Source organism: Prevotella intermedia ATCC 25611 = DSM 20706 (assembly GCF_001953955.1).
In the GTDB taxonomy this organism is placed as follows: domain Bacteria; phylum Bacteroidota; class Bacteroidia; order Bacteroidales; family Bacteroidaceae; genus Prevotella; species Prevotella intermedia.
Genome location: NZ_CP019301.1, coordinates 1 through 57671, shown reverse-complemented (window position 1 = coordinate 57671; position 57671 = coordinate 1). Strand labels below are relative to the sequence as shown.

Sequence of the window (57671 nt, the reverse complement as noted above, 5' to 3'; positions counted from 1 at the left end):
CGTCGAAGCCTTCGATACCTATATTAATAGGTGCCCAACCACCAAGGAAGATAGTTGCGGCAAGACCTGAAATCACAAAGAGATTGAGGTATTCTGCCAAGTAATAGAAACCGAAGCCCATACCGCTATACTCTGTGTGATAGCCGGCAGTAAGTTCGCTCTCAGCTTCGGCAAGGTCGAACGGACCACGGTTCGCCTCTGCGTTACCTGCAATACAGAACACGATGAAGCCTAACAGGGCAGGAATGTGCCCTTGGAAGATGAGCCATTGCCATGGACCGGTCTGTGCTTCAACGATGCCAGATATCTGCATGGTACGCGTAAGTACCACGGCTGAGATAAGGCAGATGCCCAATGAGAGTTCGTAAGAAATCATTTGGACTGCTGCACGCATGGCAGAGAGGACAGAGTACTTGTTGTTACTTGCCCAGCCAGCGATGAAAACGCCGAGCACACCGATAGAGCTGATGGCTGTTACAAGGAAGATTCCCACGTTGAAGTCGAGCACTTCCGCACCCTTGTTCCATGGAAGGAACGAGAATGTTCCGATTGAGGCTGCTATTACGAGGAAAGGTGCAAGGTAGTAAAGCAGCTTGTCGGCTTTATCTACGGTGAAAATTTCCTTGATAAGCATTTTCAACACGTCGGCAAGCACTTGCAGCGTACCCCACCAACCTACACGGACAGGACCGATACGGCACTGGAAATAAGCACAAACCTTACGTTCCATAAAAATGAGCACGATGGCAAGCACGGCATAGCCAATGATAATTGCCAAGCCTACTACCACACACTCGATAAGAATGGCACCGAAATCGCCAAGCCCCAAGGTGTGCCTTAGCAGCTCGTCGAACCATCTTGTTACTATACTAAAATCGAACATGTATATGATTTATTTCTTAATTCATTACTTATATATCGTTTCTCTCTTAGCGGTCGATGTCGGGAATGACAAAGTCGAGTGCTGCACCTGTTGTTACAAGGTCGGCAATCTTCTGACCTTTCAGCATCTTGTCCATTGCACCCACCAAGGTCAAGCCCATCGGACGGAACTTCAAGCGGTACGGACTCTTGTCGCCTCGTGAGTCGAGGTATGCGCCAAACTCGCCGCTTGCTCCTTCCACAGAGAAGTACCACTGGCCTTCTGGAACCTTGATGATAGGCTTCTGCTTGATGTAGAAGTCGCCTTCGGGAATGTTGTCGATGAGTTGCTCGATGATGTCGAGGCTCTGATACATCTCCTTGATGTGGCAATAGTAGCGGTCCATAGAGTCGCTGCCTGTCATTACCACCTCTTCAAAGTCCACTTTGTCGTAAACAGCGTATGGGTGATGCTTGCGAACGTCGTTGCGCCAGCCGCTTGCACGACCTGCAGGACCTGTAACGCCGTAGCTGATACAGTCTTTTTCGTCCATCGTACCGATGCCTACGAAACGCTGGTGTGTGATGACGTTGTCGCCAAACACGTCGAGATATTCCTGAATCATCGGGCGCAGATACTTGCAGAGCTTCTTTGTGTTCTCCACGAAGTTCGGGTCGATGTCGTCTTGCAGTCCACCTATTCTGTAATAGTTCTGAATCAGTCGTCCGCCCGTTATCTCCTCCATCACGTTCAGCACGTGTTCGCGGTCGCGCATACCGTAGAGCATACCCGTGAGTGCGCCCAAGTCCTGCGCGCAGCACGATGTGTAGAGCAAGTGGTTGTCGATGCGCTGCAACTCGTCCATAATGGTACGAATGTACTGAATGCGCTCCGAAAGCTCGATGCCCATAGCCTCTTCGATGACGCCTACCAATGCGTGGCGGTGCATCATCGCCGAGAGGTAGTTCATACGGTCGGTCAATGCGAGTGTCTGAGGGTAGGTGTACGATTCGCACATCTTCTCTATACCGCGGTGAATGTAGCCGAGGTGTGGGTAGATGCGCTTCACGTTCTCGCCGTCGAGCACGGTCTGCAGGCGCAATACACCGTGGGTTGATGGGTGCTGAGGGCCGATGTTCACCACAAATTCATCGCTTGTGAACAGCTTGTGTGTGGTAGCCGTCAGTCTGCCGTCGGCGTTGAGGTTCCATTCGGTGGTTGTGTCCAGCTCGATGTCGTCGTCCGTGGTGTACATATTCTTCGCTGGGTCCATGTCGTAGTCCTTGCGAAGTGGGTAGCCCACGAAGTCGTTTCTCAGGAAGAGGCGACGCATGTCGGGGTGTCCGAGGAACTTTATGCCATAAAAGTCGTAAACCTCACGTTCCAGCAAGTCGGCGTCAGCCCATAGGTTGTACACCGATGGTATTACGTGGTCTTGCTCCACCTGCTTTGCTATTTGCTTTACAGAGCAGCGTTCGTGGGTTTGCGTATTTTCAAGTATATAGATACAGCCAAGACCTTCTTCTGCGCCGAAGTCTTCTCCAACGATTGTTACAAGGTAGTCGAAATGCTGTTCCTTTTTCAGTTTCGCCATTTCGTCGGCAAAACGCTCAAAACCAAACTCTTTGTTTTCTAATTTCATTTTTCCGTACCTTATTTATTAGTTAGCTGCTGTATTGTTGTCGGTAGGTTCTTGTTTCGCTTCAGCTTCGTTCAGCTTGTCCAATTCCTTGCCTAACTTTTCTACATCTTCTTTCGTAACAGGCTTGTCTACAACGATGGTGTCCTTCTTTGGCTCTGCTGCAGCAGGCTTTGCAGCGGCAGGGCGTGCAGGTTTGGGTGCGGGCTTGTGTTCCGCTTCCCATTCAGCCTCGCGCTTCTCTTTGATTTCTTCGGCTGAAATGCCCAGCTTGTTCTCGAAGATAAGTGCCTGGTTACTCTTGCCGAGCAAACTCTCCTCTGCTGTTTGCTTGTGGTTTGCACCACCGAAGAATTTCTCAACCTTCACTTTTCTCTGCAACTGCATCATACCGTATATGATGGCTTCGGGGCGTGGAGGGCAGCCGGGAATGTAAACATCGACTGGAATAATCTCGTCGATGCCACGCATTACGTGGTAGCTGTCCTTGAAAGGTCCGCCCGAAATGGCGCAACCACCTACGGCAATCACGTATTTAGGCTCTGCCATCTGGTCGTACAGACGTTTCAATGCAGGTGCCATCTTGTTCGTTATGGTACCTGCACACATAATCAAGTCTGCCTGACGTGGCGAGTTACGGGTTACTTCAAATCCAAAACGAGAGAAGTCGTAGCGCGCACAGCCCACTGCCATGAACTCAATGCCACAGCAAGATGTAGCAAAAGTGAGCGACCACAGCGAGTTGCTACGTCCCCAGTTTATGAGCTGGTCGAGATTGCCCAACACAAGGTTCGTACCTCCATCGTTCAGGTCGTTTGCCATCTTCTCCAAGGTGTCGTTGTCCTTCCACTCCTCGTAGGGCAAAGCCTTAATTTTCGGTTTTCTTATTTCCATTCAAGCGCTCCTTTCCGCCAAGCATAAGCCAAGCCAAAAACCAACACCAACATAAAAAATCCAATCGTTGCCAATGCCAAAACGCCGTAAGTGTTCACCACAACTGCCCAAGGGTAGAGGAAAACAGTTTCAACGTCGAACATCAGGAAAAGGATTGCAAACAAGTAGTAGCCCACGTGCATCGGCAACCAAGACGTGCCGTAGGTAGGAATACCACACTCGTAAGGTTCACCTTTCGTCGGATTGTAAGAACGGGGGCCCAACAGTTTTGCAGTAACATAAGCTGCAACAACCAAAAAGGCTGCCGTAATGAAGACGGTGATTAAAAGTGTAAAATACATAAATTTATATAGCTATAATAATATTACATTTTGTTAATGTATAAGATTTTTTAAAAGCGATTGCAAAGATACGAAATTAATTATTAAAGTTGCAAGGAAAACATAAAAAAAAGCTGCCTTTTGACAACTCAACTTTACAAATCATTGTTTTAAATAGGTTCCGAAATTTTACCTTTGCAGTATTTCTGTTTTTTACCTGAGTAAGTCTTTCCTTCCAACCTCGTCGAAAGATAGTTTTACGCCCTATCTTTCCACTTTTCGCTGCTGTGCCGTGCCCCTATATTATATATAAGGTGTAACGCCTCAACTTTCGCTACGCTTTTGTAAAGAAACTTCCACAGAAAAACGGCAATTTCATTTTGGCATTGCGAAAGCGGCTGTTTTGCAACGCAAAACCTACGCTTTTACCGTGCAAAACAGCCGCTTTGGGATTGCAAAACAATAGGTTTTGCAATGTATTGATAATAAGATAGTTATGAGATAAATATGCTTACGAAAAATGTTTACACGTTTATCGCTTGTTTTCCGCCTTGTCTATTGATATTTCCACAAGGCGGTTTGCTTTTATGTGTCGGCGTTCTAAACTGGAAAGACGAACTATATAGTCTGATGGTCTTTGCACAATTAGAATGCCTTATTTTATCTCTTTTTAGATTATAGCAATTCCGCCATAATTAAAATAGCGGATTTTTAGAGAATAACGTTGGTTATGTCGTTAGTTCATAGTTGGTGCTGCGCCCGCCCTCATCGCTTTTCCGTAGCACCTTTTTGTCTACAAGGTTGTTCAAATCTCTTATGGCTGTGTCTTGCGAACAATGGTTTATTTTGTACCATTTGGAAGAGTTCAGTTTGCCTTCGAAGCCATCGAGGAGCATATTGAGCACTTTTCTTTGTCGCTCGTTCAGCTTCAAGTCTTTGTGTTTATCCCAGAAACGGACTTTCCGAATGGTGTTTTCGGTCTTTTCAAGCGCAACATTCAAGGCACTGCGTAGCGTGTGGAGAAACCACGTTATCCATTCCGTGATGTCTGCTTTGCCGTGCTGTGCCTTTTCCAATTGTGCATAGTAGTCCTTTCGGTGATTGAGTATTTCTGAAGAAAGGCTGTAATATCTTTGGGAAGTGTCGTCGGCTCTCGACAGCAACATTTCTGTTACGGTGCGGCACAGTCGCCCGTTGCCATCGTCGAAAGGGTGAATGGTGAGAAACCATAGGTGGGCAACAGCTGCCTTTACCAATGGGTCTATGGCAGGCGCATCGCCCTCTATCCATTCAAAAAAGCGCTGCATCATCTGCGGAACCTCGCTGCTCGGTGGTGCTTCGTAGTGAACTTTCTGCCGTCCCATAGCCCCCGATACCACCTGCATAGGCTCTTCGCCTTGCCGCCAGTTGCCTACCGTTATTTTGTACATACCGCTATGCCCCGTAGGAAACAGAGCCGAATGCCAGCGAAATAGCCTTTCTTCGTTGATAGGTTCGTCGAAATGCTGGGTTGCATCTACCATAACCTGCACCACGCCTTCTGTGTAATGGTCGGTCTTGGGCAGTCCTTCGTATTCCAAGCCTAACTGTTTGGCAACCGAAGAGCGCACACTGTCGCTGTTGAGCCTTTCGCCTTCTATCGCTGATGAATGAACAGTTTCTTCGGTCAAGGCGTTCAACATAAAGTCAGACTGCTCTTTAAAGCCAAACAGGGAAAGCCTGCCCAGCAGCTTTCCACGAAGCAAATTCACTTCGGAAAGAAGGCTGCTGAAAGCACTGTCTTGCCAAGTTATGTTGCACAAGTCGGTATCTTGCCACATGTATTTACTGTTCATACAACTTAAACCTATTTGTTGGCAAACTTAATATATTTTTGCCACAACTACAAACTTTTGCAGATAAAACTGCGTTTATTCTACGCAAATTTGCGAAGAATAAGGTTTCTATTCTCCGCAAACGAATTGTTGCAGGTGTGTTTTTAGTTTTTTCCAGAGTTCCTATAAATTCTAGTATAGACCGTGGAAACCGCTTTGCTTTTGTAAAGAAACTTCCGAAGAAAAACGCTAATTTCGTTTTGGCATTGCGAAAGCGGCTCTTTTGCAACGCAAAACCTACGCTTTTACCGTGCAAAAGAGCCGCTTTTAGAATGCAAAACAATAGGTTTTGCAATGTGGTGATAGTGAGATATTTATGCGATATTTGCGCTTGCGAAAAATATTTACACTCCTAATGTTTACTTCTCGCCTTTATTCTGTTCGATTTAGAGTGTTAAACCGACACCTATTCCGAATGGGTGGCAAGCAGGTCCGCTGTTCATTAGCTTGGTTAGACTGTAATGGGCGTAGAGCGAAAAGGTTTTGAAACCCAAGTAGGCTTCGAGGTTTACGCCCACAGGATTGGTGTCTAAGTTGCGGCTTACGGTATAGCGTTTGCTGTTAATGCGGTATTTGCTCTTTATGTTTCCTTTTATATCGAACGAGCAACCCAAGCCTAAGAACACAAGTTTGCTCGGATTAAGATTTCTCCATTCAAGCATTATGGGCACCTTCCAATAAGTGTATTTAATGAAGCTTGTCTTTACTTTCTCGGCTGGATTCTTTACGATGATGGGCGTTCCGTCGTTGTCGTCCAACATATAATTAGTTTGGAAGTGGTTGTGTACAAAGCCAAATTGGAAACCAGACACGATGCCTAAGGTGTTGGAACTGTTGAGGCCTACACCTACTTGGAAGAAGGTTGTACCCCATTCGAGCGACTTTACGTCTTGGCTATGCATCTCCTTACCTCCGTTTAGCAGGTTCACACCGATGTAAAAGTCGGGAAGGCTACCGTAGAAAGTGCGTCCACTTTTCTTGCGGACAGGCACGAAGGGCGAGGAAACGAAGAAGCGTTCTACTTCCTGACCGTCTACGAAGCTTGTCTCTTTGGTCTTCACGAGTGTGCTGCCGTCGTTGTTGTAGACAGCCACATTGAGCGATACGCTGTCCGTGCTCAACACTATCTGCTTGTTGGCGTAGTGGATAGTCGTGTCGTTTTCTTCGGCAGCCATTGCTGGCACAGCCGAGATAAGTGCTAAGGTTAATAACAGATGTTTCATAATTGTATGTTTTTTGTTCTTATTCTGTGAGTGTTTGTTGCCTCCTGTCAGCGTTTGTTGTAGCATAGCTTCATGATGTCGTCGGGACCGAGCGTGCCTTCTATGTAGATGATGGCACCGCTGTCGTTCGGCGCATTGCTGAAAAGGATATATCGGTTGTAGCCCGAAGGCAGCGGCGGCAGCATGTAGTAGCCGCTCGTAACCTTTCCGTCGTCTACGATTTCGCGTATTTTTCGGGCTTTCTTTCTGTCGGCATTCAGGTATGGGGCTATGCTTGCGCCAATCTTCTTATACGTCAGCGACTTGTAAACCTTGAGCTTGTAGCCCCGAAGAGTGGCGTCGTTCAGTACCACCATCTTGCAGTTTCGTGCCTTGCCGAAGCGTTCGAAAGCGATGCCCGTCTGCAAGTCGCTCTGTGCAGATGCTGGTATCAGAACGGCAAGCAGGCACAGTGTGAGTATGGTTCTTATCGTTTTATTCTTCATCGGTTGTTCCTCCTATCAGTGAAAGTGCGTTGAAATCCTCGTTGCCGTCGGTCGAAACCATATCGAGTGCCGCCTCTGCCTCGCGCTGCACCACCTCTTTGTTGGTGATTTGTTCGCCGTTTACGAAAGCGTAATCGCCTGTTTGTGTTGTGTTGAGGCGTACCACAAACATCGTTACAACCACTGCTGCGGCTGTCGAAATGGCGGCTATTATCCAGCTCGGCAAGTGTTTCCGTTGCTTCGTGGTGTGGGTTTCTGCTGTCGGTACAAACTTTTCCGTACCTTCCTTGCAGCGTTCCACGCTCTCCCAACGAAACAGGGCGCACAGTGGTTTCAGTTCGTTGGGCACCAGCAGCGGGTCTTGTGCGAAGAAGCTGCGTAGCTGCTGCTCTTCTGCCGTCGTGGTCTCACCGTCCAAGTACTTCTGAACCAAGTTGTTAATATCGTCTATTTGCATATCTTGTTTCCTCCTGTTGTCAGTCTTATAAACTCTTTCTGAATGCGTCGCCGTGCTCTCGACAGGTTCTGACGGAGTGCTTCGGGCGTGCAACCGCATATTTTTGCTATCTCTTCGTTCTCGTATCCGTCTATGTCCTTGAGTCGGAAGATTTGCCGTTGAAGCGGTGGCAGATGGTCTACAATCAGCCGTATCAGTTCCATATCGTCTTTTGTGGCGTTGCTGCCTTGCTCCGTGGCGAGTTCTTTTGGGTGTTCGCCCTCCGCACATTCGAGTTGTCTGTGTCGCCAATGGTCGATGGCTATGCCCTTGACAATCTTCGTTGCCAACGCCTCGACGTTGGGGTGGCTGTCCAACCGCTGGCGCATAGTCCACAGACGGAGGAATGTTTCTTGCACGAAATCTTCGGCTTCAACATCTCCACCCTCCAGCGTTGCTGCCACTCTGAGCAGTCGGCTGCGCAGGTTCATCACCATTTGGTTGAATGTTTCTATTTCCATCGCTTTTCAATAGGTAAACGGACGAGGCGTCGTTTTGTGACATTCGGGTGCAAAAAAATCCGTTTTTCGTCTGTCTATTGTTCTTTCATAGTCTTAAGAACCGTCTTCATAGTCTTAAAAAACAAGTATCTCCCACTCGTTGCAAACCAAGTCAGGAGAGGGAATAAAGGCGTTGCGCTTTAGGTAAGCTTATAAGAATAAAAAGCCATAAAGTAATAAGCACATTGTGGTAAGCCTACTCTAATTGAGCTTTTTAGAACATATCCTTATTTAAAGCTCAACTTGCGCCTTGCTTATGAGTGTATGTATGAATTTGGCAAAGTCGGAGATGTCTCTTTCAACGCTTGCTTTCTCGAGTGCTGACATATAGTCCTTGCGTTTCTCTACAGGAATAATAGTCCATGGCAAACCAGCAGTAACAAGCATTGTGTTCATAATGAAGCGCGCTGTTCGTCCATTGCCGTCCATATAAGGATGGATATAGACGAAGAAGAAATGACCAAGTATAGCTCGGACGAAGGCATCTTCCTCTTTGGCGAGCAGTTCACAGAACGTGGGCATAACAGCTCTGACAGCATCAGGACTTAATGGTGTGTGCTTCGAGTTTCGAATATACACTTGATGATTGCGGTATCCGACAAGGTCCGATGGCTTGATGATGCCTGCTGTGATACACGGTTGAAATAGTTCGAAATGCCATTTGTCAAAATCATTTGCAACAGTCTCACCAGCGTTGTTATTCGTTAAAATCGTCCCTACGCTTTCCTTCACTGCTTCGAAAGCCTGATAGTAGCCTCGAGCTGCAAGTGCATTCTTCTGTTCAGTATCCCTTTCGTTATCTGTTGGATTCCAGTTGCCGTCTCTTACTTTCTCTATGAGTTCTTCTGTTACGCGATAGCCTTCTATAGAAAGAGAATGATAGGAGTCCTTTATATAGTTGGTTTCCATATTGGCAAGAACAATGTCCTTATCAGTAGAGCTAACTTGGAACTTTAAGTCTAAAGACTGAATTTGCTTTTTCATTTCCGTCCACATAAGAGCCGTTCTGACAGAATAGGGCGATTGTATTGTGTCGATGAGAGGCGATTTTTCCTTAAATGGGTCTTCTTCACGAAGTTTATATCCCAGTCGCTGCATAAAAGAACTTATTTCATCTGCCATATCTCCCTTGCCCATATTCCTTAAAGCTCCGCAGATACGCGAAGCTCTGGTTGTGTTGCCTTCGTCTGCTACAATCTTGATGATTTCGGAAGCATCTGTCAATTGAGATAAGCATGTTATCGCATTCAAGGCATCTGAGATGAAATACTGTGGTGTGCAGAAAACCAAAGCTTCCGCCAATGTGTATAGGCGAATACCGTATCTCGGTTCAACATATACATTCTTTGGAAGAGCAGCAGAGATATCCATCAGCGAATCTCCGAACTTCAACTTTATTATATTGTTGTTTGCTTTCGTAGCTTTGATTATCAATTGGGAAGGGCAGGTAGTTTCGCCCGCATGGAAAGAGAGCGATTCCTCTGCCGTCAGGCACCAATCGTTACCAAAGCGACCGTTGGCGTATGCAGCTATAAATTGCCAGTAAGAAGCATACCATACGGTAGTGTCGCCCTCATTCCCTGGGAACGACGGCATATACCACCCCTTGATGATTGGCTGCAGATATCCGTTTTCCAACAGACGTTTGGTATGCGTATCGCCAAGCACAGAATATCCTCTGATAATCATATTGTTATGACTGTCTTGATAATCTTTCAACACCTTCAGAGATTCAGCTAATTTTTCCTGTATACTTGCCATATATTTCCTTTTTATGCACTGTTATTAGTATTAACACTTGCGCTGTTATTAGTATTAACATCTGCATTACTATTAGTATTAACACTTAAACCAGCATTAGTTTTAACCCGACAAAAATACAAAATACTTTTGAATTATCCTCAATTCAAGCATATATATTTTGTAAAGATAATTCCAGCGGAAAACGCTAATTTCGATTTGACGTTGCGAAAGCGGCTCTTTTGCAGCGCAAAACCTACGCTTTTACCGTGCAAAACAGCCGCTTTTGGAATGCAAAACAATAGGTTTTGCAATGCATTGATAATGACGTGGTTATGCGACAGATGCGCTTGTGAAAAATATTTACACTTCTACCGCCTGTTTTCTGTCTATAAAACAAGGAACAGAGGAGAAGTAGGGTGGTGGGGAAACGTAATGAAGTGTCTTCGAGTAATGAGAAGTGAATGCCTCTTTACAGCCGACCTTGAGCAAATAAAGTCATACGTTCTGCCGTTTGTTCTTAATCGGAAGAAATTTGATATTTGGGCGAACGATGGTTTATGTCAGTGGGTAGAGAGAATAAAAATTTTAGTATTTTTTTATTCTTTTCGTCTTTTTTCTTTCTATTTTTAAAATTATTATTATCTTTGCAGGCCGAACTTGAGAATCGGGTAGCCTGAGCTATCAACTTAAATACGCGATAAATATAAATCGATACATTATTTTAAACAACTTAATTTATAAACAACTATGAAACGAATTTTACGCTTTTTCGTGCTCATTTCCGTGCTCGTTCCGCCGTTGCAGGGACTTGCAGACACGGTTACATTCTACTTTAGCACCGACGAGGGGCTCAAAGTATTGGGAATTGCTAAGCCTGCCGAAGATGGGGGGACAAACCTGACGAAACCAACCTATACCATAGGCAGTGTCAGTATGTCGTATACTAGTGCTAGTACACCTACGCGCATATGGAATGGTAAAGGCAATACCGAACTGCGATTCTATAAGAATGGTGGCAGCATCACTTTCAGCGTGCCCGAGGGGCAGCATATTACGTCTGTTGTCTTCACTGGAACGCTACATAGTAAGGCCAATCCAGGAAAACTCAGTGGTATGCAATGGACCGACAATGGCACGACCACCAATTCGGTAACTTTCACAGCAACCAAGACAAACAACATCAAGACCGTTGTCATCACTTATTCGGCTGCCCAGCCAGAGCAGCCTGTATTCACGGTGAATAGCATTCAGGAACTTAAAGCTTTGCAGAGTGGCAGCCGTGCCACGCTCTGTCTGACCGACGGAGATGAGGGCAGTATGGCTCGTGTGCTTTATGTACACGGTACGGGCGATACACAGGAAGCCTATGTGCGCGACCGCACGGGTGCCGTGTGCTTCTATGGCATCAATCCCAATGTACCTTTCGTCTGCAACCAACACATGGCTGGCAAGATAACAGGCGAGTATGTACTGGAGAACGGTGTGCCACGTTTCAAGGCTGTAAGCACTCTGACCAATACCTCGCTGCTCGTTATTGCGGCTCCTGTAACGGAGGGTGAGGTGCAACCGAAAGAGATAAAGGCAGCCGATTATGCTGCTAATGTCGCTGATTGGATTAGTTTGAAGAACCTGCACATCGCTGCCGACGGACTCCCTGCGCAGGAAGAAATCGCCGTGCGCAACCGTTTTGGTATCACCGCCGACAAGGATAAGTATGTTGAACCCTATGCTGGAGCCATCGTAGACATAGCAGGCATTGCCGTACCTGACGGTGATAAGAAGGAAATCAACCCATTGTTTGAAAACAATCAGCGTCCCATAGTCTTCGTGATTGACGAGGGAGAGGCGTTCGTTTCGCCTCAACACGACATGGCCGATGTGGCTGTGCGCCTGAATCGTACACTTACTTCAGGGCATTGGAACACCTTTGCTGTGCCATTCGACATCGAAACGGAAAGCCTGAAAGATGCACAGATAGCCAAGTTTACTGGCAAAATGGAGGGCAGCACGATGATTTTCGAGAACGGACTGACCCGCATCGAGGCTGGTACGCCTTACCTTGTGAAGTGTGAAGTGAAGAATCCAACCTACGAGGGCGTAACTCTCAAGGCTACGAAAGCCCAAACCGTAAGTTCAGCCGATAAACTATACAGCTTCGTGGCAACCTATAGTCCAGCCACACTCGCACTCGACAAGACAGAGCGTTACCTTGGTTCAGACGGCAATCTCTATTATCCCACAGGTACAGAAGGTCAAGCCAACCGCCTTAAGGGCTTGCGTGCATATTATCGAGTACCTGCCACAGCAGGCACAAAGATAGCCTTCTTCGACGAAACCACAGGCATTGCGCTCCCCAAAGAGCAAGGTCAGTCTTGCCAGTTCAAGGTGTATAACCTCAATGGTCAGTACCTCGGCAACAGTCTTAACGGCTTGCCAAAGGGGCTCTATATCGTAAACGGCCGTAAAGTAATTATCAATTAAGACAAAGAAACACTATCATGAAGAAAAAACTCTATATAGCTCCAGACATTATAAACATACTCACCGAAACGGCTGACCTTATCATGAGCAGTACTGATGTGAATAACAACGGAACGCAGGTAGGTACAGGAGGCGACCACGGAGGTGGCAATGCCTGGGAAGGTGGCTGTTCCAAGGACGGCTTCTGGAGCACAGACGATGATAATAACCTAAATTAAGGAGGACGATAAAATGAAGAAAAATATATTTATTTCGCTGGCACTGCTACTTAGCATGGCTGCTACGGCACAAAGCCAGAAACAGAAACTCACCATTACCACGAAGCTCGGAAAGGTGCACACCTACATTATGGGCGAGTCTATGGACAGTCTCCGTATTCTCAAAGATGTGGGCATCAAGGTCTATCCTAAGGGAACAAGGGTGTCGGAAGACTATCTCTTCTCGCAGATAACCACCTATACACTCGTCAATGAACCCACTCCCAACCCCGACCCATCGGGCAAAAACGTGAACCGCAATACCGCTGTCGACTTGAAAAAGAACCCAGAGGGGTGGCGATTAGAGTTCCCACGTTTCTATCAAGGGACTAATAACATTTACGAAGTTACTCACTCTACCACCGAGGGCGGTGAACGAATGATAAACTATTCAGTAGAATGGGACGGTATACTCAAGGCCAACCGTTGGACCTGCTACGAGATGTACAACAAGATTATGCAGAAGAATGTGGAACGGAAGAACGACTTTAAGCAGGACCCCGATATTCCATCGGACGTACAGACCACCCTCAAAGACTACTCTGGCAGTGGGTTTGCCCGTGGACACCTCTGCCCATCAGGCGACAGACTCTACTCCCGAGAGCAGAACAAACAGACTTTCTACCTGAGCAACATGCAGCCCCAGATACAAGGACACAACGGTGGTATATGGCAACAGCTCGAAGATAAGGTACGCTCGTGGGCTGGCAATTGCGACACACTCTATGTAGTCAAGGCTGCCACTATCGACAAAGCTGAGCATATTTGCAACGAGGCAGACCTCAAAGAGATTGCCAATAAAGAGAAGAAACCAAAAAAGCTCCATTTCCCTGGCATTGTGCCCAAATACTTCTATATGGCACTGATGGCTTACGACAAGAAGACCAACACTTATCGTGCCCTCGGCATTTGGTCGCCTCACTATAATGGCAGTGAGCCCGAGTACATTACCATCGAGGAACTTCAACGCCGCACTGGTATCGACTTCTTCTGTAACCTCGACGATGAAATCGAGAAGGCTGTAGAAAGCACCGTAGACTCCAATTACTGGGGAATAATAAAATCTCTTCCTGCTTTCTTTTTCGAGTAAGGAAAGAAGTAAGGAATAAGGAAAGCGAGCCTGTTCCTTTGAAATGATAAGGGCAAAGCAAACTAAAAGTCCGTTAGAAGAAAAACTTCTAACGGACTTTTTCTTTCCTTCTAACAGCTAAAAACCTCGTCCCTATAATTATTTACGCCTCCCTTGCGTCAGAGAATGACAGCCACCTCCTTATTCAATGAACTGCACAGGAGAACAAGTTAGACCACTTACACTATCTGTTTATACCGTTCGTGGTACCTATGAATTGTGGTTTTAAAACAACTTTTCGTTGTCAAACTCAGAAGATAAATGTATTATAAAATCGCCACCGTTTTGTAAAGATAGTTCCGACAAAAAACACTAATTTCGTTTTGGCGTTGCGAAAGCGGCTGTTTTGCAACGCAAAACCTACGCTTTTACCGTGCAAAACAGCCGCTTTTGGAACACAAAACAATAGGTTTTGCAATGTGCTGATAGCGAGGTGGTTATGCAATAGTTATTCTTGTGAAAAATATTTACACCTCTATTGCCTACTTTCCGTCTGTGGAACGAGTTCTTTCCACTTATGAAATGAGGAGTACAGGCGAAGTGGAGTGGTGGGGGAGTTCTTTTCTATGACTTATAGAATTAATGAATTACAATACTGCTGCCACTCGTGCTATCTCTTTTAATTTGTCTGCCAGTGTCTTATCTTTCCTTGCAGTCTGCATATTGTATTTGAGTTGCAGTTTCATCAATGAATCTGCTGAAATGCCTAATGCCGCTTCGAACATCAAGGCTGAGGTAGTACTCAACGAGCGACGCCCATTCAGTATTTCATTCAATACGGAATATCCCATACCGATACTATCTGCAAATTTGCGTTGCGAGATACCTCTTGCTTCGAGTTCGTCCTTCAGCACCTCACCAGGGTGTGTCGGATAATAGCCATAACCTAAACTTGCCATATATATTATTCTTTGTTACGAAGATAATTATTCTTTTGGATATTCGCAATTCTTACGAATGTATTTTTATTTATTGCTGTCCGGTAAAACTTTTTTGGGCTATCTGTGCTTGTAATACCGATAAATAAAGGTTTGTAGAACTTTCAATCAGTTTTTACCGGACAACAATATATTTTTATTTTCTCTTATATTCCTACTATCATACTTCTCTAATTGAACTGATAGATAGGGATAATAATATATAAATAAGAAAGAGATACTTTAGAAGAAGTACCTCTTTCTTTGTATTCTTATAATTTTATCTAGAGATTATGTAATATGTTCTACTTTTTAATAAAAGATTCATACCTCTTCTGAATAAATATAATATGATTTTCTCTCATCTATGAGTTATGTTTGACCATAGCTTATATTAGTAAAAATATGGTGCCTACTTCAAATTATCCTTATCTAATCATGATATCTTTAACATAGAAGTGTGCATATTTTCTCCTATTTTTATATAAGCAGTATATTCGCCCGCAGAAGTCACAGCTATCCCACGTATATTTATGATCATATTTGATGAGACAAATTGTCCCTTAATTTCATTTTGTTTTAATTTCGTTTTAATTGGTTTTATTAGAAATTCTTCTGTTTTATATTTCTTAATCCCAACTTCAACTTCTATCTCATCATCCCCCTTTTTTTCAAAAGAAAAACGACTAACAATTGTAAGATCTACTATATTGCTAGGAATACTATTTAGTTTTAAAATATTAAATGCACCACAGATAACTAACTTTCCATTATAATCTTGTGCGCTATCACATAATGTAAAAATATCAACCATCATCTTATCTTATTATTTATATATTAGGGGAATGTCCTAATAACTTTTTATAAGTATCATAGGCATACTTTATCTTTCCTATAGAGCGTTTATTAGTTGAAAAAAGCTGACCTCCATGGGTAGATGTTAGTCCCTCTTTTACTTCTATTTTTATAGGTCTTATTGTATCAACAAATAATTGAATAGCTTTAGCTTTCAATTTATCCCCTACCTTTAAATGAACATTCAATGAAGTTCTTATTTTTTGTTCAGGGTCAGAAAGTTTCATACTTTTAGTTATTTCAACACTACAGTTGAAATCCAATTCATAAAGAAGCATATTCTGCTTCGTAATAGGATCTTTTCGTAGTCCTTTCATTAACTGCTTTCTTGTATAAACTTTAGTTGAGGCACCTTCTATGAGATCTCCCTCACAAATATATTCATTCATTTCGAATCAAGACATTTATTTAATGATTCGTGACTAAATGAGAATAGGGAAAGTATATCATTAGCATCATTTATGTCTTTGATTTTTTGGGATACAAAACATGCTAGCCCCATATCATTAAGATCAGCTTCTTGATCCTCTATTATAACATAATCATCTTCGTTATTTGTAATTTCTTTATCAAAATCTTCTTCAGAAATAAACCCTTGTAATAGTTCAACACATTTGCGAAAATAGTTGCGCTCTCGAGTTCTATTGTTTACAGCTCTAATGAGAAGTTCTGTTGTTCGATCTATTGTGTAGATTTTATTTAAAGCATTATTATCAGTTGTGATGCCCAAAAAGAAGGTCATCTTACCATTATTTATTGCAGCCACTTTCATATCCTCTTTGTCAATAAAAGTGGTTTTGATTTCAATTTCGCTACTCATACTTCAAACTTGTTAAAACATAAGCCACCTATAAAAATGATAATAATATTTATACTATCTAGAAATGGAACAGATGTTGTACTGAAATAAAAACTTATATTGTTAGTATATTTAAATATTGCGACAAAGGTAACCCTTTATTCTTATAAAAACAAGAAAAAGATAATAGAATATATATTACATAGTGAAAAATATTAAAATAATTGGAAGAATTGGTTTTGAGGGAATAAATGAAAAAGAGGAATTTTATGAAATTCCTCTTTTTCATTTATTCGTGATTCCGTTGGGGTTCGAACCCAAGACCCACAGCTTAGAAGGCTGTTGCTCTAATCCAACTGAGCTACGGAACCGCTGAATTTGCGTGCAAAATTACTGCTTTTATTCGTTCTGACCAAATTATCCGTTAAGTTTTTCTCCGAATTGGTTCAAGTTTGGGTGCATTGTTGGTTATGACTTTCTCTTAATTAGTTCAAGTTTAGGCGTATTGCTGACAATGTCTTTATCTGAATTAACTCAATATGGGGCGTATTGTTGGTTACTTTTTTACTGGAATTGGTTCAGGAAAGTGTCGGCTTGAGGGTTGCCTAAGCTTTTTGCTTTCTCTATGTTGGCAATGCCTTCTTGCTTTTGGTTGTTTCTGCACTGGGCTATTCCGAGTATCAGATAGGCTTCGGCGTAGTCTGCCTTCAGTGCTACGGCTTGCTGGGCGGCTAAGATTGCTTCTTCGAGTTTGTTGAGTCGGAGGAGTAGGCTGCCTGCTTCGGCACAATAGATGGGTTCTGCTGGGTCGAGGCGGGTGGCTATCAAGATGTCTTGTAGGGCTTGTTGCCAGAGCTTTCCTTTTACTTCGCATTGTTCGCGAATGTAGTAGAAGTTGGCTTCCAAGATGCTACCATAAAGATATTCGTAGGCGTAAAAGTCTTTTATTGCTTCGCGATATTTGCCCATTTTGTCTAATTGCTGGGCACGTGCAAGGAAGTATGGGGCTGCGGTTTGTGTGTAGGGTGTGTCGCAAAGTTCGATGCTCTTGTTCAGAAGCGATAGTATTTCTTCATTGTTGCCGTTGAGATTCTCCTGACATTGTGCCATTTCTAAATAGAGCTCGGGGTTCTTTAGTTGTGTTTTTGTGAGTGCCTCGAAGTCTTGATACGCTTTTTGATAGTCGCCCTTTGCGTATGTAATCTGCGCTTGAAGATGCTTGTAGATGGGTGCAGGGTTCAGTTTGTAGGCTTCGTTGGCTTGGCTCATCGCCTTGTCTAACGTCCACCCTTGCGCCTTAGCCTTTTCTGTCAGTGCTGCCGTTACGGCTCCTTGATACATCAGGCGGGCATAGTTGTAGTGGGCTTCGTCCTTTGCCTTCACCTTCGCAATGGCTTGGAGCAGCACCTTTTCTGCCTCGCCGATGTCGCCTTTGCCGAACAAGTTGGTTGCCAAGGCGATGTAGCCGTTGTTCAGTGCAGGAAATTTCTGAAGGAAATCGTTTATGGTGGCTGTTCTTATTTCATCGTTCTTTGCAGCCGACAGCATCAGTGCGAGAATGGCTTCGTCGACAGATTGGGGCAGTCCGATTCTGATTCCACATTGCAGTAGGGTGGGGTCGTTCTGCGAAAGTCCTACCAATGCGAAGTCGTTGGCGTAGCGGGCATCGGTTGCGCTTTGCAATGTGCCCGAATTGTTGTATATGCCTACGAGCTGTCCCTTGTCGTTCAGCAGGGGCGCACCGTTGTTTTTTTCGGGTGCAGAGGTGGTGAGTACGCAGTAGTTGTATTTCTCCATAAACTTTTCCACCTTGCTTACGCTGGCTTTTATTGGGTCGCCCGCCTTGGCAGGTATCACCACCCAGGCGGTTGTGTTTGCATCAATGGAAGATGCGAATGGGGCAGCAGTGGTTTTTGCATTTACCTTGAACTTAGCCAAGTCGTATATCTCGTTGGCACCGAGCATTGCTTCCACATCGTATTTCTGTCCGTTGTTGTCGATGATTACGGCTTTGGCTGCTCCTGCAAATGGCTGCCACGTGCTGATGCCGATACCGTCGGTAGAAACGAAGACACCGTTCGTAGTAGAGAGGATAGAGCCTTTAGCGTCGAATGTGGTAAGCGTAAAGGTGGCGTTGGCAGCCTTCTTCACTGCTGAAGACTGCGCTTTCGCCGTTGTGGCGATGCCGAAACAGAGGGTGAGGAATAGGAAAAATATCTTTGTTCTTTTCATAATTCTATGGTCGTTTACGAGGGTTGGTTGCTGTTTAATAGTTCTCGGGCATTCTGCAAGGCTGCTTCCGAAATGTCTGAACCAGAGAGCATCTGTGCTATTTCAGCCACTCTTTCGTCGGTTGTCAGTTCTCTTAGCTGACTGGTGGTGCCTGTTGGCGTGTCGCGTTTCTCCACTTTATAGTGCGTTGTGCCCAATGCTGCAATCTGCGGAAGGTGTGTTATGGAGATTACCTGCTTGTTGTTGCTGCCCATCTGCTGCATTACGAAAGCCATTTGCTGGGCAATCTTGCCGCTTACGCCTGTGTCTATCTCGTCGAAAATGATGGTTGGCAGCTTTACAGCACCGCTTATCATCGCCTTTAGTGAGAGCATAACGCGGGCTATTTCGCCACCCGAAGCCACTTGTGCAATGGGTTGCAGCGGATTGTTGCGGTTGGCAGAGAAAAGGAATTGCACCTTGTCGGCACCGTCGGCAGCCAGTGGCTTTGGCTCGAACTGAATGTCGAACTGCACGTTGGGTATGCCCATAGGCACGAGTTTTTCTTTCATCTCCTTCTGAATAGCCTTTGCAGCTTTCTCTCTGCCCTTGGTCAGTAGGGCAGCCTGCGTGGTGCAGTCGGCTTGTTTCGCAGCAAGTTCCTGCTCGGCTTCCTTCAGAAGTTCGTCGCTGTTGTCTATTCCGTCTAACTTTTGCTTCAGTTCGGCTTGTATGGCGAGCAGCTCTGCGATGGTTTCTACGTGGAATTTCTTTTCAAGATGATAGATTTTATCCAACTGCTCGTTGATGTAATCTAATCTGTTGGGGTCGAAATCAATGTCGCCTGTCGCCCTGCTCACCTCCTCGGCAATATCCTTCACCTCTATATAAGCGGTGTCGAGGCGGTTGCAAAGTTCTTCGGCTTTAGGAAAAACGTTGGCTATGCCCGCTATGGTTTCGGCGGCAGACTTTAGTTGTTTCACCGCTCCAGTCTCGTCTTCGTTCAGTGCATTGTCGGCATTGTAGAGCGATGCCTTGATGTCTTCTGCGTGCGAGAGAGTCTTGCTTTCGGTCTCGAGTTCCTCTTGCTGCCCTTCTTGCAGGTTCGCACTTGATAGTTCTTCGTGCTGAAAACGCATAAACTCTTCGTTTTCAGCGTTCTCTTTCAGTTGCTTTCTTATCTGTTCCAACCTTTTTTCAGCATCTTTATACGCCTTGAAAGTGGCTTTGTAGGCTGCCATATCCTTGTCGTTGGCAGCCAATATGTCGATAACGTTGAGCTGGAAGTCTTCTTTCTGCAAAAGCAAATTCTGGTGTTGCGAATGTATATCCACCAATTGGTCGCCCACTTCGCGCATCAGGTTCAGTGCAACAGGCGTGTCGTTGATGAATGCACGTGATTTTCCGTTGCTGCCAACTTCGCGTCGGAGAATGGTTTCATCGGCATCGAAGTCGATGTTGTTATCGGTAAAGAACGTGTCGAATGCACCTTTTGGCAGACTGAACGTAGCTTCGATGACGCATTTTTTCTCGCCTTGCTTTATCTGTTTGCTATCGGCTCTGTTGCCTAAGAGCAAGCCGATAGCCCCAAGAATAATGCTCTTTCCTGCACCCGTTTCGCCACTGATAACGGAGAAACCGTTGCGAAAGTCGATGTCTAATTGGTCGATGAGCGTGAAGTTCTTTATATAAAGATGCTTGAGCATAGCTGTTTGTCTTATTGTTTAATCTTGTCCCACGATGCGTTTTGGCTTGCATTGATGCCGAAAAGAATTTCGTAGACAGCCTCTTTTTCCTTTTGCGTGCCCTTTTTGTAGTATATATTGGCAAGCTCGTCCTTCTTATAGTCTGTCCAAATCTGTGGCAACATACTCATAGGCTTGTCTTCGTGTGCCTTTTTCAAGTCGTTTTGCAACGCCGTTGTTATGTTTGTTCTGCCTCGTTCGGGACTGTTTGCCATTTCGTCCAAGCCCGTTCGGTAGTAGTCGTATTGCAATTGGCGGAAGGGTTTCATACCTCCGTCGAGGTAATCGTTGATGATGGCGAAGCGGTTTTTCGAGTTTTCAAATGCTTTCCAACCTGTAAAGCTAAGGTTCTGTGCGTTGTTGGTAAGGTTCATGCAGCGTTGCAGAATGTCTTCGCCGCCCATAGGCGCAAACGAATCGAGGTTTAAGCCGATGATGAGGTAAGCGTAGTAGCCGAAGAGGGCAGTGAGTTGGTTGTCGATGTTCTCTTCGTTGAATTCTATTTGGTCGAACTGTGCAAACTCGAAGTTGAAGTCGCCGTCCTTAATGTTGAACAATGTAGAGGTGTATGCCGAGTTGTAAATAGGTCGGTTCGCCTGTATGAGTGCCGTACAGGTGAAGGCGTTGCTGCTTTGGTCGTATTTTGTAACGGTGATGTTGAAGTTGCAAACAATGCGTTCGTTCTTTTGGAACTTGAGGTTAGTCCACTGTCGTTCGTTCACAAACTGTTCGAGGGTTTGCTGCAAGTTCTCGAACACCGACTTGTCGGTACCCTGTATCTGGTTGTGGTTGATGGTTATCTTTGCTTGCAACTCCTGCGCTGTGGCGTGGTTGTTAAAGAATAGAAACCAGCTCGTCAATAATGTCGCGAGCCACCAAGTGTTTACGCTTCTTTTCATATTCTTTCTTTCCTCCTTTTGAAATAATAGTTATTTGGTTGTCGTCCGTCTGGAAGGTCGTGCCGGCATTGCGTGTGGAGTTCAGCACGATAAAATCGGCATTCTTTTTCACCAACTTTGCCGAAGCATTTGTTTCCTCGTTGTTTGTTTCCAATGCGAAAGCGACGATGCGTTGTTGGCTTGTCTTCTGTTGTCCCAAAGCGGCTGCAATGTCGTGAGTGGGCTGCAGGTCGATGTGCAGGTTGTCCTTTTCTCGCTTAATCTTCGTATCGGAGAAGCTCAGAGGCTTGAAATCAGCCACGGCAGCGCACAATATGGCGACGGTGGCAGCAGGAAAGGCTTGCTGACAGGCTTCGTACATCTGCTCGCAGCTTTCTACATCGATGCGGTTGATGCCTTCCGAGCACGCTATGTGTACAGGTCCAGCCACGAGTGTAACGTTGGCACCACGCTTGAAACACTCTTCGGCAAGGGCAAAGCCCATCTTTCCCGACGAGTAGTTACCTATAAAACGTACAGGGTCTATCTTTTCGTATGTAGGCCCTGCTGTTATCAGCACGTTTTTTCCCTCCAAATCTTGTGTGGCAACGGTGTTGTTGTCGAAGTATTGGTCTAAAAAAGCCACAATGGCTTCGGGTTCTTCCATGCGTCCCTTGCCTTCCAAGCCGCTTGCCAAGAAACCACTACCTGCTTCTATAATGTGGTTTCCTCTGCGTTTCAGCGTGTCGATGTTCTCTTGCGTAGAGGTATGTTTGTACATATCGAGGTCCATTGCGGGGGCGATGAACACAGGAGCCTTCATGGAAAGGTAGGTCGTAACGAGCATATTGTCGGCTATTCCGTGGCACATCTTGCCCAATGTTGCGGCTGTGCAGGGCGCAATGAGCATAGCATCAGCCCATAAGCCGAGGTCTACGTGCGAGTGCCACGTGCCGTCGCGTTGAGAAAAGAAATCGCTGATGACTGGTTTCTGTGTCAGTGCCGACAGTGTGATAGGGGTGATGAACTCTTTTCCACTGGGCGTTATGACCACTTGAACTTCTGCACCCTGCCTTACGAGTTGACGAATGATAAGACAACTTTTATATGCGGCAATAGAACCTGTGATGCCGAGAACGATTTTCTTTCCTTTGAGCATAGCTATCGATTGTTAAATTCGCGAAGGCGAATGCGTGTAAGCACTTGTTTGGTGTTGTAGGTGAAGTCGTTTGCCAATATCCAACTGTAGAAACCAGGGTCTCTGCGCAGCACTTCTGCCACGTCCCAACCACGGTATTTGCCGAAGTTGAACACTTCGTGGCGACGTGGCTGTCCGTGTTCGTCGAGCAAGGTGTTGCCGTCTTTGTCGGTAACATCTTTCCAAACGATACGCCCTGCAAAGTCTACATTGTCGTTCATACGCGAGAACTCTGCCAGTTCGCCCATGTCGTTGTTCAGTATGCGTTCTGGTTCGTCTTGGTTTTCAGCAGAATACATCTTAATCTGTCCTTGCAGTACACGCCACGTTGCTTCGGTGTCTTCGTCGGCTTTGTGGGCTGTGAAGTCGTCTTCCATCTTTCTGCCACAGTAAAATTCGTAGGCAGCGGCAAGGTTGCGGCGTTCCATTTTGTGGTAAATGTTTTGTGCATCGATGAGTCGGCACTTCGAGAAATCGAAGTCTACGCCTGCCCGCAGAAATTCTTCTGCCAACAACGGAATGTCGAAACGGTTGGAATTGAAACCTGCAAAGTCGCAGCCCGTGAACTTGTTTGCCAGTTCGGCTGCCTTTTCTTTGAACGTTGGTGCGGCAGCCACGTCGTCGTTGGTGATGCCTGTAAGTTCTTCTACTTCTTGCGGAATTTCTTTCTCAGGGTTGATGAAAAGGTTTTCTCTTTCTTCTTTCCCATCGGGGAATACCTTTATATACGATAATTGTATGATGCGGTCTTTTACAAGGTCGAGCCCTGTCGTTTCCAAATCGAAAACTATCAAGGGTTTTGTTAAGTTCAGTAACATTCTGCTATTATTTATAATGTGTGTGGGCAGACTTCTGTTGAAAATCTGCCCACACATTTAATTATATCTTATTAATCGTTGAGCAATACAGGCATAACGAGCATAAGCACGTTTTCGCCTTCTGGCTGCTCTGCAGGAACAACGAGCCCTGCACGTGATGGGTCTGCCAGCTGTATATTTACTTCGTCGCTTTGCAGGTTGCCCAGTATTTCCAAGATGCTGCTGCCCTTGAAGCCAATGTTCATTGGGTTGCCTTCGTACGTGCAAGTCATACTTTCCTTTGCGCTTGTTGCGAAGTCGATGTCTTCTGCGCTGAGGTCTAACTGTCCGTTTGCAATGTGGAAGCGAATGAGCTGTGAAGAATCGCTTGCGAATGGCAGCACACGGCGAATAGCACCAATGAGCGACTTGCGGTCGATGGTGATTTGGTAAGGGTTGTTTTCTGGAATCACGCTGTTGTAGTTCGGATACTTTCCATCAATGAGTCGGCAAATCAAAATGCCCTCTCCGAACGAAAATTCAGCCGAACGAGCGTCGAAGCGAACCACCACGTCGCCACCGTCTTTTGCTATGAAGCCCTTCAGCAATGCTGCAGGTTTCTTTGGCAAGATGAAAGCTGCGGGAACATCGCTCTTCACAGAGAACACACGGTTGCGCACCAACTTGTGTCCGTCGGTAGCCACAACAGCCAGACTGTCAGCCGTGAGGTCGAAGTAAACGCCGTTCATCACAGGGTGAAGCTCGTCTTGCGCAGTAGCGAAAAGCGAGCGTGTAATGTTTTCTACCAACACTTCTGCACTCAGCGTAATGTTTGTTGCGTCAGCAGAAATGGGTTGTGGAATAGGAAACTCGTCTGCCTCCAAGATAGGGAAATTGTATGAACCATTCTGATAGCTGATGTAAATGGTGTGTTCGTCCATATTCACATCTACTGTGAGTGGCTGCTCGGGAAGTTCCTTTACGGCATCGAGAATATTGTGGTTGTTTACTGCAAATTTGCCCTCGCCCTCGAGTGCGTCAAGATTCATCGACATACGTACAACGTTCTCGCTATCCGAAGCAGTGATTGCGAGCTGACCATTTTGCGCGTCAAATATGAAACAATTTAGTATTGGCAAAGAATTTTTGCTGTTGATAACACGTGAAAGCGACAGCAATCTACTGCTCAAGGCAGTGCTTGAAATAGTAAATCTCATTAGTTCCTATATATTTTTAGTTATAACTCATTTTATGCAAGATGTTCCGATAAGCCCATAGGCTCAAAACCGAAATATTCTTCTTCATCGTACAAAAATACGAAAAAGTCGTGTGAAAAACAAAATTTACAGGTAAAAGTTTTTGTTTTTAGAACTATTTTAGTAATTTCGCCAAAGTAATGCCAGCGAGTGGTACGAGTGCCTGCGCTCAAACACCCAGCCACAGCTTGCTAATGCAAGGTATTTAAAGAAACAAATTTATTAATAACACCGCAAAATATAACATGGAATTACAAGGAAGAGTCATTGCAGTATTAGAGCCACGCGAAGGAACATCGGCACGTGGTCCGTGGAAATCACAAGAGTATGTAATCGAAACACACGACCAATATCCAAGAAAAATGGTCTTCAACATCTTTGGTGCCGACCGTATCGACCAGTTTGCCATCAAGGCTGGCGAAGAAATCATCGTAAGTTTCGACATCGATGCCCACGAATACAACGGCAGATGGTTCAACAACATACGTGCGTGGAACATTCAGAGAGTTGATGCCGCAGCTGCACAGGCTGCCAGTGTGCCACCCGCTGCTGCGCCACAAGCACCAGCAGGCGGAAGTCAGGAACCATTCCCACCCGCTGCATCAGACAGCGCAGCCGACGACCTACCGTTCTAAAACTCGGTAAAGGCAGCGTCAGTTACGCCTTTCAATAAACAAACAAAAGGGGCTGAAACCACATTTTGCTGGTTTCAGCCCCTTTTTGATGAACGAAAGATGGGCGATTTTTTGGCTGTTTGATACTTTTTTCTTATCTTTGTAAAACAACAACTTACAGACTGAAAGCTAACAAACAGGTAACAAATCAATTTTTGAACTATGAAAAGAGCTATTGTAATAGGTGCCAGCAGCGGCATCGGGCATGAGGTGGCAAGGCTCCTCATCATGCAAGGGTGGACAGTTGGCGTGGCAGCACGCCGCACGGAGAAGTTGGAAGACTTGAAGAACTGTGCGCCAGAACGCGTATTCACAGCGCAGATTGATGTAACCAACGAGAAGGCAGACGGGGCTCTTTACCAGCTCATAGAGCAGATGGGAGGGCTGAACCTCTATTTCCATTCAGCAGGAATCGGGTGGAAAAATCCGACTTTAGAACCCGAAAAAGAAATGAAGACAATGCAAACCAATGGTCTTGGTTTTGTACGTATGGTGGGCGAAGCCTATCGCTATTTTGCCACACACGGTGGCGGACACATTGTCTGCATCACTTCCGTGGCAGGCACAAAAGGCTTGGGAGCCATTCCTGCCTACAGTGCCACGAAAGCTATGCAGAACACTTATCTGCAAGCCTTGGAGCAGTTGGCTAATAATCATCGTTATAACATACGCTTCACGGACATTCGCCCTGGTTTCGTAGATACTCCGTTACTGTCCGAATCCTCTCACTTCCCTATGCTGATGAAGACCGAGGATGTGGCAAAAAGCATTATGAAAGCCATAGAAAAGAAGCGGCACGTCAGTGTAATCGATGGTCGCTGGCGAATCTTCACAGCTGTGTGGCGACGTATTCCGAACTGGATTTGGAGGCGAATGAAGCTGAACAACTAACTGCATACCTCGCATATAGGTTCATAGAAAGCCGATGCAAATATGAGGAACAGAATAAATTCTGCCCTGTAATTTGTTCGCATTGTTGGTATTGTACATAGGAGTGGTTTAACAAAAAACCGCCCTCATTTTGTAAAGATTATTTCGCCGAAAAACGATAATTTCGATTTGGCATTGCGAAAGCGGCTGTTTTGCATCGCAAAACAGCCGCTTTTACCGTGCAAAACCTACGCTTTTGCATTGCAAAACAATAGGTTTTGCAATGCGCTGATAGTTAGGTGGTTATGTGATAGTTTATCTTGTGAAAAATGTTTACACCCTTATTGCCCTTTTTTCGTTCAAAAGACAAGTGGTTGTTTTTGGTTTTCTATTGTTTCAATGCTTTGGTTGTAAAGCAAAAAGCAGTACCAACACGGTGGTTTGGTACTGCTTTCTGTTAAGCTAAAGCGGGCATTATTTTTTTGATTTCTTTGTGGGTGAGACCTCCCAATAATCGCTGTCAAGCGTACTTTCCACTTGGGTCTCAATATCATCTGGAAGGTTACAGAAAAAATCTATGCCGGTACGCTTTTCCAATTCATCGATAGTGATGTATTCGGTAACCGACTTTGTTGCTACGTGTGGCGACCAAATGCCCATAGCTCTATACTTGTTGGTTGCACAGTCGTACGAAAGCAAAGCCATATAGAAATACTTTGGAATTATCAGATGGTTTACATTCGGCACATTTTGTTTTGTATATCCAATGATATCTGCCTTCTTATCTATAGTCGCAGCTTTTACAATGTAAAGCGTATCGCATTTCTTCTCGCTTGTTCCTTTCTTATAGAACCACCCGTCTTTAATGCGTTGCTCCAGTCCTGCCCACACTCCTCCATTATGACCTTGTAGCTGTGGCTGCATATTAGTAAGGTAGAAAGTCTGCTCATTGGCAACAGCAGAACATAGGCGGTCATAGGAAGGGCATAGGTGTCCACGCGAATGGCCCGAACTGGCATAATCTTTCAGCTCAGAGCGGTATTTTGCAGGTATGTCAGTATCTGGCTTAAATGCATCTTTGCGTTTCCCTTTCTTTTCGGCTACGCTTTCATACATCTGATAGCAAGTCCAACGGTTGGCCCTCTTGGTACCGTCCCACTCAATGGAAAAGTTAACTGGGTTTCCTTTCATGTCGGTTATATAATATGACTTTTCAAAGGTTACATTACTTCCTTGGTAGAAGCGTGGAAACTCCAATCTCCATCCTTCTTTGTTCTTAGCAAGGTCTTCCTTGGTATTCTTATTGGCATTGTTTTTAACAGGGAGGGGAGCAATCTTTGATATAGGGTAGTCGACCGACACCGTAGAATTCTTTGGATAGACCTTGACAACAACGCCTTCTATGACACGTATGCTGTCTGCATCTCTATTAATGGTATAGGTGTAGGTTCCTTCTTTTTTCGTTTCGATAGTAAGTACAGTCTGTGCCTGCGCGATAATAGTTATCAGCAATGCAGGGATTGTCAACAAAATTTTCTTCATAATTTATATTTTTTGGTTATTAAAATTGAATCTCCATCGTCTTTTATTGTCTTTTCGTGTATATAGTGGCATTGTTCCGTTGTATTATATCGGAGTAAACTCGTGCTTTCGATGCAGAGCCAGCATACCTTTCCACAGAAAGCGTCCCACGCTTCCTCCGAGTTGGCTGCGAACTATTATGCTGTAAAGTTACAAAAAAAATTGCAAAGGAAGAAATAAAACAAGGAAAAAAGACAATCGCCTATCCGTTTTTCGGTTTTCTACGTGTATTTACAAATAATGTAACTGTTATAACAGCGAATGGTTGAAACATATTAAAGATACGAGCAGGGTGTCCACGAAAAACAAAAGCGACTGTTTTGCAGCGTAAAACAGCACTTTTACCATGCAAAACCTACGCTTTTGGAACGTAAAACAATAGGTTTTGCAATGCATTGATAGCGAGGTGGTTATGTAACTAATCAATGAAAATGAAAAAATGTCGAAGTTGACATAAACTAACTGATAATGAGATGGAAACGAAATGATTTGCATAAGACTGCTCTATTTGTAAAGGGCAGGAATATGCAGATTTAGGCAGAAGTTCAGTTACCAGAGTGTTACCTTGTTTTGATGTTGGTAACGATGGAGAAGAAATAGGTAACCAAATTATTTTCGCTCGTGTGGCTGTTGCTTTGGTCAGCAGTTTTCTGCGTAAGTGAGGAACACTTTAATTCGGGTAATTTTGCCCACAAATATTAAAGCGTATGAAAACAGAAAAGATGAAGGTGTTGCTCTACCTTAAAAAGAGCGGTTTGGACAAGTCGGGCAAGGCTCCGATTATGGGACGTATTACCATTGAGCGTTCCATTGTTCAGTTTAGTTGTAAACTCTCCTGCAATCCCGATTTATGGAATCCACGTGAGAGCAGGATGGATGGTAAGAGCCATGAGGCGGTGGAGATTAATGGGAGATTGGAGAACCTGTTGCTTTCCATTCAATCTGCCTATCAGTCGTCGGTTGCCAAAGGACAGCCATTTGACGCAATCAATGTAAAGGAACTGTTTCAAGGCAGCGTTCAAACTCGCTGTATGCTCATCGAAAGACTGGATATGCTCATCAAGGAGAAAGAAAGCCATATCGGTATAGACATCAAGGAAGAGTCTGTGTCTGCCTATCATTCCACTCGGAAACGGTTGCAAGAGTTCATTCAGAAGAAATACCATGTTTCGGATTTAGCATTCTCGCATCTCACAGAAAGCTTTATCTATGAATTGCAGACATTCTGTCTTGGCGAACTCGGTCATCAGCAAAGCACATTTTTCAGAGTTGCAGCAGATTTGAAGACCATCTGTAGGCTGGCTTATCGTGAGGGGCTGGCTGATACGCTTCTGTTTGACAAAGTCCATATAGAACGCGGAAACAAGAAAGCACTCAAGGCACTTGACAAGGAAGCATTGAACAAACTGAAAGCAATCTGCTTTGGTGAATTGGAAAAAGAAATGGAAACCGCTCGTGATGTATTTCTCTTCGCTTGCTATACCGGTGCAGCCTATTATGATTTGATGGAACTAAGCAAGAAGCATCTTGTTCGTGATGATGCAGGTAGTTTGTGGTTGAAGTTCAACCGACAGAAGACGGGTGTGCTTTGTCGTATCAAGTTGTTGCCGGAAGCAGTTCGCTTAATTGAGAAAATGCACAGCGATGAAAGGGAAACGCTGCTGCCTTTCATCAAATATCCCACTTATCAGTCCTGTCTTAAAGCCTTGCGACTACGGGCAGGTATTTCTTTTCCCTTTACCTCGCACATGGCAAGACATACCTTTGCCACACTTATCACCTTAGAGCAGGGCGTTCCAATCGAAACGGTGAGTAAGATGCTCGGACATACGAACGTAAGTATGACCGAACGTTATGCAAAGGTTACACCACAGAAACTCTTTGAGGAGTTTAACCGTTTCATTTCTTTCACCGAAGATATGCAGTTGGCTATCTAATCTTTATACTTTGTATATTCTTATGCATTCATTCCAGAAATTAAAACAACAAGACAATGAGAAGTACATTCAAGACACTATTCTATATCAACAGACAGAAGACAAAGGCAGACGGCAAGACCACCATTCTCTGCCGTATCACCATAGACGGAAAGAGTACCGCCATTACCACAGGCGAGGAATGCAAATCCTCCGAGTGGAACAGCAGGAAAGGACTGACAACCGACAAGAAAACCAATCAAAGAATCGACGAGTTCAAAGAACTTGTAGAAAAGACCTATCAGGAGATATTGATAAAGGACGGAGTGGTAAGCGTGGAACTGCTCAAGAACCGTTTGCAGGGGATAGCCACCATGCCGACAACACTTCTTGCCATGAGCAAGGCAGAACTGCAATCCGTTAAAGAGTGCGTGGGCAAATCAAGAGCTGAGGGAACCTATCAGAATCTTCTCTATTCAGATAAGTTACTTACGGAGTTTGTAAAGGATAAGGGAATGACGGATATAGTCATAGCCACTATACCGGAAGACTTGTTTGAAGAATACCGTTTCTATCTGAAAAAACGAGGCTTGGCAACAGCAACCATGAATCGCTATCTTTGTTGGCTGAGTAGGCTGATGTATCGTGCGGTCAGTCAAAGGCTCATTCGCTGTAATCCTTTTGAGAATGCCAAGTATGAGAAAGTGAAACAGAAGATACGCTTTCTGCAAAAGAGCGATGTTGCCAAACTCATGGCATTGAGAGTAATTGATAAGGAAGCAGAACAAGCAAGACGGATGTTTATCTTTGCCTGCTTTACGGGCTTGGCTATTGCTGATATGGAACATTTGCAATTTGGACACATTCAAACGGCAGCCGACGGACAGAAATATATCCGTAAAGAAAGGCAGAAGACAAAGGTGGAGTTTATTGTGCCCCTGCACCCGATAGCGGAGGCCATCATCAATCAATGCAAGAAAGAACAACTGAGCATGAAAGAAATGCAGACAGTGAAAGGAAAAGGCGACGACTTTATTTTTCACTGTGCTTGTAGCCGTAGCGTGATGAGTGCAAAGCTGAGCATCGTGGGTAAGGCGTGTGGCATCAGAGAACGGTTGTCCTACCACATGGCGAGGCACACATTCGGCACGATGAGTTTAAGTGCAGGGATACCTATCGAAAGCATTGCCAAGATGATGGGGCACGCCTCTATATCCAGTACTCAAATCTACGCACAGGTTACCGATAATAAGATTTCGGAGGATATGGACAGATTGATTAGGAAACATCAAAAAGAAGAAATAAGGGAGGAAGCCGTATGAATGTCAATCACCATCAAACAAAAAGAGAGCGCAGCTATTTCGAGTGGGGCGACAAGATGCAAATCATTCGTAAAGGCAAAGGTGATATAGCCATGACCGAGAGTGAGCTCGTTGACTTCTTCGGTGTAACATGGAAGAAACTCAACTATCGTCTGCAGCAACTACTAAAAGTATCTTCCCTACGTCCCGATGAAAGGGATACAGGGGAGTTGGAAGTATTCGTAAATAGGCTGTTAAAAGGTTATGCCCCACTTTATCCGCTTTCAATCATCATCGCTTTATCTTATCAATTGGACAGCACGGAAGTACACTTGTTCAGGAAATACATCTGTCGAGAACTGCAACGCCCTGTACCTGTGAGGGAGCAGATATACCTACACTGCAATGGCAGTATCAATTGATACACTTTTCTTTTTCATCGATATCAATCTACGACATAACTACAAAAGATATAAAATTGTGATAGAAAGAAAATTAGAATGTAGTTAGAGAAAGACAAGCATTACTACCCTATGACTACATTCTATTTTTCTTCTTTACGCACTTTCACAAGTTATTTTTATTTTGAGTATAATCATTTCATGTATTAAAATGGAATCAGAAACTATACTTCATCTTCACCCACGCTTCGGAGTTCTTACCATACATGGCAAACTTGCCTTTGTTGGCATGGAAATAGTCGTAGCCGGCGGTGAGTTCTATATCGTCGTTGAGAGAATAGGAGGCGGAAAGGCGGTTGAAGATGCCGCCGCTTGCCACGTCGATGTAGGCAAAGGTGGAGAGTTTCAGCGTGTTGTGCAGCAGTTCCTTCGAGAGTCTTGCTGTGGCAAGTCCGGCATTGCGATAGACGGAGAGCGCTGCGAGATTGCCCGATGTGTATTTATGGCAATACTGCACACTGATGTTCCAGTCGTTACCCGGATACCAGTCTACCCCTGCAAGGGCGTTGAGGGTGTTGCGCCGCATGGCATTCTGCCCCAAGCCGCTTCCTTGTGCCTCGCCTATGTACTCGGCGACTTCGGCGCGGAGGACAAACTGACCGACGGGCAATGAGCAGTCGGCACCCAACATCGTCATACGGCGGTACTGTCCGTTGATGTGGAGCGTCCTTCCATCGCCCGACAGGGCAGGGCAAAGGGCGGGCAACTTGTTCCACGTCCGCAAGGCACTCACGGAGAAGTCTATTCCGCTGAGATTGACGCTTGCCCGTCCGCCAAACTCCATATTCTTGATTTTCTTCTCCGGCTTGCCGCTTTCCAAGTCGGTGGTGTAAGGCTGTGGTGCAGACGGCAGGCGTATCGCCCACGGATTGCGCTCGTCTGTCGGCAACACGAAGAAGTCTGCCACAGGATTGCACACGGCTTCAAGGGTGACCGAACCTCTTGTGTATTTTGCACGCAGCCCGTTGACGGGCATGCGAATGTCGTCGTAGTCTTGTGCGAGAAACTCTGTATAGTCAAACGGCGACACGCAATCGGTAACGCGCAGTGCATCCGCCACGCCCCATACGACAATCTGCCGCCCCACGCGCAGGTCGAAGTTGCCCTTTGCATAAGAGAGATAAGCCTCGCGCAATTCCAGTCCTGTGCGTTCTTTCAATATTCCGTTGTAGGTGGCGTTCAGAGATAGGAAGAGCGAAGCCGCCCCTTTCTCGAGTTTGAGTTCTCCCCGCGCCCGAGTTCGCGAAGCCATCCAGTCGGCACGTCCCTCCGTCCTGACGGCATGGTAGGTGTCAAGAAAACCTTTCACCTGCACCTGCAAGGCATTATCGTCCGATGCTTCGACCGTTTCCTGTGGAGTGCATTCCGAACCGATGGTGTCGCTATCGGCCGGCAATGTATTATCGATTTGGGCCGCTGCCTGCACCGAGAGTATCGGCACAAGCAAGAGCATAAATAGTTTCATATCAGAGTCCTTTCTCCAGTTGGGAAACAGTGAAAAGGTTAGGCGATAGCTTTATGTTGAACTTCTGATTGTCCATACGGATAATGGTTTTGTGTCCCGTCTGTACATTCTCCATCTGCATAAGGTGCATCGTCCAGAAGCCCTGCACTTTATTTATGTTGGAAATCGTGAGCCTACGGTGCAGCTTGTTCAGCTTATCGTAGTATTCCGCCTTTACCGCCATCAGGCAGTCCTGCCGAACCCAGGTGACGCGGCGTGTGTAAATCTCATCCTTGTCGTTGGGTACCGACTCTACCACCCAACATTTTTGACCGCCCAACATTTCTTCGCGCAGAAGCGTATGCTTCTCTTCGTCCACGCTGCGGGCGCTCATATCGTTGTAGGTAAAGTCGCTGCCCATGAAGTAATCGGTTTTCGACGATTTCCCGCTGATGCGCCTCGTCTTTTTCATTGCCGGAAGATAGAGCCACTTATCGTCCGTCTTGGCGGTATTGTCGTAGTCCCAAGTGAGGAATCCCGTACCCTTCACGTCGCCGGGATAGGTGAAGAACATGATTTTCTTCGTATCATTGCCTATGTCCATTGCCCACGATTCGAGTTTCCTCACACGCTTATGCCCGCTCTTCTGAATGAGCGTCATTTCGATGGTGGCATAACGTGTGTCGCCGTCTGCGCGGTTTCTTACTTTCTGCATGATGTCTCTGCCCGACAGCCCTGCTGCCTGCGCGCCGCACACCGCCAGTATGGAGATGAGCAGCAATGTGAAATGTTTTGTTTTCATATCGTTATATTTTATGGTGTTTTGTTATTACTAAGGAAGTTCGTTTGTCGTTCCTTGGGAAGTTCATTTACCGCTTCCGAGGAAGTCCGCTTATCATTCCCGAATACACGGAGATACTTGAAAAGAATTGGCGCGAGAAAGAGGTCTGCCAGCAGTGCCGACATCATACCGGCCACAGCCAGAATGCCCCAATTGCGCATCTGTGTGCCGTCGGAGAAGACGAAGCCCGTAAACGTGGCCGAGATGACGACTGTGGACATGACGATGGCGAGTCCTTCGGTGCGGAAAGTTCGGTTGATGGCTTCTGCATAATTGCCGCACCTATCATATGCCACATGGCTGTGGTTGATGAAATGAATGGTGTCGTCGACGGCAATACCCAAGACCATCGGAATGAGCGAGGCTGTCATCATATCGAGCGGATAGCCCAACCAACCCATCATACCGCCCACGATGATGGCGGGGGCAATATTCGGTATCATCCCAACGAGCCCCACTTTCCAGTTGCCGAAGACAAGCACGAGGATAACGCCTATGACCAATACCGACAACAGCATCGACCACATCTGCCCGCGCTCCACATACTGCTGCATCACGGTGAACTGCGGTATGCTGCCTACCACCGAGACGTGTGCGCCGGGAAAGAGCTTGCGCGCCTCCGCCTGCAAGTCGTTCATTTCCTTTTCCGCCTCGTTGGAGTTGTAGTCTTTCATCTCCAACTGCAACCGCAGCCGCTTGTAGTCGTAATCCATCCAGTATTCCGATTCCGTACCGCCCGCATTCTCATAGAGCAACAGCAACTGCGCCACCATATCGGCATTGTCGGGAATACGGTAGAACTGCTGCTTGTTGCCGTTGAGCGTACAGTTCATATCTTTCACGATGTCGGTGATGGAATTGTGGCGTTTCGTCAGCTTGTAGCCACCCGCAATCTCTGCCAGTCGGTCGAGTTTCTGCAAATTCTCCGGCTTCTTGGCGTCGTTGTCGTGCGGCAAGGTAATCATAAGATCGTAGGAATAAATCGAACCGAGGTCGGTTTCGCAGAGGTCGAGGAATTTCTTTACGTAGGGAATCTTCCGCCCCATCGTCTTTTCGATGTCGAACGCCGGCTCGATGGAGAAGAGTCCGATACCGCAGAAGATAGTCAGCACAACCGACGAAACGACAATGGAACGATGGTTGCGTATCACGAAACTGCCGAACTGTTCGAATCGTTTGCCGATATATCCTTCAAAACTCTTCGACATATCGGCGGCAGGCTCGCGGTCCTTGCCGAACGACAATAGGATGGGTGTGAGCAGCAGGCAGGTGAGCAGCACGGCAAGCAGACAGAGCGAGGTGTTGATGCCGATGGCTCGCATCGGTACTATCTTCATTGACAGGAACGTCATCATGGCAGCCACGGTGGTAAGTCCCGACAGCAACACGCCCCAACCGGTTTCGCCTACGGCTTCCTTGATTGATTCCCTGCGCTTGCCTGTTTCAACAAACTGCGTCTTGAAGAAATTGTACAGGTGAATGTTATAGGCGATGGAGCAGGCAAAAGTCAGTATCACGGCTATCATTGTCGTGGTCATGTCAATGTAAATGCCCGTCCAGCCGATGATGCCGAAACTGATGAGCAGTCCGAACACGGACGTGAGCAGTGGTGCAACAACGCCGCGCAGCGAACGGGTTACGATGAACATCACAACGATGGAGATGATGAAGGCAAAGAGGAACAGCCGCCCCAGTTCGCTTTTGAGATAAACGAATTTCTCGTAGCCCAGATAGGGCATTCCCGCGGCGTTGGGCGACAGTTCGGCGTATTTCGCCTTGCCGATGATGTGTCCCGCTTCTTTGCCCGTAATCATATCGGGCGCAATGTCGCTCGTCTTCTTCCACACGCTGTCTTCGGGGAACGGCCGCAGTTTCACCATAATCCACGTCATCGTGCCGTCGTTTGACACCATCTTCTTTGCCAAATACGGTTTGCTGTACGCTTTCTGCCGGATTACATTCAGCGAAGCGGCATCAGACGGAATCTCGTCGGGGACAATCTGTTCGATGGTCATACCCTCCTCCGTACCTACGGCAAACTCAATATCGGTGAGCGACGTTACCTTGTCGGCATACGACAGGCTGTCTTTCAGTTCGTTGCTCAGTTCGCGAATGAGCGTCAGGCTGCGTTGGGAGAAGATGTCCTTGTTTTTCACCAGCACCGCCACATAGTAGTCGTTGCCGAAGATAGACTTGAACTCGTTGGTCTTGAGCAGCATCGGGTCGTCGCTCACGAAATAGTCGTCGAACGAAGTTTTCATCACGATGCGCTTCGCTCCCACAAACGAGAAGGCGACGATGACTGCGAACAACGCACCGACCACAAGACGGTGGCAGAGTATCCAGTCTGCCAACTGCTTGAATTTACTGTTGATTTTTACGATTTTCATTGTTGTTTTATCTTTGTTGTTATTACTATTTCTGACCGGTTGTTATTACTACCTCAGAACGGTCGCCAGAAACCTTTAATACTTATGTCATTGGATCAATTTGTCCAACTAATTAGACTAATTTGTCCAGCTCATTGGACTTGTCTGTCCAACTTATTGGATAAACGCGTCCAATTTGCACGGTCGCCATACGCGTCGTAAGCCATAGGCTGTTGCTGTTTGCCATAATCCTTTGCGAGCGATTGGTGTAGAGGTATTATTGCCGTTTTTCCTGTTGCAGACGAACCATGTGTGCGAACTCGCCGTTGCGAGCCAACAGCTCGTCGGGCGTGCCCTGTTCGCTCACCGTACCGCCGCTAAGCACCACGATGTGGTCGGCATTGCGGACGGTGCGCATACGGTGGGCGATGATGATGACGGTTTTGTTGCGCACCAGTTCGGAGATGCCCGCTTGTATTTTCGTCTCGTTCTCGGCGTCAAGGCTTGCGGTGGCTTCGTCGAGAAGTATGATTGGGGCATTCTTCAGCAGGGCGCGGGCAATGGAAATGCGCTGCCGCTCGCCACCCGAAAGGGTTTCGCCGTTTTCGCCGATAACGGTATCGTAACCTTGCGGCATTCGACTGATGAAGTCGTCGCACTGCGCCAGTCGGGCAACGTGGCGCACTTCCTCGTCGGTAGCGTTGCGCTTGCCGATTCGGATATTGTCGGCAATAGAGGCATTGAACAGCAATACGTCTTGAAAAACAATGGAATAATGTTTCAGCAGAGTTTCGGGGTCAATCTTCGAGATGTTGTTTCCACCCACAAGAATTTGTCCTTCGGCAATGTCCCAAAAGCGTGCGGCGAGCTTGGCAGTAGTACTTTTGCCCCCACCCGACGGTCCCACGAGGGCGGTAACGGTGCCTTGGCGTGCCGTGAACGAGACATTGTGCAGCACTTGCTTCTCGGTTTCGTAGGCAAAACTTACGTTGCGGAACTCGATGTCGTAGTTTTCGAGTTGTACGGCTGCACTTCCCTCCTGCGTGGGCATACCTTCTATTTCCTTCATACGGTTGATGCGCACATCGAGAAAGGAGAGAAGGGCAAGGTAGTTGCACACTTCGATAATGGGATTGTAGACCATTGCCGATGCCAAGAGGTAAGCCAAGTAGGTGAATACCGACACTTCGCCCTGCTGCAACAGCCACGCTCCCACCAATATAACGGTGGGCATGCCGAGTTTGAGCAGCATTCCGGCGAGGTTGAGGAAGACTCCTGCCACGAGTTCGCCACGCACCAGCTCGTGTTCGTAGCCCTTCAGCCGCTTGTCGAAGCTGCGGCAGTATGCCTGTTCGCCACTGTACGACCTTATTTCCTGCATACATTCCAGCCCTTCCTGTATCTGTTCGGTTACGCCACGCTTCACTTTATAGTGCTGAACGAAGGCTTTGTGGAGCTGACGGCGCGACAGCAACAGTACGGTTACGGCGAGCGGAACAACCCAAAAGAGGGCTAAAGCCAGGTGCCAGTTGTAGGAGAACATGCCCACGCCGATGATGACGACGCTCAGAGCCGACGCAAACAGCTGGGGAACAGCGTGCGAGAAGGTTTGCTCGAGCATCGTGCAGTCTTCCATCACGGTAGAGGTGAGGTCGGAAAGGTTGCGTTCGCCGAAGAAAGCGAGGGGCAGTCGGCGCAGTTTTTCCGCCACTCCGATGCGGCGTTGCGCACTCTCGTTGTAGACGGTGGTGTAGGTGCTGTCGTACTGTCGGAGGGCTATGAAGAACATAAACACTGCCAAGAGCACTGCCACAAGCACATAGAACCACAGCGTGTGCGGCTCGGTGGAGGTCTTGGCGTCGATGTGTTCCATGAGGAAGAAGAACAAATAGGTGGGCGGCAGCATCAATGCGAGGTTCATCAATGTAGAGAAGGCGATGCCTTTCCGCAAGTCTTTCGCTCCTTTTTCGGTGAGGGCGAACCGTTGTTGAAGATATTTTATCATTGTCTTGTGTCCTTTCTGTTTAGGTTTATAGTTTCCATGCCACCGACTTTTGGTATTCGTTCCACATCTTATAATATAATGTGGCTTGCTCCATGAGCTGTTGGTGCGTGCCCTGTTCGGCTATTCTGCCCTTGTCCACCACGACAATGTTGTCGGCATCTTGCACGGTGGTCAGTCGGTGGGCTATCATGAGCACGGTTTTTCCGCAAGTCAGGTGGGCAAATGCCTGCCTGATAAGGTGCTCGTTTTCGGGGTCGGCAAAGGCAGTAGCCTCGTCGAGCACCACGATGGGCGCATCTTTCAGAATGGCACGGGCAAGCACTATGCGCTGTTGTTCGCCGCCAGAGAGGTATGTTCCCTCCGCTCCTATCACGGTGTTCAGTCCCTGTGGCAGCCGCTTGATGATTTCCCGACTCTGCGAGAGGTCTACGGCACGGTTCACCTGCTCGATGGTTGCATCGGGATTGCCGTAGCGTATGTTCTCCAAAATGGAGGTCTTGAACAGTCGGGTATTCTGAAACACGAACGACACGTTGCGCATCAGCATTGCCTTATCCATGTGCCGAACGTCCACACCGCCTATTCTCAAACTGCCTTCGCGCACGTCCCAGAAGCGTGGAATGAGCCTTGCGATGGTTGTCTTGCCGCTTCCAGACGCTCCAACCAACGCAACGGTCTTGCCTTGCGGTATGTCGAGGTCGATGTGGCTTACGGCATCGCGCTCCGCCGCTTCGTATCGGAACGACACATTGCGCAGACTGACGTTGAAGACTGTCGCTTTCTCGGGCTTGGAACTCTCTGGAAGCGGTGGCGTGGCGGTGAGTTTCTCCAATCGGTCTACTGCTTCGTTTGCCAGAAAGAGGTTCTGACTGAGGTGCATGGCTTTCATTACGTTGGCTGCAATGATGGGTGCGATGAGCACATACAGCACCATATCGGAAACGATGATGGCAGTTTCGCCGCCGTGCCCTATCAGTATGATGCCCGTAGGCACAAGCAGAAAGGCGAAAGCATTGATGGCTATGGTGTAGGCAGACATGGGCGTGCGCCACAGAAGGGTGTACCTGATGACGAGGTCGCGGTAGTTGATGATGCTGTCGTGAAAGCGTTTGAACGAGAACACCGTCTGTTGGAAGACCTTCACGACGGGTATTCCGCGCACGTATTCCACGGCTTCGGCACTCATTTTCTCCTGTGCGTCGAGGTACATACGCTGGAAATCGTTGTTCTTAGGGTTCATCATGTAGCCCATGATGCCGAAGGCGCACACTATCGGTACCATTGCGGCAATGCCCAACTGCCAGTCTACGGCAAGCAGAAGCACTATAATGCCTATCGGAGCCACCACGCTGCCTGCCACATCGGGCAGTATGTGTGCCACGAAAGTGTGGGTCTGGCTCGAATCTTCGTCTATTATCTTGCGCATGCGCCCCGTGTTCTGCGTGTCGAAAAAGCCCAACGGAACCCGCATCAGCCGTTCCATGGCAGTGCGCCGCATATTGGTTTCGATGCGGAAAGCGGAAAGATGCGAGAGCATGAGGGCGGCGAAATAGAGCAAAACATTCGCCACCGACACCACGAACGCCGCAATGGCATAGTCCCATACGGGCGTATCGGCAAGGTTTCCGTCGGCAGTGAGCAGCGTGCGCACCACCAACCACAGGAAAATAAAGGGTACGAGCGACAGCAGTCCGTTCACTGCCGACAGCACAACCGAGCAGGGCAGCAACGGCTTGCGCCCTCCCATGTAACGTCCTAAGCGTTTCAGTATTCTTATCATCTTCTTCTATATATGTTAAAAGGTTGTTATTTCTACGGTTTCATCAGCTCTCTCCACCCTGCCATACTGTAAGCGGCATACTGCTCGAGCGCACGGTTCACCTCGCTTTCGTCGTACTCCTCGTGCTCCACAAGCTCGCAGAAGATGTTCACCCACATAGAACTCGCAATGTGCAGGAAGAAGGGCGATATGTCGATGTTGATGTGCGGATAGCGCGCTTTCATCAGTCGCAGGTATTCAGTGCCTGCTTTCAGTTGGTGTTCAGCTATTCTCTCCTTGTACCCCGCAAGCGATGTGCCTTCGGCATTGAACAGCAACAGGCGCAGCTCGGGGCGGTAAAGCCTCACCATTCGCTTCATTGCGCCGATGTATTCGTTCTGGAAATCGAGTGCGTCGAACACCTCGATGCAGAGGTGCCGCTCCTCGTTGTGCGACAGAATGTAGCGGTTCAGCTCGTTGAGCAGTGGCCGCAGCACCTCACAGAACAGCTCGTCCTTGCTGCGGAAGTAGTTGTACACGTTGCCAGCAGCAATGCCTGCACGCCGCGCCACCGTGCGGATAGACGTGCTGCGTGCGCCGTGAGCGATGAATTCCTCGCGCGCCACGGCAACGATACGCTGCCGAATGTCGTCTTTCAGTTTCTGCATACGCCCATGAAAACTTTAAATAATGAACCAAGTTCTGTTTTGTTCATAAAAAAATCGCACCGTTTCGTAATCGAACGGTGCGATTGATTGAACGAGCCTATTTGCGCTCTTACTATATAAATATTGTGTATTCGCATAGCTGCAATGTTTATTTTGCAAAAGTAGCAAAGATATAAAAACGCCGCAATACCCAAAAATAAGTATTTTGCAATAAATACTTATGTGTGTTGAATATCTAAATTTATTTTATAAGTCAAACAACATATTGTGGAATAGAATATGAAGAGTTTCAGTTATACAAAATCAATCCCCTCACTTGTAATTCTCCTCCAACATTCTCTCCAAGTCCGAAGCCTTGTAGAGTATTTTTCCTGCAAACTGCGTGTAGGGAATAATCCTTTTGTCCCGATAGTCCTGCAAGGTACGGGGACTGATATACAGCCGTTCGCACACTTCCTTGCCTGTGAGGAAAAGTTCGCCTGCAAAGAGTGGCTTGTGCGTCTGCGCCACTTCCACAATCCGTTTGCCTACACCTCTCAATGCCAAGATGACCAGCTGCATCTCGTCCGTCTCCATGTTCAAGTCTCTTGCTGTTTCCATTATATCTGTCTGTTTTTAGGTTTGTTAGACTTCGTAAGAAGCAATGCTTCCACATCCTCACGCTTGTAATAGCACTTGTGTCCGATTTGCGTAAACGGCAGCACACCCGTATCACGATAATGCTGCAAGGTGCGCTTGCTGATATTCAGCAGCCGGCAAACATCTCCGTTGTGCAGCCAGTCCGTGTGCTTGCTTTTCTCTCCGAATGCCTTGTGGCAGCATTCTGCAAGGCTCAAGATTTCATCCCGGAGCTTTGTCAAATTGGTTTCTGTAATGATGTAATAGTTCATAATCATATTTTATTATTGTTTGTTGTTTCAGGTCTTTCCTGTTTCTGCTGGCAAAGGTAATGGCGTGCGTGCGTCTCTCAAAGTCGAAGGGAACAGCAGGGATTTATCGGGAAGAATAAGAAAAAGAGCAATCCGTTCCATCGGTTCGCATTTGCGTTTTCCTGTCCCACCTTTTTCTTTCATTGCAAAATTAATATCGGGCATTTCTTATTCCATCCCTTTTCATTCAAGTGGCAGCTTGTGGCGTCGTAATGGAATAGGTTGGCACAGTAATCCGATATAAATATGCTCCAGTCAATAGTTTGTAGATAGTTGGAGCAAAAGACTGCATCTGAAAGCAAACAACGACATCCACATTTCCTGCTTACTCTTCGTTCGTACTATCCGTTTTTTTTTCTTAATGAGACGATAAATGCTCTTCTTGACTACCTATCTCCCTAAGAATTTTAAAGCGGACGAGTGCAACATTATGCAAGAAGGCTCTGAATGCTTGGAAGTTACGTATTCCCACCCTAACTTCACTCTTGGAAACCAATTCAAGGGAATAATGAAAAAGAAAGCAGATGCAGGCAATATAGACAGCAGGAGAAATCTTCATCGAAAGAGGAGTCCCTCCAAGAACGCAGAGATAGAAAACTATCTCTCCACACACTACGATTTTAGATACAATACAATATTGGGTAGAACCGAATATTGCAGTAAGGGTAATAATCGTTTTGTAAAAGTCGGTCGCTATGAAATCAATACGTTTCGCAGGGAACTTGATTGCGATGAAAGCATAGCGACTTCTGCCGAGAACCTTTATTCCATCATCGAGAGCAGCTTCTCTCCCCGTATCAATCCCGTGCAGGAGTATTTCAAAGAGTTGCCACTGATAGATATAGGCGATGGTAGTAGTTACAGTGGTAGTAGTGTTCCTATTTCCTTTTCACCAAAAGCAATTCCCAATTTGGCAAGTTGCGTGGTCGTCCGTAATTCTAACAAGTGGTTGCCGTATCTTACCAAGTGGCTTGTGGCGGTGGTCGCCAACGCAATTGACGACCGCGAGTGCCGTAACCATACCTGTCTTGTACTGACAGGTGAGCAGGGTAAGTTCAAGACAACGTTTCTCGATTTACTTTGTCCACCCAAACTGCACGGTTACAGCTATACGGGCAAGATATATCCACAAGAGAAGGACACACTCACTTATATCGGTCAGAACCTTATCGTAAACGTGAGTTCGATATAAGAAAGTTGTTTTAAAAGTTGTAGGAGTGGAATATTTTTTGTACCTTTATACTTGTAAACCAAAGAGTTACAAACAAATACCCACTCCTATGACTGATACAAATTTAATAGAAATATTCTGTATATTCGACGATTTTTGCAAGTATTTTACTCCAGAGTTGAAAAAACATACGCTTCAGGTACCCGGCAAGCGGCACCGTAACCGTGTTTCCCGTATGTCAGACAGTGAAATCATGACCATTCTGGTCCTGTTCCACACTCACCGCTTCCGAGACCTCAAGTCCTTCTACTTAGGCTATATCTGCCAGCATATGCGTGGAGACTTCCCACATCGGATTTCCTACAACCGCTTCGTCGAGCGACAAGCACAGGTCGCACTGCACCTGTTGCTGTTTCTCCAGACATGTGCACTGGGCAAGTGTTCAGGCATATCCATCATTGATTCCACACCACTGGCTTCCTGCCACATCAAGCGTGAGCGGCAGCACAGGACCATGAGGGGCTGGGCGGCAAAGGGAAAGTGCACCATGGGCTGGTTCTACGGCTTCAAGCTACATCTTGTCATCAATGACAAGGGAGAGATTATCCAGTGGAAGCTCACGCCAGGAAACGTAGATGACAGGGAGCCACTGAAGGACAAACGCTTCACCGAGAGGTTGTTTGGGAAACTCTTCGCAGACAGGGGGTATATCAGTCAGAACCTCTTTGAGATGCTCTTTGTGGACAATATACATTTAGTGACAAAGATAAAGAAGAACATGAAGAACTCCCTGATGAGCCTGTATGATAAGTTGTTGCTCAGAAAGCGTTCTGTGATAGAGACGGTGAACGATGAACTGAAGAATGTATGTCAGATAGAACACACCAGACATCGCTCTTTTGATAACTTTGCAACAAATCTGATAGCAGGACTCATTGCATACAATCTGTTGCCAAAGAAGCCAGAAATGAACATAGAAATAATTGATAAAAGCAGAATAATTGCATAGAGCTTATATCGAACTCACGTTATCGTAAATATAGATGACCAACTCAAAGCCCTCAATAAGCGGGATGAGAACGAGCTGAAAAACCTCATCACCTGTCCGATGGTCAAGTACCGTATGCCGTATGACAAGTACGTGGAGGAGTATCCCCACTTGGCAAGCTTCGTGGCATCAGTGAACGGCAATGACCTTCTTACAGACCCGACAGGCAGCAGAAGGTTTCTGCCCTTTGAAGTTCTATCCATAGACGTAGAGAAAGCCAAGCGTATGGGCGAAGCCTTGAAGAAAGCAGGATACATAAAGGTGAGCAAACGAAGAAACGGTGGTAGCCCCATCTATGTCTACAAGATTAGGAAAATCCTACCTTGCCCGCTCCTTCAAACTTGTAGTAACCAAATGTAGTAGAATGTGTAGTATTGTCTTATACTACAAAGTAATACTGATTATCAATTACTTATCACAAAATAATATGTAGTAAGAAGAAAGATGAAAAAGTTTGGAGGGGAAAAACTTTGGAAACGGTAAAACCATAAAACAGACAAGCATAAATAATTATCATTCAACTCATTAAAGTATCAAAACAATGAAAGAAGAAGATTTATCAGCTATCAAGCGATATTCCATCGTGGAATATCTCGAAAAGAAAGGCATCAAGCCTGCCCGCAAAACACCAACCTATGCTGTGTATCGCTCACCATTGAGGGAAGAAGTGCATCCGAGTTTCAAGGTGGACAGGGAAAAGAACCTTTGGCATAGACTATGCCGAAGGCAGGGGTGGAAGTATCATCGACCTTTGTATGCGCTTGGAAGGCTGCACGCTCTCGGAAGCCATCTGCCGTTTGGGGCAGAACGCTTCAGAGTATATAGTGCCCAGCTCCAGCTCTCCAAAGAGAGAAACATCCATCAGCCCAAAGCAAACAGAAAATACAATGGCAAGCGGTACAAGGAGACTGACAAGCATATCAGACACCTTGCCGCCGCACCTGCAGGAGTATCTCAAAAAGGAACGCTGTATTGATTTAGAAAAGGCAACACCCTTTCTCAAATGTATCAGCTACGAGGTAAGGGGAAGAAGACATGAAACCATCGGCTTTGCCAATTCTTCGGGTGGTTATGAACTTCGGGACAACAAAATATTCAAAGGAACGATTGCCCCCAAAGACATCACTCCGATATTTGAGGACAGGGCACAACCCGTCTGTCTGTTTGAAGGCTTTATGGACTTTCTCTCTTTTCTTTCAATGAAAGGGGAAGTAACCAACCAATGTCTCGTGATGAATTCTGTGAGTAATGTAGCAAGAAGTATTCACTACCTGAACAAAAGAAATATAACCTCTGTTCGTGCTTTTCTTGATAATGACGATACAGGGCGAAAAGCAGTACAGGAATTTGTAAACGCAGGTTTTAAGGTAGAAGATATGGCTGTGTATTATAAAGACTTCAAAGACCTCAACGAGTATCATGTCAGCCGTGTCCGTGAGCATGAGAAATCTCAAAATACAAGCAACAAAATAAAACAAGTCAACTTAAAATAAGATAGAGTGATGAAAAAGGAAAGAAGAAATATGGAAGAAATAGATCGTTTCATAGGAAAAACTTTTGGTATGAGCCAAGCTGAAAATTCAAGTGAACAATCTGTCTCTGAATTCCGGGAAAAGGGAATGAAAACTATTCAAGAGCAAAAACAACAAGAAACAGAACATGCCATAGAGCATGCCACGCCATCCGAGCCTGTACTGCATACAGAGCATGCAACTATTCAACGACGCATCAGTGCCAAGATGAGAAAAGAGACACTTGACGCATACAAGCAAGCGTTCCTTGTTCCAACAAAGCTGAGCGAGAGAAAGGCGGTCTATCTGAGCAGGGAAACACAGGAACGTGCGGACTTCATTGTCCGTAGATTGGGAGATAAAGGAGCCAATGTCTCGAGCTTCATCGAAAACCTTGTGCGTATCCATTTGGAGGAATACGGTGAGGAAATAGAAAAATGGAGGAAGCTGTAAACAACAGAAAATGGTCGAGGGTTTTTAGAAAAAGGAACGCCCCTTTCACTCAAAACCCTCGACACTTTTTAGAGAGTAAGGCAACGAACTTTTGCTAAAACACTGAAAGGTGGGAACGCCATGAACATAGTTATACATGGAATGCACGGCATTCACTTTTAGGCTACAAAACGCTTTGTGCGTAAACGGAACGTTAGCTGACATTGCAAGACGTCAGTTTGTACCCACAAACTGCTTTTGCTCCCTCGTCCATCTATCGGGGAGGTTAGACCGTAATCACTCCGTTCTCATCGGTCAGTATTCAGGAATTAAGAAGCAACGAATCATCTACAATGATTAACTTTCAAAAAAACTTATATGAGCAGATACAAGGGAAAAGCTGCCCGATGGCAGCAACAGAATAAGGAAGAGCAGCAGATGAACAAGACGGAGTTCATCAAGGTAAGATGCACCTTAGAGGAAAAGCAGCGTATCAAATCAAGGACGGAAATCACGGGGCGGAAGTTCTCCGACTACTGCCGTGAGATACTCCTTAACGGAGAAGTTACAGCCGTTCCAAAAATGACCGACAATGAGAGGGAAGCCATTGCCATACTCCAGCATACAGGAAGGTTCTACGGGCAGGTTTCCAACCTCATCAAGGTCAAGGACGAGGATTGGCTACATATCACAAAGAACCTTTCCCTATGTGCAAAGGAAGCATTTAAGCGATTTTACGACCCTCATTTTCGTGTGGACGATGAGGTATATAAGGTCTTAAATCTGACAAGAGATGATAGGAAAATGTAAGGCGATAGCACACGGCAGCACGGCTTTGGACTATATTTTCAGAGAGGGCAAACTCGGTTATCGGCTTGCTTTTCACAATCTTTGCAGCAGGGAGGCAAAGACGATTTATGAAGAAATGAAAGTGGTCAGCGACCATAACAGCCGTTGCAGGAACAAGTTTCTCCGCATTGAAATAGGCATCGCACCTCAGGACGAGAAAAAGCTGCCTGTGTCCGAACTTATGAGGATAGCCCATTTGTTTGCCAAGCGAATGGGACTTGACAACCATCAATGGGTGGCGGTAACGCACAAGGACACCGACAACAGACATATTCACATCATTGCCAACCGCATCAGTCTGTACGGTGAGGTTTATGATACCACTTTTGCGAGCAACAGGGCAGCGAGAGTGGCAGAGGAAATAAGCAGAGAGAAAGGCTTGACCATCGCAAAGGAGGTCAAGGCGGAGAAGAAATATCAAAAGACAAAAGCCAGTCCAACGAGAGAGCAGACGAAGCAGCAGGTGCAGAAGATTTGCTATGCCTTGCTTGAAAATACAAAGGTACAGGTATCACGGGACACTCCATGTTCCTCTATGAGCTGAATAAGAACGGCATCGCCATAGAGCGCATGAAGAACAAGCAAGGTAATGTTCTATGGCTTGAAATTCTCATACGCAGGACAATCCTTCAAAGCTTCCGAGATAGGCAGGGAGTTCGGCTACCGTTCCTTGCAGAAGAACTTTGAACCAACCGAAAAGAAAGAACTACATGCTGCAGGCTATCAACTTGTTCCTCCAAGCCGTTCCTCTATCTCACGAGACAATGACACTCCACGAGTGCAGAATCCCATTGGTGCAGTGGCAGACGCCATTGTTGGCGCAGCCGATGAAGTGGTGGAAGGATTGGGCGATTTGATTACACCATCCACACATGGCGATGACTATACCGAAGCAGCATGGCAGCGTAAACTCAGAAACCAAGCCAACAGAAAGAAGAAGCGAGGACGAGGATTATAATCCCATTACAGTGACAAAAAACAGCATTAAAAAATGCAGAATGAAGAATTTCTCATTAAAAACGCTTGTTATTCGCCAGCAAAGTATTATCTTTGCAACAGAATAACAAGCGTTCTTTGTTAGGCAGAAAACAGCGGAGCCAAGTAGTTCGCTCGTTTCTAAATCGTTACCAGTTTAGTTGTATCAGTAAGGTAACTTCTTTATTTTCAATTAGATACACTTTAATAAATATCTTGCATGGTGATAGTTATATTTGTGAAAAATATTTACAGCCTTGTAGCCCTTTTTTCGTTCAAAAGGGAAGTGGTTGTTTCTGATTTCCTATTGTTTCTTTGCTTTGGTTGTGAAATGAAAAAATACCTTCTGATGCGGATAAGGAAGGGGCTTGACGTGCTGTTGGCTTCAGTCGTAAAACAAAAAGCAGCCCCAAACACGGTGGATTGGGACTGCTTCTGCGAAAATAAAGGGTTTTATTCTGTTGGAACTTTAAACTTTTTTATTGCTGTCCGGTAAAACTTTTCTCTCCAATTCATTATTATAAATAATGCTCCTAAAGTATTATTCTGGGTGTTTTTCTCTTAAATTTCGCCCCAATTTCATTCAAATAAGAGTTTTTAGTAACTGTTACTATTTGAAACAAAAAGTAAGCCCCTATTGGCTATATGTGCTTGTAATACCGATAAATAAAGGTTTGTAGAACTTTCAATCAGTTTTTACCGGACAGCAATAAAACTTTTTATTCTTTTGGGTTTAAGTTCTTATTCTGCAGGAACTTCAAACTTGTCGCCTGTCTGCTCTACGAGTGCCTTGCGGGCAGCTTGGCTCATACCTGGACGAGCGGGGCGAGCGGCAAAGCCAGACTCGGTGCGTTCGAACTTACCGTCCTTTTCGGGCTTCACAGCCATATCGTTGAACTTCACGATGAGGTAGGTTGCGAGCTGCTTCCATTCGGCAATCATTTCGTTGCTCTTTGCTACGAGTAGTCGTTGAGGAACTTAACGGCTGCTGCCTTGTCGGTAAGGTAAAGCTCCTGTGCTCTTTCCTCAATCTGCTTGCGGTCGGCTTCGTAGCCTTTTTCCAAGCGGTCGCGCACAGCTTTGAGTGCTGGGAACATCTGAGAGTAGCGTGGGTAAACCATATTTGCCACCCAGTTGCATACCCAGAATGCGTTCTTGTCAGAGAAAGTAACGGCGTCGGCACCTGGTGTGTTGAAACATTCGGCACGTTCTACGTTGCTGCAATAGATTGGAACGTAGGCTGCCATATTGGCGTCGTCGTTGGCAAACCAGATGATACCGCCGATTTCGCGTGGCAACCACGAACGCAACTGGCATACATAAGAGAATGCGCTCTGCTGTGTAGAGGCTGGACGCTCGGTGAAATACTTCTTTCCGTTGTATTCGAATACCAGTGGAGTGGGGCGATAAGGCATATCCCAGTTGCCCTGACCGCAGTCGTTGAGTGTGCTCAGCGGTGTGCCTTCGTAGTGGTCGCGCATGCTCATCTGCACGTCAGCGAGGGTTAGCTTGCGGTCTGGCTGAATCCAGAGAGGCATATCTTCGGCGTTCTTGTCCTTACCGAGTGCCCAAGGCAAGTAGCGAGACATATCCTTGAAGTGGTTGAAGAAGCTCCACACGCGTGCATCGCAGTAGCGACGGCCGCCGAAATCGGGTGCTGCGTAAACCATTTTCCAGTTGAAGTCCTTGTCGTTGCCTGTGAACCAGCCCTTTTCGCGAGCGAACTTGATGCAGTTCTTCGATGTCATAACGTCGGTGTTGTATGTAGAGAACTGGCCGATGCGTGCTTGGTTGGCGTGTCCTGAAATCATTCCGTCAGGTATGCGCACAGCTACCCACACCACTTTCTGCTTCTTGTCGCCACCGCAACCCATCATTTCGAGAATCCAAACTTCGTTAGGGTCGGCAATGGTGAAGCTCTCTCCGCTCGACTGGTAGCCGTATTTCTCTACCAATTCGGTCATTACCTTGATGGCTTCGCGTGCTGTCTTTGCACGTTGCAAGCCGAGATACATCAGCGAACCGTAGTCGATGATACCTGTTTTGTCTATCATCTCCTCGCGTCCGCCGTAGGTTGTCTCGCCAATGCTGAGCTGATACTCGTTGATGTTGCCGATAACGTTGTAGGTTTCGGCAGCTTCGTCGATGAATCCGTGGCTTTCGCCAGAGTCGTAGTCGATGATTTCGCGCTTCGTGCCCTTTGCGTGCTTGCCTGCAGCGTAGTGGCAGAGGTTAGTGAACAAGCCGTAATCGTCGGCACTGTAAGTTACGAAAACCGAACCGTCGGTAGTCGCTCCCTTTGTTGCAATGAAGTTTGTGCAAGCCTTTGCTGCTCCGAAAGAGCATACGGCGAGCACGGCTAAAAGTAGTTTCTTCATAATTATATAATTTAAAATTAAAAGTTTGACATTATTAATATATCAGTTTTGTCGTGTAGGTTGCCACGTTCTGTCGGCGGTCGGTGGCTGTAATCTGCAGTGTGCGCTGTGCCTTTGTGGGGCGAATGGGTGTCTTGCTCAGGTCGCAGAAGATGATGGAACGGTCTTTTCCTTGCTCGAACAGCACGAATTTGCCGTCGATGTAGGCTTCGTAGCCCTTTACTCCGCTACCCGTATCGGACAGTCGGAAGGCGAGAAACGTCGGACTTGCCGAGGTTTGCTGTATTGTGGCAGCGTGTTGTCGCAAGCTGCATAGTACACCAAGCCAGGTCGCGAATGTTTCCCTTCAGCCAACCGCCCTTGTAGGTGCCTCCGCAGTACATCGGAGGTGTGCCTGCGCCACTGCCTGCTGCCACTGCTGCCATATACAACTTCGATGGGTCGGAGGGCGGTGTGGCTATCTTGATGTTCAAATCGGTGTAGCCGAGCAAGGGCAAGAGCGACGGTGCAAAGTGATAACCTGCCGAAAGGCACCTGCTATGTTGCTTTGTTGAGGCTGCAAGAGGCTGTTGCGTGCCAAGAGCGAGCCATCGACGTGGAGCAAGGCTGCACCGAAGGGCACGCGGTTGGTGCGGTTGGTGAGCAAAGCCGTGCTGCCGTTGCCTATGGACTGTGCAGGCTGAATGGCTTGCGGAGTGCCACAACGTATATGTCTTTTACGGTTTTGTTGCCGTAGTAGTCGCGGAAGACGTATTGCAGGTGTATTCACGCTGTTGGTTGAAGTCGATAATGCCACGTGCGTGGTTGGTTTTAATGAACGGTAGGCGGTTGCCTGGTTCAAGGAAAGACTTCAGATACCACGTCCGATGACTCACAAAATACTCGTAGTCGCCCCACGTTTATCATTCGGTTGCACTTTTGGGGTATGTTGTTCACATCGCTTTTGCAGACTAACTTGCCGTCGCAGTAAAGCTCGGTGTAGCGCACGCCGTAGCTGTTGTACACGCCGTCCATGTGGTCGTAAGCCCATGCGCCGAAGCCAACCTTACCCCACGCTTGGTAGCGGGTTTGTCCGAACGAGCAGATGCGGCTTTCCTGCGTGTTCTGGAAGACGCCCTGCCCACGCTGCGGATAGCTCTTGAACGAGTAGGCGGTGGGTGCCTCGGTGTCGGGAACGATGTGCGAGAGCCAGTTCAGCGGGTCCATCAGGTTGCCCGTTGCCGTCTGGTGCATTTCCAAATGTAGGTGCGGACCTTGCGAAGCCCCCGTATTTCCGCTGAGCGCAATGAACTGTCCCTTTCTTACAGGTATTTCACCAGGTCGGAAATGTATGTCGCCGTTGAACTTACGGTGCGCATATTGCCAGCGTTCCACGGCTGCCTGCACCTGCGGAGCAAAGCGGTTGAGATGCACGTAGAAGCTGGAATAGCCGTTGGGGTGGGCTATTACGAGTGCGTAACCGAAGCCGTATTCGCCCACAATGGCACGCGAGATGTAGCCATCGGCAATGGAATAGATGCCAAAGTTTACGCCACGCTCGGTTTTCACGTCGATACCGCCGTGGAAATGGTTGGGTCGGGGTTCGCCGAAGTTGCCCGCGAGCTGTACGGGTATGTGCACTGGCGAGCCGAATGAGAGTGCTGTGAGCAGTAAACTTATGATAAGCTGCATCTGTTTTGTCGTTGTTTTATCTTGTTTTTTCGTTCCTCAAAAGGTGCGTTTTTTCGCTATGGCAGTGCTCAAACAGGTTGGGCAATGCTCGTTTGGTTTAAGGGGAACGTTCTTTCTGTTGTTCCTTGTTGTTGTTTATGTAGTTGTCTTGCTGTTCCGTTCCTTTCTTTACAAGGTGTTTTCAGCAAGTGCCTTGCCTTTATTCAGCGAGCAGTTTGCCGTCTTTATAGGCACGAAGCTGTCCATGTTGCCTTGTAGGACGACCTCGCCGCCTATCCATTCCGTCACAGCAAGCTCCTCTGTGAGGGGGAAGCAGCGCACCACCGTCTCGCCAACGAGTTCAATTACGGCAGGCTCTATGCGCTCGTTGTCGCAGATTGCCGTGTTGGCAGCCACTCTTCTCATCGTGTTACGGGTATCTGCAGGTTCTTTTCGCTCAGGGCTTCTTTCGGTGTGCTGCGTTCCAGCATAACTGGCTGGTCGGTTCCCGAGGCAGGTTCGACTTGTAGTTTCTTCCACTGCTTCGCCGCCCACGTTGCGTATGGGGTAGGTGGTATCGGTAGAATCGCTTGCTTCGGTTGCGGCAGTTTTGCTCTTGTGCATACGAATGAGCTTGATGTTGGTTACTGCCAACAGGCGGAAAGTGCTTGATGCTTCTTGCGGTTGAGGCATGTAGAAGTAACCACGCACCCGCTTTATGCCCACGTTGGCGTTGTCGCGAATGGACAATACTTGGTGGTCTTCGTTGTATATGCGTATGGTTTCGGTGGCTACGCTGTCGTTTCCGAACGTTACGGAGAACACGGCGACACCCTCGCGTGTACCGTCTTGCACGATGAATTGTGGGTCGAATTCGAGCGTTAGCTGGTCGCCCTTGTGGTAGGTGGTGTCTGTTTGTATTTCAAAATATCTGTAATTGTCGGGCGATTGCGGCATCAGTATCACTGCCCTTGCCTTGTTCCACACGTTCGTGGTGTCGCCCTTGAGCGATGCTTCGCCGTATTGACTGAAGTCGGACGCCGATGCGCCTTGTGCACGGGCTTCCTTTTGCAACCTTTCGTCGATGTTCTCGTACATCTTCTTCAGCCGTTCGGTGTGGCGCATATAGTATTGCAGCGACTTGCTGAACTCGCTTTCGCTCACTTCGTGGCGTTTGAATACAGCCAGCTTGTAGGCTTCCTGTTCGGTTGGGGTTGCGTTTTTAATGGCTGCCATCGACATTGCGATGTGGTAGTCGTATAGCAGGTCTTCCATATCGCCGGGCTGAATGTAGTCTGACGGTACGGTGGGTTTGCACGAAACCAACACGAGAACGAGCAAAATCAAGAGTTTTGCCCATCTTCCTTGTGTGTTGTTGGGTTGCTGTGCGTGCATTCCTAATATCTATTTTTCAGTGTTTTCTGTTGTTTCTTCTATGTTCTCGGCTGTTGGCGGTGTTGCCTTGATGTTGTTGAAGTCGTTTCGGTAGAATAGGAAAAGTACCACTACGCCCACCGAAATGCAGGCATCGGCAAAGTTGAATATCGCCGAGAAGAAAGTGAAGTCCTCGCCTCCCCCACACTGGAAACCAATTGGGGAAAGTGCCGTGGAAGAGCGGGAACGAGAACATATCTACCACGTTGGCCCCATCAGTATAGATGCGTAGCCTTCGCCCCACGGCACAAGTTGGGCAGGCGGCAAGTTGGTATAATAGGGGTGCGACGCCGTGAAGATTTCGCCATAGAAGAGCGAATCGAAGATGTTGCCTGCTGCTCCGGCGTAAATCATACTCAGTACGACGATGTAGCCTATGCGTGCACCCTCTTTAATCTTCTTCCAAATGTACCACGTCAAGCCACCTACGGCAACGATTCGGAACAAACTTAGGAAGAGTTTGCTGCCGATTTCCATACCGAAAGCCATACCGCGGTTTTCTATAAACGAGATGCGAAACCAATCGAACACGACGATTTCCTCGCCGATATTCATATTCAGCTTCACTGCAACCTTAATTGCTTGGTCAATCAGAGCAGCAAAACGATGATTGCTGCTGCGATTGTACATTTCTTTTTGTTGTTCATCTGAACCTTTAATGGTCTTTGTTGGCCTGCTTCGATGCCACGCTGAGTGTTGCGTGTGGCACTATTCTGAGGCGTTCCTTGGGGATTAGCTCTCCCGTAATTCTGTCTATGCCGTACGTTTTGTTGTCAATACGCACCAATGCAGCCTGCAAACCCTGTATGAACTTCTGCTGACGCTGTGCCATCTGCACGAGTTCCTCTTTGGTTTGGTTGGTACTGCCTTCTTCCAGTGCCTTGTAGGTGGGCGAGGTGTCGTTCACGTCGTTGGTGTTCTTGTTCATCAAGACCTTCATCGTTTCCTCGTAGTCCGACTTGGCAATGTCTAATTTCTTGTTATGATAGCGCGGAACTCCTCGAGTTCTTCGTCGCTGTAACGCTTCTTTTCTTCCATAGATTGTTAGTTAAATGGTGTTCTACTTAGATTTACTGTTCTCTGTATGTATGTTTTTGTTGTTCCTTATATATAATAAGGTGTACTGCGGCGTGGTGGAAGAGCGTTCAGCCACCACGCGCAGCCTGCCTTGTTATGCTTTTTGTACGAGAATGTTGAGCTTAAAGTCGTCGAAATCCACTTCCGTTCCGGCCGTTTTCAGCCACTACAATATCGTTTGCCAGCACCTGTGTCTTAACGAGTTCGCCGAAGGCAGCGATGGCTGCGGTGGTTTCGTCGTTAGGTGTTACGGTTACGATGATGCGGTCGGTGATTTCAAAACCTGTTTCCTTGCGGAGGTTCTGAATGCGGTTACAAGCTCGGCGTGCCATTCCTTCCTTCTTCAGTTCGTCGGTAAGCTCCACTTCGAGTGCCACGGTGAGGTTTGCCCTCGTTGCTTACCAGCCAGCCTGGCATATCTTCTGAGATGATTTCAACATCGGCTACGTCTACGTTGATGGTTTTCGCCTTGCAGGTCGAAAGCGAAGTTTCCGCTCTGCTCGAACAGTGCAATCTCGTCTTGGTTCAGGCTGTTCATCTTTGCCGCAACGTCTTTCATAAGCTTGCCATACTTCTTTCCATAATGCGGAAAGTTGCACTTCACTTTCTTCACGAGTATGCCCTGACCTTCCACGAAGTTGAGTTCCTTCACGTTTACTTCACTCTTTATGAGGTCTGCCATAGCCGTAATGTGCTGACGTTGTGTGTCGTCGATGGCTGGAACCATAATCTGTGCGAGCGGTTGGCGCACTTTAATGTTCACCTTACGGCGCAAAGCCAGTACCATAGAGGTGATGCGCTGTGCCATATCCATACGTGCTTCGAGGTCGAGGTCGATGGCTGCCTTGTCGGAAACGGGCCACTTGTCGAGGTGAACGCTTTCTTTCTTGCCCCCAAGGTCGTGATAGAGTTCGTCGGCATAGAACGGTGCGAGCGGTGCGACGAGCTTTGCCACCGTCATAAGGCAGGTGTAGAGTGCATCGTAAGCACTGCGCTTGTTTCCGCTCATCTCCTTTCCCCAGAAGCGTTTGCGGTTCAGACGCACGTACCAGTTGCTCAAATCGTCGTTCACGAAGAAGTTGTCTATCAAGCGTCCTGCGCGTGTTGGGTCGAAGTTTTCAAGCTCTGCGGTAACCTTGTCTACCAGCGAATTGAGCTTTGAAATAATCCAACGGTCAATCTCTGTCGCATCTTCCGTCAGCACTGGTGTGCCTTCGGCAGGTATCTCGTAGTTGTCTACGTTGGCATAGAGTGCGAAGAAACTGTATGTATTATATAATGTGCCGAAGAACTTGCGGCGACATTCGTCCACGCCTTCGGGGTCGAACTTGAGGTTATCCCACGGTTCGCTGTTGGTCATCATGTAGAAGCGCACTGGGTCGGCACCATATTTCTCCATCATTTCAAATGGATTGGTAACGTTGCCCACGTGCTTGCTCATCTTGTTGCCCTTTGCATCGAGCACGAGTCCGGTTGATATAACGTTCTTGAACGCAACCGAATCGAACACCATTGTTGCGATTGCGTGGAGCGTGAAGAACCAACCACGTGTCTGGTCTACACCTTCGTTGATGAAATCGGCAGGGTAGAAGGCTGGTGGAACGGCTGTTCCGCTGTACGAAGAGCTTACGAGCTGCTTGCGATATTTGTCCTCCGACAATCCTGTCTTAGCCAAACCGTCCTTGCAGATTTCGCCTTCGAACGGATAGTGGAGCTGTGCGTAAGGCATAGAACCGCTGTCGAACCACACGTCGATGAGGTCGTCTTCGCGTCGCATAGGCTCTCCTGCATCGTTTACGAGTACGATGTCGTCCACGTAAGGGCGGTGGAGGTCGATGCGGTCGTAGTTTTCCTGACTGTAATCGCCCACTACGAAGCCGCGTTCCTTGAGCGGATTGCTCTTCATAACGCCTGCTGCAACTGACCTTTCTATCTCGTTGTAGAGTTCTTCTACCGAACCGATGCACTTTTCGTTGCGCTTTTCGTCGCGCCAGATAGGCAGCGGTGTGCCCCAGAAGCGCGAACGGCTCAGGTTCCAGTCGTTCAGATTCTCCAACCAGTTGCCGAAACGTCCCGTACCAGTTGATTCCGGCTGCCAGTTAATGGTCTTGTTGAGTTCCACCATACGTGTCTTGGCTGCCGTGTCTTTGATGAACCAGCTGTCGAGCGGATAGTAAAGAATGGGCTTGTCGGTACGCCAGCAGTGCGGATAGTTGTGCGTGTGTTTCTGAATATTGAAGGCTTCGCCCGCCATTTTCATCTCCATACACATCACGATGTTGAGGTCTTCCGACTTCTCGGAAGTCTTCTTGTCCCATACGCCGTCAGGGTTGAAGCGTGGGTCGTAGGCGTTCTTCACGTAGTCGCCTGCGTGTTTGCCGTAAGCGTCTTTGTCTACGCAGGCAGCAATGAAGTTGTTGTCGAGTTCCTCAAAGGTGTAATACTTACCCTGTAAGTCCACCATTGGGCGTGTTTCTCCTTTTTTTGATGAGGTAGAGTGCCGGAATGTTGGCGTCTTTAGCCACTTTGGCGTCGTCGGCACCGAAAGTGGGAGCGATATGCACAACGCCAGTACCGTCTTCGGTAGTAACGTAGTCGCAAGAATAATGCGGAAGGCTTCGCTTTCCATTTCTACAAATTCGTCGCGACCGTCTTCGCTCTTGAATACCTTCTCGGTATGCGCCTTGGCGTAGTTGTTTACGAATGTAGGAGCTACCTCGCCGGTGCGCTCAACAGGCTTAATCCATTTCATAAGCTGCTCGTAGTGAATGCCTTCGAGCTCGGTACCCATTGCCTTTCCTACGATACGGTAAGGCAATACCTTGTCGGTAGGCTCGTAAGCAGGCATTTCGCCTTCCTTCACTTCGCCTTCGGGCTTGAAGTAAGCCGTCAATCGGGTAGATGCCACCACCACTGTAGCCTTGTCGGCAGTGTATGGATTGTAGGTCTCTACTATCAGATATTCAATCTTCGGACCCACGCAGAGTGCCGTGTTTGAAGGCAATGTCCAAGGCGTTGTAGTCCACGCAAGGAACGATGGCTTGCCCCAAGCATTGGTTTTGATGCCTTGTTTCTGGCAGAAAGCTGCCCAATCGTTTTCCACAATGGTGAAGTGCACCGTTGCAGTGGTATCTTTCACATCGCGATAGCAGCCTGGTTGGTTCAGCTCGTGGCTCGAAAGTCCAGTGCCTGCGCCTGGCGAATAGGGCTGAATGGTGTAACCCTTATAGAGCAAACCTTTGTTGTAGAGCTGCTTCAAGAGCCACCAAAGCGTTTCGATGTATTTGTTGTCGTAAGTAATGTAAGGGTGGTCGAGGTCTACAAAGTAGCCCATCTCCTCGGTAAGTTTACGCCATTCGGCTGTGAACTTCATCACATTTTCACGACATCTGTGGTTGTATTCCTCAGTCGAAATGTATTTTTCCGAATCCTTGTTGTCGATGTCTTTCTTCGTAATGCCCAGTTCTTTCTCCACGCTGAGTTCCACAGGTAGTCCGTGTGTGTCCCAACCAGCCTTGCGATGCACCTGAAAACCCTGCATCGTCTTGTATCTGTTGAAAGTATCCTTAATGGCACGTGCCAACACGTGGTGTATTCCGGGGTGTCCGTTTGCAGAGGGAGGACCCTCGAAGAAGATGAACTGAGGCGCGCCCTCGCGCTCGTCAATACTCTTATGGAAGATGTCTTTGTTCTTCCACTCTTCTAACACTTCCTTGTTGGTATTTACCAAGTTCAGTCCGTTATGTTCGGCGAATTTCTTAGCCATAAT

The 57671-nt window shown here is 46.9% G+C and carries 46 protein-coding genes, 1 tRNA gene and 8 pseudogenes (1 of these 55 running past the window's edge); 15 read left to right on the top strand and 40 right to left on the bottom strand.

The window, feature by feature from the left end:
- The 11 genes from nuoH to BWX39_RS12590 form a co-directional block, all read right to left on the bottom strand.
- Positions 1–883: the 5' portion of an NADH-quinone oxidoreductase subunit NuoH gene (gene nuoH, locus BWX39_RS08865; RefSeq protein ID WP_028906022.1), read on the bottom strand. 212 nt of this gene lie to the left of the window's left edge; 883 of the gene's 1095 nt are visible here — the first part of the coding sequence; the start codon lies at positions 881–883; its stop codon lies off the left edge, out of view.
- Between the two features lie 46 nt (positions 884–929).
- Positions 930–2504 carry an NADH-quinone oxidoreductase subunit D-related protein gene (locus BWX39_RS08860; RefSeq protein ID WP_028906021.1) on the bottom strand — a complete coding sequence of 525 codons (1575 nt, stop codon included), beginning with the start codon at positions 2502–2504 and terminating at the stop codon, positions 930–932.
- 18 nt (positions 2505–2522) lie between these two features.
- Positions 2523–3395, bottom strand: a complete 873-nt coding sequence (locus tag BWX39_RS08855; RefSeq protein ID WP_014708333.1) for an NADH-quinone oxidoreductase subunit B — start codon at positions 3393–3395, stop codon at positions 2523–2525.
- Positions 3386–3736, bottom strand: coding sequence for an NADH-quinone oxidoreductase subunit A (locus BWX39_RS08850; protein WP_014708334.1), 351 nt, complete (start codon positions 3734–3736; stop codon positions 3386–3388). Before BWX39_RS08850 ends, BWX39_RS08855 begins: the two co-directional genes overlap by 10 nt.
- A 707-nt stretch (positions 3737–4443) precedes the next feature.
- Positions 4444–5550: a DUF4172 domain-containing protein gene (locus BWX39_RS08845; protein ID WP_028906020.1), complete on the bottom strand. Its 1107-nt coding sequence runs from the start codon at positions 5548–5550 to the stop codon at positions 4444–4446.
- A 425-nt stretch (positions 5551–5975) separates the two neighbouring features.
- Positions 5976–6812, bottom strand: a complete 837-nt coding sequence (locus BWX39_RS08835) for an outer membrane beta-barrel protein (protein ID WP_028906019.1) — start codon at positions 6810–6812, stop codon at positions 5976–5978.
- Positions 6813–6859: 47 nt separating this feature from the next.
- Positions 6860–7297 (bottom strand): hypothetical protein, encoded by a 438-nt coding sequence (locus BWX39_RS08830; protein ID WP_028906018.1) that lies wholly within the window; start codon positions 7295–7297, stop codon positions 6860–6862.
- Positions 7287–7754 carry a hypothetical protein gene (locus BWX39_RS08825; RefSeq protein ID WP_028906017.1) on the bottom strand — a complete coding sequence of 156 codons (468 nt, stop codon included), beginning with the start codon at positions 7752–7754 and terminating at the stop codon, positions 7287–7289. Before BWX39_RS08825 ends, BWX39_RS08830 begins: the two co-directional genes overlap by 11 nt.
- A complete protein-coding gene (locus BWX39_RS08820; protein WP_028906016.1) occupies positions 7745–8254 on the bottom strand; it encodes an RNA polymerase sigma factor in 510 nt (169 codons plus the stop codon). The genes BWX39_RS08825 and BWX39_RS08820 overlap by 10 nt, the downstream gene beginning before the upstream one ends.
- A gap of 270 nt (positions 8255–8524) precedes the next feature.
- Positions 8525–10054, bottom strand: coding sequence for a Fic family protein (locus tag BWX39_RS08815; RefSeq protein WP_028906015.1), 1530 nt, complete (start codon positions 10052–10054; stop codon positions 8525–8527).
- 140 nt (positions 10055–10194) lie between these two features.
- Positions 10195–10377 carry a hypothetical protein gene (locus BWX39_RS12590; protein ID WP_076123381.1) on the bottom strand — a complete coding sequence of 61 codons (183 nt, stop codon included), beginning with the start codon at positions 10375–10377 and terminating at the stop codon, positions 10195–10197.
- Between the two features lie 406 nt (positions 10378–10783).
- Here BWX39_RS12590 and BWX39_RS08800 point away from each other — a divergent pair, with 406 nt between their 5' ends.
- The 3 genes from BWX39_RS08800 to BWX39_RS08790 are packed head-to-tail and all read left to right on the top strand — an operon-like array spanning position 10784 to position 13864.
- Positions 10784–12517 carry a hypothetical protein gene (locus BWX39_RS08800; RefSeq protein ID WP_028906013.1) on the top strand — a complete coding sequence of 578 codons (1734 nt, stop codon included), beginning with the start codon at positions 10784–10786 and terminating at the stop codon, positions 12515–12517.
- Positions 12518–12534: 17 nt separating this feature from the next.
- Complete coding sequence (locus BWX39_RS08795; RefSeq protein WP_172460534.1) at positions 12535–12735, top strand: hypothetical protein; 201 nt, start codon at positions 12535–12537, stop codon at positions 12733–12735.
- A gap of 13 nt (positions 12736–12748) precedes the next feature.
- Positions 12749–13864 carry a DNA/RNA non-specific endonuclease gene (locus BWX39_RS08790; RefSeq protein ID WP_028906011.1) on the top strand — a complete coding sequence of 372 codons (1116 nt, stop codon included), beginning with the start codon at positions 12749–12751 and terminating at the stop codon, positions 13862–13864.
- A 289-nt stretch (positions 13865–14153) separates the two neighbouring features.
- Here BWX39_RS08790 and BWX39_RS12585 read toward each other — a convergent pair whose 3' ends face one another.
- The 12 genes from BWX39_RS12585 to dnaN form a co-directional block, all read right to left on the bottom strand.
- Positions 14154–14348 carry a hypothetical protein gene (locus tag BWX39_RS12585; RefSeq protein WP_076123374.1) on the bottom strand — a complete coding sequence of 65 codons (195 nt, stop codon included), beginning with the start codon at positions 14346–14348 and terminating at the stop codon, positions 14154–14156.
- 142 nt (positions 14349–14490) lie between these two features.
- Positions 14491–14802, bottom strand: coding sequence for a HigA family addiction module antitoxin (locus BWX39_RS08780; protein ID WP_028906010.1), 312 nt, complete (start codon positions 14800–14802; stop codon positions 14491–14493).
- Between the two features lie 454 nt (positions 14803–15256).
- Positions 15257–15637: a DUF6941 family protein gene (locus BWX39_RS08775; RefSeq protein ID WP_028906009.1), complete on the bottom strand. Its 381-nt coding sequence runs from the start codon at positions 15635–15637 to the stop codon at positions 15257–15259.
- Positions 15638–15650: 13 nt separating this feature from the next.
- Entirely contained in the window at positions 15651–16064 is a 414-nt protein-coding gene (locus BWX39_RS08770) for a hypothetical protein (protein WP_028906008.1), read from the bottom strand.
- Positions 16061–16495, bottom strand: a complete 435-nt coding sequence (locus BWX39_RS08765; protein WP_028906007.1) for a hypothetical protein — start codon at positions 16493–16495, stop codon at positions 16061–16063. The genes BWX39_RS08770 and BWX39_RS08765 overlap by 4 nt, the downstream gene beginning before the upstream one ends.
- Before the next feature lie 275 nt (positions 16496–16770).
- Positions 16771–16845, bottom strand: a tRNA-Arg gene (locus BWX39_RS08760).
- Positions 16846–17038: 193 nt separating this feature from the next.
- Complete coding sequence (locus BWX39_RS08755) at positions 17039–18706, bottom strand: trypsin-like peptidase domain-containing protein (RefSeq protein ID WP_028906006.1); 1668 nt, start codon at positions 18704–18706, stop codon at positions 17039–17041.
- Positions 18707–18720: 14 nt separating this feature from the next.
- Positions 18721–20391, bottom strand: coding sequence for a DNA repair protein RecN (gene recN, locus BWX39_RS08750; RefSeq protein ID WP_028906005.1), 1671 nt, complete (start codon positions 20389–20391; stop codon positions 18721–18723).
- A gap of 11 nt (positions 20392–20402) precedes the next feature.
- Positions 20403–21329, bottom strand: coding sequence for a type IX secretion system protein PorD (gene porD, locus BWX39_RS08745; protein ID WP_051129513.1), 927 nt, complete (start codon positions 21327–21329; stop codon positions 20403–20405).
- The gene (gene coaBC, locus BWX39_RS08740; RefSeq protein WP_028906003.1) at positions 21265–22467 is read right to left on the bottom strand and encodes a bifunctional phosphopantothenoylcysteine decarboxylase/phosphopantothenate--cysteine ligase CoaBC; all 1203 of its coding nucleotides are present in this window, start codon (positions 22465–22467) and stop codon (positions 21265–21267) included. Before coaBC ends, porD begins: the two co-directional genes overlap by 65 nt.
- Before the next feature lie 2 nt (positions 22468–22469).
- Complete coding sequence (locus tag BWX39_RS08735; RefSeq protein ID WP_028906002.1) at positions 22470–23324, bottom strand: 3'-5' exonuclease; 855 nt, start codon at positions 23322–23324, stop codon at positions 22470–22472.
- A gap of 71 nt (positions 23325–23395) precedes the next feature.
- Complete coding sequence (dnaN, locus tag BWX39_RS08730; RefSeq protein WP_028906001.1) at positions 23396–24520, bottom strand: DNA polymerase III subunit beta; 1125 nt, start codon at positions 24518–24520, stop codon at positions 23396–23398.
- A 284-nt stretch (positions 24521–24804) separates the two neighbouring features.
- Between dnaN and BWX39_RS08725 the strand changes: the two genes are divergently transcribed.
- The gene (locus tag BWX39_RS08725) at positions 24805–25194 is read left to right on the top strand and encodes a DUF3127 domain-containing protein (RefSeq protein WP_014708650.1); all 390 of its coding nucleotides are present in this window, start codon (positions 24805–24807) and stop codon (positions 25192–25194) included.
- A 201-nt stretch (positions 25195–25395) separates the two neighbouring features.
- Complete coding sequence (locus tag BWX39_RS08720) at positions 25396–26124, top strand: SDR family NAD(P)-dependent oxidoreductase (RefSeq protein ID WP_028906000.1); 729 nt, start codon at positions 25396–25398, stop codon at positions 26122–26124.
- Positions 26125–26577: 453 nt separating this feature from the next.
- Here BWX39_RS08720 and BWX39_RS08715 read toward each other — a convergent pair whose 3' ends face one another.
- Positions 26578–27645, bottom strand: a complete 1068-nt coding sequence (locus BWX39_RS08715; protein WP_028905999.1) for a DNA/RNA non-specific endonuclease — start codon at positions 27643–27645, stop codon at positions 26578–26580.
- A 746-nt stretch (positions 27646–28391) separates the two neighbouring features.
- Here BWX39_RS08715 and BWX39_RS08710 point away from each other — a divergent pair.
- Genes BWX39_RS08710 through BWX39_RS08700 form a run of 3 tightly spaced genes read left to right on the top strand, consistent with a single transcriptional unit; the run spans position 28392 to position 31323 of the window.
- Complete coding sequence (locus tag BWX39_RS08710; protein ID WP_028905998.1) at positions 28392–29621, top strand: site-specific integrase; 1230 nt, start codon at positions 28392–28394, stop codon at positions 29619–29621.
- Between the two features lie 56 nt (positions 29622–29677).
- Entirely contained in the window at positions 29678–30922 is a 1245-nt protein-coding gene (locus BWX39_RS08705) for a site-specific integrase (protein ID WP_028905997.1), read from the top strand.
- Positions 30919–31323 carry a hypothetical protein gene (locus BWX39_RS08700; RefSeq protein ID WP_028905996.1) on the top strand — a complete coding sequence of 135 codons (405 nt, stop codon included), beginning with the start codon at positions 30919–30921 and terminating at the stop codon, positions 31321–31323. The genes BWX39_RS08705 and BWX39_RS08700 overlap by 4 nt, the downstream gene beginning before the upstream one ends.
- 196 nt (positions 31324–31519) lie before the next feature.
- Here the strand turns inward: BWX39_RS08700 and BWX39_RS08695 are convergent, their stop codons facing one another.
- The 9 genes from BWX39_RS08695 to BWX39_RS12155 form a co-directional block, all read right to left on the bottom strand.
- Positions 31520–32827 carry a DUF1302 family protein gene (locus BWX39_RS08695; protein WP_028905995.1) on the bottom strand — a complete coding sequence of 436 codons (1308 nt, stop codon included), beginning with the start codon at positions 32825–32827 and terminating at the stop codon, positions 31520–31522.
- Position 32828: 1 nt separating this feature from the next.
- Positions 32829–33608 (bottom strand): outer membrane lipoprotein-sorting protein, encoded by a 780-nt coding sequence (locus tag BWX39_RS08690; protein ID WP_004367589.1) that lies wholly within the window; start codon positions 33606–33608, stop codon positions 32829–32831.
- Between the two features lie 11 nt (positions 33609–33619).
- A complete protein-coding gene (locus BWX39_RS08685; protein WP_028905994.1) occupies positions 33620–36037 on the bottom strand; it encodes an efflux RND transporter permease subunit in 2418 nt (805 codons plus the stop codon).
- 256 nt (positions 36038–36293) lie between these two features.
- A complete protein-coding gene (locus tag BWX39_RS08680; protein ID WP_028905993.1) occupies positions 36294–38021 on the bottom strand; it encodes an ABC transporter ATP-binding protein in 1728 nt (575 codons plus the stop codon).
- A gap of 25 nt (positions 38022–38046) precedes the next feature.
- Complete coding sequence (locus BWX39_RS08675; protein WP_028905992.1) at positions 38047–39801, bottom strand: ABC transporter ATP-binding protein; 1755 nt, start codon at positions 39799–39801, stop codon at positions 38047–38049.
- Positions 39802–39833: 32 nt separating this feature from the next.
- Complete coding sequence (locus tag BWX39_RS08670) at positions 39834–40448, bottom strand: TetR/AcrR family transcriptional regulator (RefSeq protein WP_028910947.1); 615 nt, start codon at positions 40446–40448, stop codon at positions 39834–39836.
- 312 nt (positions 40449–40760) lie between these two features.
- On the bottom strand, positions 40761–41051 hold the full coding sequence (locus BWX39_RS08660; RefSeq protein WP_028906117.1) for a helix-turn-helix domain-containing protein: 291 nt from the start codon (positions 41049–41051) through the stop codon (positions 40761–40763).
- Positions 41048–41338 carry a helix-turn-helix domain-containing protein gene (locus BWX39_RS08655; RefSeq protein ID WP_028906118.1) on the bottom strand — a complete coding sequence of 97 codons (291 nt, stop codon included), beginning with the start codon at positions 41336–41338 and terminating at the stop codon, positions 41048–41050. The genes BWX39_RS08660 and BWX39_RS08655 overlap by 4 nt, the downstream gene beginning before the upstream one ends.
- 27 nt (positions 41339–41365) lie before the next feature.
- Positions 41366–41542: a hypothetical protein gene (locus BWX39_RS12155; RefSeq protein WP_154650394.1), complete on the bottom strand. Its 177-nt coding sequence runs from the start codon at positions 41540–41542 to the stop codon at positions 41366–41368.
- A gap of 208 nt (positions 41543–41750) precedes the next feature.
- Between BWX39_RS12155 and BWX39_RS08650 the strand changes: the two are divergent.
- The 7 genes and pseudogenes from BWX39_RS08650 to BWX39_RS08620 all read left to right on the top strand — a co-directional run.
- Positions 41751–42557: pseudogene (locus tag BWX39_RS08650) on the top strand (VapE domain-containing protein); the annotation flags it as partial.
- A 100-nt stretch (positions 42558–42657) separates the two neighbouring features.
- Positions 42658–43557, top strand: a complete 900-nt coding sequence (locus BWX39_RS08645; protein WP_076123173.1) for an IS982 family transposase — start codon at positions 42658–42660, stop codon at positions 43555–43557.
- Between the two features lie 15 nt (positions 43558–43572).
- Positions 43573–43956, top strand: a pseudogene (locus tag BWX39_RS08640) (VapE domain-containing protein); the annotation flags it as partial.
- Positions 43957–44137: 181 nt separating this feature from the next.
- Positions 44138–45089 (top strand): annotated as a pseudogene (locus tag BWX39_RS08635) (toprim domain-containing protein).
- Positions 45090–45098: 9 nt separating this feature from the next.
- On the top strand, positions 45099–45560 hold the full coding sequence (locus tag BWX39_RS08630) for a DUF3408 domain-containing protein (protein ID WP_028905988.1): 462 nt from the start codon (positions 45099–45101) through the stop codon (positions 45558–45560).
- Between the two features lie 357 nt (positions 45561–45917).
- Positions 45918–46349: a plasmid mobilization protein gene (locus BWX39_RS08625; RefSeq protein ID WP_028905987.1), complete on the top strand. Its 432-nt coding sequence runs from the start codon at positions 45918–45920 to the stop codon at positions 46347–46349.
- Positions 46333–47346 (top strand): annotated as a pseudogene (locus BWX39_RS08620) (relaxase/mobilization nuclease domain-containing protein). Before BWX39_RS08625 ends, BWX39_RS08620 begins: the two are co-directional and overlap by 17 nt.
- A gap of 758 nt (positions 47347–48104) precedes the next feature.
- Here BWX39_RS08620 and BWX39_RS08610 read toward each other — a convergent pair.
- From BWX39_RS08610 to BWX39_RS12725, 7 genes and pseudogenes are all read right to left on the bottom strand, one after another.
- Positions 48105–49741, bottom strand: a pseudogene (locus tag BWX39_RS08610) (dipeptidase).
- A gap of 34 nt (positions 49742–49775) precedes the next feature.
- Positions 49776–51412 (bottom strand): annotated as a pseudogene (locus BWX39_RS12840) (M23 family metallopeptidase).
- A gap of 168 nt (positions 51413–51580) precedes the next feature.
- Positions 51581–52786, bottom strand: coding sequence for a DUF4296 domain-containing protein (locus BWX39_RS08595; RefSeq protein WP_244271523.1), 1206 nt, complete (start codon positions 52784–52786; stop codon positions 51581–51583).
- A gap of 9 nt (positions 52787–52795) precedes the next feature.
- A pseudogene (locus BWX39_RS08590) lies at positions 52796–53472 on the bottom strand (lipoprotein signal peptidase).
- A gap of 8 nt (positions 53473–53480) precedes the next feature.
- A pseudogene (locus BWX39_RS08585) lies at positions 53481–53863 on the bottom strand (TraR/DksA family transcriptional regulator).
- 161 nt (positions 53864–54024) lie between these two features.
- Positions 54025–54279: a DUF5915 domain-containing protein gene (locus BWX39_RS12835; protein WP_394333101.1), complete on the bottom strand. Its 255-nt coding sequence runs from the start codon at positions 54277–54279 to the stop codon at positions 54025–54027.
- A gap of 56 nt (positions 54280–54335) precedes the next feature.
- Positions 54336–57668 (bottom strand): class I tRNA ligase family protein, encoded by a 3333-nt coding sequence (locus BWX39_RS12725; RefSeq protein ID WP_394333100.1) that lies wholly within the window; start codon positions 57666–57668, stop codon positions 54336–54338.
- Positions 57669–57671 lie beyond the last annotated feature (3 nt).

Excerpts from the sequence above, each read along its gene's own strand:
- BWX39_RS08860 (WP_028906021.1), bottom strand. The coding sequence starts at position 2,504 with ATGAAATTAGAAAACAAAGAGTTTGGTTTTGAGCGTTTTGCCGACGAA.
- BWX39_RS08855 (WP_014708333.1), bottom strand. The coding sequence starts at position 3,395 with ATGGAAATAAGAAAACCGAAAATTAAGGCTTTGCCCTACGAGGAGTGG.
- BWX39_RS08850 (WP_014708334.1), bottom strand. The coding sequence starts at position 3,736 with ATGTATTTTACACTTTTAATCACCGTCTTCATTACGGCAGCCTTTTTG.
- BWX39_RS08845 (WP_028906020.1), bottom strand. The coding sequence starts at position 5,550 with ATGAACAGTAAATACATGTGGCAAGATACCGACTTGTGCAACATAACT.
- BWX39_RS08835 (WP_028906019.1), bottom strand. The coding sequence starts at position 6,812 with ATGAAACATCTGTTATTAACCTTAGCACTTATCTCGGCTGTGCCAGCA.
- BWX39_RS08830 (WP_028906018.1), bottom strand. The coding sequence starts at position 7,297 with ATGAAGAATAAAACGATAAGAACCATACTCACACTGTGCCTGCTTGCC.
- BWX39_RS08825 (WP_028906017.1), bottom strand. The coding sequence starts at position 7,754 with ATGCAAATAGACGATATTAACAACTTGGTTCAGAAGTACTTGGACGGT.
- BWX39_RS08820 (WP_028906016.1), bottom strand. The coding sequence starts at position 8,254 with ATGGAAATAGAAACATTCAACCAAATGGTGATGAACCTGCGCAGCCGA.
- BWX39_RS08815 (WP_028906015.1), bottom strand. The coding sequence starts at position 10,054 with ATGGCAAGTATACAGGAAAAATTAGCTGAATCTCTGAAGGTGTTGAAA.
- BWX39_RS08800 (WP_028906013.1), top strand. The coding sequence starts at position 10,784 with ATGAAACGAATTTTACGCTTTTTCGTGCTCATTTCCGTGCTCGTTCCG.
- BWX39_RS08795 (WP_172460534.1), top strand. The coding sequence starts at position 12,535 with ATGAAGAAAAAACTCTATATAGCTCCAGACATTATAAACATACTCACC.
- BWX39_RS08790 (WP_028906011.1), top strand. The coding sequence starts at position 12,749 with ATGAAGAAAAATATATTTATTTCGCTGGCACTGCTACTTAGCATGGCT.
- BWX39_RS08780 (WP_028906010.1), bottom strand. The coding sequence starts at position 14,802 with ATGGCAAGTTTAGGTTATGGCTATTATCCGACACACCCTGGTGAGGTG.
- BWX39_RS08775 (WP_028906009.1), bottom strand. The coding sequence starts at position 15,637 with ATGATGGTTGATATTTTTACATTATGTGATAGCGCACAAGATTATAAT.
- BWX39_RS08770 (WP_028906008.1), bottom strand. The coding sequence starts at position 16,064 with ATGAATGAATATATTTGTGAGGGAGATCTCATAGAAGGTGCCTCAACT.
- BWX39_RS08765 (WP_028906007.1), bottom strand. The coding sequence starts at position 16,495 with ATGAGTAGCGAAATTGAAATCAAAACCACTTTTATTGACAAAGAGGAT.
- BWX39_RS08755 (WP_028906006.1), bottom strand. The coding sequence starts at position 18,706 with ATGAAAAGAACAAAGATATTTTTCCTATTCCTCACCCTCTGTTTCGGC.
- recN (WP_028906005.1), bottom strand. The coding sequence starts at position 20,391 with ATGCTCAAGCATCTTTATATAAAGAACTTCACGCTCATCGACCAATTA.
- porD (WP_051129513.1), bottom strand. The coding sequence starts at position 21,329 with ATGAAAAGAAGCGTAAACACTTGGTGGCTCGCGACATTATTGACGAGC.
- coaBC (WP_028906003.1), bottom strand. The coding sequence starts at position 22,467 with ATGCTCAAAGGAAAGAAAATCGTTCTCGGCATCACAGGTTCTATTGCC.
- BWX39_RS08735 (WP_028906002.1), bottom strand. The coding sequence starts at position 23,324 with ATGTTACTGAACTTAACAAAACCCTTGATAGTTTTCGATTTGGAAACG.
- dnaN (WP_028906001.1), bottom strand. The coding sequence starts at position 24,520 with ATGAGATTTACTATTTCAAGCACTGCCTTGAGCAGTAGATTGCTGTCG.
- BWX39_RS08725 (WP_014708650.1), top strand. The coding sequence starts at position 24,805 with ATGGAATTACAAGGAAGAGTCATTGCAGTATTAGAGCCACGCGAAGGA.
- BWX39_RS08720 (WP_028906000.1), top strand. The coding sequence starts at position 25,396 with ATGAAAAGAGCTATTGTAATAGGTGCCAGCAGCGGCATCGGGCATGAG.
- BWX39_RS08715 (WP_028905999.1), bottom strand. The coding sequence starts at position 27,645 with ATGAAGAAAATTTTGTTGACAATCCCTGCATTGCTGATAACTATTATC.
- BWX39_RS08710 (WP_028905998.1), top strand. The coding sequence starts at position 28,392 with ATGAAAACAGAAAAGATGAAGGTGTTGCTCTACCTTAAAAAGAGCGGT.
- BWX39_RS08705 (WP_028905997.1), top strand. The coding sequence starts at position 29,678 with ATGAGAAGTACATTCAAGACACTATTCTATATCAACAGACAGAAGACA.
- BWX39_RS08700 (WP_028905996.1), top strand. The coding sequence starts at position 30,919 with ATGAATGTCAATCACCATCAAACAAAAAGAGAGCGCAGCTATTTCGAG.
- BWX39_RS08695 (WP_028905995.1), bottom strand. The coding sequence starts at position 32,827 with ATGAAACTATTTATGCTCTTGCTTGTGCCGATACTCTCGGTGCAGGCA.
- BWX39_RS08690 (WP_004367589.1), bottom strand. The coding sequence starts at position 33,608 with ATGAAAACAAAACATTTCACATTGCTGCTCATCTCCATACTGGCGGTG.
- BWX39_RS08685 (WP_028905994.1), bottom strand. The coding sequence starts at position 36,037 with ATGAAAATCGTAAAAATCAACAGTAAATTCAAGCAGTTGGCAGACTGG.
- BWX39_RS08680 (WP_028905993.1), bottom strand. The coding sequence starts at position 38,021 with ATGATAAAATATCTTCAACAACGGTTCGCCCTCACCGAAAAAGGAGCG.
- BWX39_RS08675 (WP_028905992.1), bottom strand. The coding sequence starts at position 39,801 with ATGATAAGAATACTGAAACGCTTAGGACGTTACATGGGAGGGCGCAAG.
- BWX39_RS08670 (WP_028910947.1), bottom strand. The coding sequence starts at position 40,448 with ATGCAGAAACTGAAAGACGACATTCGGCAGCGTATCGTTGCCGTGGCG.
- BWX39_RS08655 (WP_028906118.1), bottom strand. The coding sequence starts at position 41,338 with ATGAACTATTACATCATTACAGAAACCAATTTGACAAAGCTCCGGGAT.
- BWX39_RS12155 (WP_154650394.1), bottom strand. The coding sequence starts at position 41,542 with ATGCCCGATATTAATTTTGCAATGAAAGAAAAAGGTGGGACAGGAAAA.
- BWX39_RS08645 (WP_076123173.1), top strand. The coding sequence starts at position 42,658 with ATGACTGATACAAATTTAATAGAAATATTCTGTATATTCGACGATTTT.
- BWX39_RS08630 (WP_028905988.1), top strand. The coding sequence starts at position 45,099 with ATGAAAAAGGAAAGAAGAAATATGGAAGAAATAGATCGTTTCATAGGA.
- BWX39_RS08625 (WP_028905987.1), top strand. The coding sequence starts at position 45,918 with ATGAGCAGATACAAGGGAAAAGCTGCCCGATGGCAGCAACAGAATAAG.
- BWX39_RS08595 (WP_244271523.1), bottom strand. The coding sequence starts at position 52,786 with ATGCACGCACAGCAACCCAACAACACACAAGGAAGATGGGCAAAACTC.
- BWX39_RS12725 (WP_394333100.1), bottom strand. The coding sequence starts at position 57,668 with ATGGCTAAGAAATTCGCCGAACATAACGGACTGAACTTGGTAAATACC.